Source organism: Paeniglutamicibacter kerguelensis (assembly GCF_017876535.1).
Taxonomy (GTDB): domain Bacteria; phylum Actinomycetota; class Actinomycetes; order Actinomycetales; family Micrococcaceae; genus Paeniglutamicibacter; species Paeniglutamicibacter kerguelensis.
The window spans coordinates 4,019,489-4,077,159 of the sequence record NZ_JAGIOF010000001.1 but is presented as its reverse complement, the minus strand read 5'-3'; the positions used below and the strand labels follow the sequence as shown (position 1 = coordinate 4,077,159).

Annotated in this window: 47 protein-coding genes and 3 pseudogenes (1 of these 50 cut by a window edge); 30 read left to right on the top strand and 20 right to left on the bottom strand. The window is 61.8% G+C overall.

Translation table 11 applies throughout. The annotated features are described in order from the left end of the window. Positions 1-223 precede the first annotated feature (223 nt). The 3 genes and pseudogenes from JOF47_RS22525 to JOF47_RS18505 form a co-directional block, all read right to left on the bottom strand. Positions 224-892: pseudogene (locus JOF47_RS22525) on the bottom strand (hypothetical protein); the annotation flags it as partial. A gap of 741 nt (positions 893-1,633) precedes the next feature. Continuing rightward, on the bottom strand, positions 1,634-2,164 hold the full coding sequence (locus JOF47_RS18510; protein ID WP_210001122.1) for a hypothetical protein: 531 nt from the start codon (positions 2,162-2,164) through the stop codon (positions 1,634-1,636). A 231-nt stretch (positions 2,165-2,395) separates the two neighbouring features. Next, a pseudogene (locus JOF47_RS18505) lies at positions 2,396-3,612 on the bottom strand (IS110 family RNA-guided transposase). A gap of 520 nt (positions 3,613-4,132) precedes the next feature. Here JOF47_RS18505 and JOF47_RS18500 point away from each other — a divergent pair. After that, positions 4,133-5,275: an ISAs1 family transposase gene (locus JOF47_RS18500; RefSeq protein ID WP_209996229.1), complete on the top strand. Its 1,143-nt coding sequence runs from the start codon at positions 4,133-4,135 to the stop codon at positions 5,273-5,275. A gap of 1,041 nt (positions 5,276-6,316) precedes the next feature. Here the strand turns inward: JOF47_RS18500 and JOF47_RS18495 are convergent. Next, positions 6,317-6,553 carry a hypothetical protein gene (locus JOF47_RS18495; protein WP_210001120.1) on the bottom strand — a complete coding sequence of 79 codons (237 nt, stop codon included), beginning with the start codon at positions 6,551-6,553 and terminating at the stop codon, positions 6,317-6,319. A 1,256-nt stretch (positions 6,554-7,809) separates the two neighbouring features. On the opposite strand from JOF47_RS18495, the gene JOF47_RS18490 reads away from it, so the two are divergent. From JOF47_RS18490 to JOF47_RS18475, 4 genes are all read left to right on the top strand, one after another. Then, a complete protein-coding gene (locus tag JOF47_RS18490; protein WP_210001118.1) occupies positions 7,810-8,316 on the top strand; it encodes a helix-turn-helix domain-containing protein in 507 nt (168 codons plus the stop codon). 40 nt (positions 8,317-8,356) lie between these two features. Beyond that, a complete protein-coding gene (locus tag JOF47_RS18485; RefSeq protein ID WP_245356423.1) occupies positions 8,357-8,866 on the top strand; it encodes a Mobile element protein in 510 nt (169 codons plus the stop codon). Positions 8,867-10,038: 1,172 nt separating this feature from the next. Then, the gene (locus JOF47_RS18480; protein ID WP_209996229.1) at positions 10,039-11,181 is read left to right on the top strand and encodes an ISAs1 family transposase; all 1,143 of its coding nucleotides are present in this window, start codon (positions 10,039-10,041) and stop codon (positions 11,179-11,181) included. Positions 11,182-13,184: 2,003 nt separating this feature from the next. After that, on the top strand, positions 13,185-13,523 hold the full coding sequence (locus JOF47_RS18475) for a hypothetical protein (RefSeq protein WP_210001116.1): 339 nt from the start codon (positions 13,185-13,187) through the stop codon (positions 13,521-13,523). Positions 13,524-15,404: 1,881 nt separating this feature from the next. Here the strand turns inward: JOF47_RS18475 and trxA are convergent. The 5 genes from trxA to JOF47_RS18450 all read right to left on the bottom strand — a co-directional run bounded on the left by trxA (position 15,405) and on the right by JOF47_RS18450 (position 20,782). Next, on the bottom strand, positions 15,405-15,779 hold the full coding sequence (gene trxA / locus JOF47_RS18470; protein WP_342592866.1) for a thioredoxin: 375 nt from the start codon (positions 15,777-15,779) through the stop codon (positions 15,405-15,407). Then, positions 15,779-16,762, bottom strand: a complete 984-nt coding sequence (gene trxB / locus JOF47_RS18465) for a thioredoxin-disulfide reductase (RefSeq protein ID WP_210001112.1) — start codon at positions 16,760-16,762, stop codon at positions 15,779-15,781. Before trxB ends, trxA begins: the two co-directional genes overlap by 1 nt. Before the next feature lie 109 nt (positions 16,763-16,871). After that, a complete protein-coding gene (locus tag JOF47_RS18460) occupies positions 16,872-18,377 on the bottom strand; it encodes a protein kinase family protein (protein ID WP_210001110.1) in 1,506 nt (501 codons plus the stop codon). Positions 18,378-18,519: 142 nt separating this feature from the next. After that, complete coding sequence (gene murJ / locus JOF47_RS18455) at positions 18,520-20,253, bottom strand: murein biosynthesis integral membrane protein MurJ (protein ID WP_245356422.1); 1,734 nt, start codon at positions 20,251-20,253, stop codon at positions 18,520-18,522. Beyond that, positions 20,237-20,782 carry an NUDIX hydrolase gene (locus tag JOF47_RS18450; RefSeq protein WP_210001108.1) on the bottom strand — a complete coding sequence of 182 codons (546 nt, stop codon included), beginning with the start codon at positions 20,780-20,782 and terminating at the stop codon, positions 20,237-20,239. Before JOF47_RS18450 ends, murJ begins: the two co-directional genes overlap by 17 nt. A gap of 167 nt (positions 20,783-20,949) precedes the next feature. On the opposite strand from JOF47_RS18450, the gene JOF47_RS18445 reads away from it, so the two are divergent. From JOF47_RS18445 to JOF47_RS18435, 3 genes are all read left to right on the top strand, one after another. Continuing rightward, positions 20,950-22,389: a CCA tRNA nucleotidyltransferase gene (locus tag JOF47_RS18445; protein ID WP_210001107.1), complete on the top strand. Its 1,440-nt coding sequence runs from the start codon at positions 20,950-20,952 to the stop codon at positions 22,387-22,389. An 891-nt stretch (positions 22,390-23,280) separates the two neighbouring features. Beyond that, positions 23,281-24,318, top strand: coding sequence for an ECF transporter S component (locus JOF47_RS18440; RefSeq protein WP_210001105.1), 1,038 nt, complete (start codon positions 23,281-23,283; stop codon positions 24,316-24,318). A gap of 610 nt (positions 24,319-24,928) precedes the next feature. Further along, positions 24,929-25,084, top strand: a complete 156-nt coding sequence (locus tag JOF47_RS18435) for a hypothetical protein (RefSeq protein WP_210001103.1) — start codon at positions 24,929-24,931, stop codon at positions 25,082-25,084. Positions 25,085-25,380: 296 nt separating this feature from the next. On the opposite strand, the gene JOF47_RS18430 is transcribed toward JOF47_RS18435, so the two are convergent. Then, a complete protein-coding gene (locus JOF47_RS18430; RefSeq protein WP_377738717.1) occupies positions 25,381-26,265 on the bottom strand; it encodes a Cof-type HAD-IIB family hydrolase in 885 nt (294 codons plus the stop codon). Positions 26,266-26,584: 319 nt separating this feature from the next. Between JOF47_RS18430 and JOF47_RS18425 the strand changes: the two genes are divergently transcribed. Further along, the gene (locus tag JOF47_RS18425) at positions 26,585-28,270 is read left to right on the top strand and encodes a formate--tetrahydrofolate ligase (RefSeq protein WP_210001101.1); all 1,686 of its coding nucleotides are present in this window, start codon (positions 26,585-26,587) and stop codon (positions 28,268-28,270) included. An 83-nt stretch (positions 28,271-28,353) separates the two neighbouring features. Here JOF47_RS18425 and JOF47_RS18420 read toward each other — a convergent pair whose 3' ends face one another. The 7 genes from JOF47_RS18420 to JOF47_RS18390 all read right to left on the bottom strand — a co-directional run bounded on the left by JOF47_RS18420 (position 28,354) and on the right by JOF47_RS18390 (position 36,513). Continuing rightward, positions 28,354-29,439: an inositol-3-phosphate synthase gene (locus tag JOF47_RS18420; protein WP_210001100.1), complete on the bottom strand. Its 1,086-nt coding sequence runs from the start codon at positions 29,437-29,439 to the stop codon at positions 28,354-28,356. A gap of 130 nt (positions 29,440-29,569) precedes the next feature. Beyond that, positions 29,570-30,802, bottom strand: a complete 1,233-nt coding sequence (locus JOF47_RS18415) for a DUF6716 putative glycosyltransferase (RefSeq protein WP_210001099.1) — start codon at positions 30,800-30,802, stop codon at positions 29,570-29,572. Further along, positions 30,799-31,821 (bottom strand): hypothetical protein, encoded by a 1,023-nt coding sequence (locus JOF47_RS18410; protein WP_210001098.1) that lies wholly within the window; start codon positions 31,819-31,821, stop codon positions 30,799-30,801. The genes JOF47_RS18415 and JOF47_RS18410 overlap by 4 nt, the downstream gene beginning before the upstream one ends. Further along, the gene (locus tag JOF47_RS18405; protein ID WP_210001097.1) at positions 31,821-33,179 is read right to left on the bottom strand and encodes a polysialyltransferase family glycosyltransferase; all 1,359 of its coding nucleotides are present in this window, start codon (positions 33,177-33,179) and stop codon (positions 31,821-31,823) included. Before JOF47_RS18405 ends, JOF47_RS18410 begins: the two co-directional genes overlap by 1 nt. Further along, a complete protein-coding gene (locus tag JOF47_RS18400; protein ID WP_210001096.1) occupies positions 33,176-34,186 on the bottom strand; it encodes a glycosyltransferase family 2 protein in 1,011 nt (336 codons plus the stop codon). Before JOF47_RS18400 ends, JOF47_RS18405 begins: the two co-directional genes overlap by 4 nt. Before the next feature lie 115 nt (positions 34,187-34,301). Next, positions 34,302-35,195: an N-acetylneuraminate synthase family protein gene (locus tag JOF47_RS18395; RefSeq protein WP_210001095.1), complete on the bottom strand. Its 894-nt coding sequence runs from the start codon at positions 35,193-35,195 to the stop codon at positions 34,302-34,304. Positions 35,196-35,295: 100 nt separating this feature from the next. Beyond that, positions 35,296-36,513 (bottom strand): cytidylyltransferase domain-containing protein, encoded by a 1,218-nt coding sequence (locus JOF47_RS18390; RefSeq protein ID WP_210001093.1) that lies wholly within the window; start codon positions 36,511-36,513, stop codon positions 35,296-35,298. Positions 36,514-36,775: 262 nt separating this feature from the next. On the opposite strand from JOF47_RS18390, the gene JOF47_RS18385 reads away from it, so the two are divergent. The 17 genes from JOF47_RS18385 to JOF47_RS18305 all read left to right on the top strand — a co-directional run bounded on the left by JOF47_RS18385 (position 36,776) and on the right by JOF47_RS18305 (position 52,885). Next, the gene (locus JOF47_RS18385; protein WP_210001091.1) at positions 36,776-37,228 is read left to right on the top strand and encodes a MarR family winged helix-turn-helix transcriptional regulator; all 453 of its coding nucleotides are present in this window, start codon (positions 36,776-36,778) and stop codon (positions 37,226-37,228) included. Positions 37,229-37,373: 145 nt separating this feature from the next. Beyond that, positions 37,374-37,619 carry a hypothetical protein gene (locus JOF47_RS18380; RefSeq protein ID WP_210001089.1) on the top strand — a complete coding sequence of 82 codons (246 nt, stop codon included), beginning with the start codon at positions 37,374-37,376 and terminating at the stop codon, positions 37,617-37,619. A 336-nt stretch (positions 37,620-37,955) separates the two neighbouring features. After that, complete coding sequence (locus JOF47_RS18375; protein ID WP_210001087.1) at positions 37,956-38,255, top strand: DUF4193 family protein; 300 nt, start codon at positions 37,956-37,958, stop codon at positions 38,253-38,255. Between the two features lie 293 nt (positions 38,256-38,548). Then, positions 38,549-39,208: a 4a-hydroxytetrahydrobiopterin dehydratase gene (locus JOF47_RS18370; protein WP_210001086.1), complete on the top strand. Its 660-nt coding sequence runs from the start codon at positions 38,549-38,551 to the stop codon at positions 39,206-39,208. A gap of 473 nt (positions 39,209-39,681) precedes the next feature. Further along, a complete protein-coding gene (panD, locus tag JOF47_RS18365) occupies positions 39,682-40,107 on the top strand; it encodes an aspartate 1-decarboxylase (protein ID WP_210001085.1) in 426 nt (141 codons plus the stop codon). An 80-nt stretch (positions 40,108-40,187) separates the two neighbouring features. Further along, entirely contained in the window at positions 40,188-41,876 is a 1,689-nt protein-coding gene (locus tag JOF47_RS18360; protein WP_210001084.1) for a long-chain-fatty-acid--CoA ligase, read from the top strand. A gap of 178 nt (positions 41,877-42,054) precedes the next feature. After that, a complete protein-coding gene (locus JOF47_RS18355) occupies positions 42,055-42,288 on the top strand; it encodes an HNH endonuclease family protein (RefSeq protein WP_342592865.1) in 234 nt (77 codons plus the stop codon). A gap of 491 nt (positions 42,289-42,779) precedes the next feature. Next, positions 42,780-42,968: a hypothetical protein gene (locus JOF47_RS18350; protein WP_210001083.1), complete on the top strand. Its 189-nt coding sequence runs from the start codon at positions 42,780-42,782 to the stop codon at positions 42,966-42,968. Between the two features lie 19 nt (positions 42,969-42,987). Next, positions 42,988-43,578 (top strand): TerD family protein, encoded by a 591-nt coding sequence (locus JOF47_RS18345; RefSeq protein ID WP_210001082.1) that lies wholly within the window; start codon positions 42,988-42,990, stop codon positions 43,576-43,578. 10 nt (positions 43,579-43,588) lie between these two features. Beyond that, on the top strand, positions 43,589-44,170 hold the full coding sequence (locus tag JOF47_RS18340; protein ID WP_210001081.1) for a TerD family protein: 582 nt from the start codon (positions 43,589-43,591) through the stop codon (positions 44,168-44,170). Between the two features lie 84 nt (positions 44,171-44,254). After that, positions 44,255-44,836, top strand: a complete 582-nt coding sequence (locus tag JOF47_RS18335; protein WP_210001080.1) for a TerD family protein — start codon at positions 44,255-44,257, stop codon at positions 44,834-44,836. 90 nt (positions 44,837-44,926) lie between these two features. Further along, positions 44,927-46,120 carry a toxic anion resistance protein gene (locus JOF47_RS18330; protein ID WP_210001079.1) on the top strand — a complete coding sequence of 398 codons (1,194 nt, stop codon included), beginning with the start codon at positions 44,927-44,929 and terminating at the stop codon, positions 46,118-46,120. A 147-nt stretch (positions 46,121-46,267) separates the two neighbouring features. Beyond that, positions 46,268-46,639, top strand: coding sequence for a hypothetical protein (locus JOF47_RS18325; protein WP_210001078.1), 372 nt, complete (start codon positions 46,268-46,270; stop codon positions 46,637-46,639). Beyond that, positions 46,639-47,214, top strand: a complete 576-nt coding sequence (locus tag JOF47_RS18320) for a TerD family protein (protein ID WP_210001076.1) — start codon at positions 46,639-46,641, stop codon at positions 47,212-47,214. The genes JOF47_RS18325 and JOF47_RS18320 overlap by 1 nt, the downstream gene beginning before the upstream one ends. Positions 47,215-48,234: 1,020 nt before the next feature. Then, complete coding sequence (locus JOF47_RS18315) at positions 48,235-49,377, top strand: HpcH/HpaI aldolase/citrate lyase family protein (RefSeq protein WP_210001073.1); 1,143 nt, start codon at positions 48,235-48,237, stop codon at positions 49,375-49,377. Positions 49,378-49,385: 8 nt separating this feature from the next. Further along, positions 49,386-51,995, top strand: coding sequence for a phosphoribosyltransferase domain-containing protein (locus tag JOF47_RS18310; protein WP_210001071.1), 2,610 nt, complete (start codon positions 49,386-49,388; stop codon positions 51,993-51,995). Beyond that, entirely contained in the window at positions 51,992-52,885 is an 894-nt protein-coding gene (locus JOF47_RS18305; protein ID WP_245356421.1) for an HAD family hydrolase, read from the top strand. Before JOF47_RS18310 ends, JOF47_RS18305 begins: the two co-directional genes overlap by 4 nt. A gap of 208 nt (positions 52,886-53,093) precedes the next feature. Here JOF47_RS18305 and JOF47_RS18300 read toward each other — a convergent pair whose 3' ends face one another. From JOF47_RS18300 to JOF47_RS18290, 3 genes are all read right to left on the bottom strand, one after another. Further along, entirely contained in the window at positions 53,094-53,924 is an 831-nt protein-coding gene (locus tag JOF47_RS18300) for a MerR family transcriptional regulator (RefSeq protein ID WP_210001070.1), read from the bottom strand. Between the two features lie 115 nt (positions 53,925-54,039). Then, a complete protein-coding gene (locus JOF47_RS18295; RefSeq protein ID WP_210001069.1) occupies positions 54,040-54,459 on the bottom strand; it encodes a hypothetical protein in 420 nt (139 codons plus the stop codon). 334 nt (positions 54,460-54,793) lie between these two features. Beyond that, positions 54,794-55,348: a hypothetical protein gene (locus JOF47_RS18290; RefSeq protein WP_210001068.1), complete on the bottom strand. Its 555-nt coding sequence runs from the start codon at positions 55,346-55,348 to the stop codon at positions 54,794-54,796. 173 nt (positions 55,349-55,521) lie between these two features. Between JOF47_RS18290 and JOF47_RS18285 the strand changes: the two genes are divergently transcribed. The 4 genes and pseudogenes from JOF47_RS18285 to lhgO all read left to right on the top strand — a co-directional run. Further along, positions 55,522-56,232 (top strand): phosphonatase-like hydrolase, encoded by a 711-nt coding sequence (locus JOF47_RS18285; RefSeq protein ID WP_210001067.1) that lies wholly within the window; start codon positions 55,522-55,524, stop codon positions 56,230-56,232. Continuing rightward, positions 56,229-57,338, top strand: coding sequence for a TIGR03364 family FAD-dependent oxidoreductase (locus JOF47_RS18280; RefSeq protein WP_210001066.1), 1,110 nt, complete (start codon positions 56,229-56,231; stop codon positions 57,336-57,338). The genes JOF47_RS18285 and JOF47_RS18280 overlap by 4 nt, the downstream gene beginning before the upstream one ends. Positions 57,339-57,434: 96 nt before the next feature. Then, positions 57,435-57,632, top strand: a pseudogene (locus JOF47_RS22520) (aldehyde dehydrogenase family protein); the annotation flags it as partial. Between the two features lies 1 nt (position 57,633). After that, positions 57,634-57,671, top strand: the start of a protein-coding gene (gene lhgO, locus JOF47_RS18270) for an L-2-hydroxyglutarate oxidase (protein WP_210001065.1). It continues 1,171 nt past the right edge of the window; only the first 38 of its 1,209 coding nucleotides appear in the window; the start codon lies at positions 57,634-57,636; its stop codon lies beyond the right edge, outside the window.

Sequence of the window (57,671 nt, the reverse complement as noted above, 5' to 3'; positions counted from 1 at the left end):
GTTCCGGTTGCCAGGTACACGCCGCTTGGCCGGCACCCTCGAACCGACTTCTCCGGCCGCATGCTCGCTGCGCGTGGTGTCACACTTCCAGCCCTTCACCCTTCGCCCTTCGGGGTTCCAAGGTCACGGGGCACGCCACAACGTCCTCCGAGTCATCTAGGGGTCTCGGAGTCTCGCGCAGCTCCGCGGGTGGCAGCAGGCAGCTCGCCCATCCTGTCTGTCGCTACCGAAAGAGTGTCCGTGAGTGCTGTAGCAGCCGTGACTCCCATGCCCGTGCACCGCTGGGGGCTGGCGGAAGGCCTGGCGAAGATGCGCATGCGCGGTCGTCCACGCCAAACTCGGTTCTCTGTGCAAGCCCCAAAATTCTGATCAGCATCCGATCCGAATTGGGGGACACAGTACAAAGGATTCGCGGAATTCGACTTGGCTGGTCAGGGATGAGGGAACAACCGTGGAGAGCAATTTCGCCTCTACCATCAACGACATTTCCGTCGGTTGAACGGGGAACAGGCCGGTACAGAACAAAGCCAAGAAACGGGCGGTCGAGCCCCTGGGTCCCATTTATGGGTTGTGTCCGTTGCAGCTGCCAGAAGAAGTTCAGTGTCTGGCACGGTTTCAGTACGTGTCTGATTTTCCGGCAGCTTTGCACTTGGTCCGCGCCTCGCTCCACGTAGCGCTCCGAGGTGTCATCGAATCGCATGCGGCCTTGGAAGACTATGTCCAAGGCCCCGTTCGATTGTTGACCGCCGTGGTGGTTGAGCCGGTGCCGTGTGGCGCTGCCTGATGAAGCACGGAGGTTCGCGGCCCCGGACAGCGATGTGAACGCGGCAACCCACCGGAACCTATTGCAGCGGGAATCCTCGATGAGGATGATCCCGTCGGTCACCGGCCCGAGACCGGTATGCCTGTGGCTCCTGCCGACAGATGTTCGCCGAGGTCGTCAGGCTGGACCGTGTTCATTTTAAAACAGTCATCTACCTCGGTGATGCTCTTGGCAACGTCGATTGATTTCTTGCGGGCTACGCGCTGCTGATCGCCACCGGTGTTGCGGGCCCTCTATGGATTGCTTTCGGCCACAGTGAAGTCCTGCCAGGTTGGGGTGCGGGTCGTAGACGTATGGTGAAAGGCTGTCCCTTCGACTGCCATGGAGTCTAACCTGGCTGAGTTCCGAGGGATTCATGGGGCGGCGCGCTTCATTGCTGCGCTGGAGAAGGAAGTGCCCCTGTCTGCTTCGTAAAGGGGTTTCCTTGGTTAGGGAAGAATTCTTTGAAACCCAGGAGGGCCGTGTTGAGCGGTCCTGTTCGCGTTTTCAACCGGATTGCTTGGCATGTGGTGGGTGTTGTTTGGGCTGGCTGGAATTCCGTGGTGTCGTAGAGGGCCGCAGCGCGGAGCCCACCGAACAAGACGTTGCAGCGGCCCGTGGCCGCGGCGCTGACGGCCTGGTTGTGCATCTTGTCTTCGGTACGTTTGCGATTGCAGTAGGCCTGCGAAGTTCAGTCCTTGGATTTGAATGCCGAGAAGACCGAAAGAAACAACGCGCGTCTGAGGACCTAGATGTCCTCCCTCGAGGAACGGTCGCCCCGTATGGAGGTCCCAGATACCCGGGTGGCCGGGACCAGCCCGGCATGGAATCTCAGGTGTCCTGCAGCCTTGAAATCCACGATCCGGGACCTCGGTGAGGATGCCTGGTTTCGGTCCTGACGCCGACCGCCGCCATGGATGAACGGAGCTGCTGAAGAGGGCTGGCTTCCACAAGACTTTCGACCTGCGTCGGCACCTCGGCGCGGGTAGCCCGGGGTCGGGCCAGTGCCAGATCAGTTGTGGCAACACGAGCCCTGGGGGCAGAAGTCCCGGAGACCACCACGGTTTGCTCGTCCAGGATCGCGAAGATTTCTGGGGTCCAGCGTTTCCAACCCGGGGCGCGTGCCAGCACACGGGTGTTTCCACCCGTTCCTTGCCGGCCTTCAGCAGCGCGGCCAGGGTCGGGCCATTGGCCGGCGGTTCGGTCAGGGTCTGGTTGCTCGAGGTGCGACCCGATGGCCAGTTCCAGTGCCGGGCGGACCTCGGTGGGTAACCATCGGATGTGATTGGACGTGGCGGCGGACTGCTTGGCCCGGTCGTCGTTGAAGCCGTAGAGGCATCGCCAGTTCGGTGACCTGTTCATCGGCGACCGCCACCGAGCGAAAGGCCTGCGGGAGGGGTGCGGGCATCGTTGGCGATGATGAAGGCATCCCCGGCATCGGTCTTTACTTTGTCGGGGGGGGTGCCCCTATCTTTTTCGCAAGCCCCTTTCGGGGGTTTTGCCGAAAATCCTTGGGCGACGTTTCCGGGCAGGCTTCGCGGTCCGGTTCAGCCGGCGTGAATCGGATGACGTGCCCTTTGCGGGGTTCGGTGCTCAGGCGACGGCGGCCTCCGGCGCCTCATAGACGGTGCCGTCGCGCAGCATCGCGAACAGGACGTTGCACCGGCGGCGGGCCAACGCGATCACGGCCTGGTTGTGTTTCTTTCCCTCGGCGCGCTTCTTCTCGTAATAGGTCCGGGACGTGTGGTCCTTGCATTTGAGCGAGGCGAACGCGGAAAGGAAGAAGGCCCGTTTGAGGGTCTTGTTGCCCTTGCGGGAGGAATGGTCCCCGCGGATGGAGGTCCCGGATCTCCACGTCACCGGCGCCAGCCCGGCGTAGGAGGCCAGATGGCCTGGTGTGGCGAATTCCTTGCCGACGACCTCGGTGAGGATCCTGGCTTGGGTGCGGATCCCGAACCCTGGCATGGAATCAAGGATGAGGTGCAGCGGGTGGGCCCGGACGATTTCCTCGACCCGGCCCAGGACCGCGGCGCGGGCTGCCCGGGTTTGGGCGAGCATGCGGGCGAGTTCGGGAAGGACGATTCCTGCCGCGTCGGTGCCTGAAACGACGACGCTTTGGGCTGCCAGCGCCGCGCTGATGTCCCTGGCCCAGCCCTTCCACGCCCGCGGTGCGTGCTTGCGCAGCAGGGCACCGATCCGGGCTTCCCCGGCCCGGCGCAGGGCGGCCGGCGTGGGGTATTTGGCCATCAGCTCGGCCATGGCCACGTGGTCCAGGTGCTTGCCGATCACGCGTTCCAGGGCCGGGTGGACCTGGGTGAGCAGCCCGCGGATCCGGTTGGAGGTCGCGGTGGCCGCCTTGGCCAGGTCGTCGTCGAATCCGCAGAGCATGGCCAGCTCCGCCACCTGAGCCTCCGGGACCTCGACGGTGCGCAGGGCGTGCGGCATGGTGCGTGCCGCGTTGGCGATGATGAACGCGTCCCGGGCGTCGGTCTTGGCTTCGCCCGGGTGCAGCTCGGCGATCCTGCGCATTGCCAGCCCGGGCAGGTATGCCACCGGAATGCCTTGGGCCTGGGCGACGGCGACGGGCAGGGCGCCGATGGTGGCCGGCTGGTCCACGACGAAGAGCAATCGCCCGTGCTTGGACAGGGATTTGATCAGGGCGTTGAGCTTGGCTTCGTCCTGCGGCAGGGCCTTGTCCAGCAGCTCTTGCCCGCCCGGTTCAGGGCCACCGCGTGGTGGTTGGACTTGCCGACATCGACGCCGATGAACACGTCGATGGTTTCATGGTCCTTGATCACTGCGCACCTCATTCGTGGGGCCACCGGTGGGCGGCATCGGATGAAACGGTGCTGGCTTGTCCTGCGGCTCCACGGCTCGGCATCCACGTTACGACCGACAATTGGACGGGTGCTGTCCTGTCCCGATCCGGCCCCTATTTGCGATATCCCCGGTGCCTCCCGGTCCCGGTGACAGCACCCCCCGGATCATGGATGACAGGGGGAGTGAATCATGCCGGGACCGACAGGCCAGCAACCCCAATCCTTGCCCATGGGGCTCGGTTAAGGGATTACAAAAAAGGTAACGGGGGGGCCGACCGGCATCCCCCCGGCCGTGGCCAGCTGTTCCACCACGAACGGCACCGCCCGTCCCGGCCCAGCGACTGGATGGCGTCTTGTCCCTGCGGCGCCGGATCCAGGCCAGGGCGTCTGCAAAGTCGCCAAGCAGCCTCGAGTCTTAAGATGTGAGACGAACCCGATGACCCCTTTTAATGAGTAGGAACCCCTGTTAAGCATGTGAATATCAGCCCACATGTTTTACAGGAGTTCCTACGTGCCATCTTCGCACCTGCAAGAGTTCATTGCCCAATTCGACGGCCACGCACCTGTAACCCTCAACCCGCAGGAGGTCCTTGCCGCGCTGGCCGGACTGCCGGATCCGCGGGCCAGGCGCGGTGTTCGCCACGGGTTCGCCCACCTGCTGGTGATCATGGTCTGCTCGGTGGTGGCCGGCGCGAAGACCCTGGTGGAAATGGCCGAATGGGCCGCGGACACCGCACGGTCGGAGTTGGCAGTCCACGGAATCGGTTCACCGCATGCGACCACGCTCGCCCGGGTTTTCGAACGACTCGATGCCGCGTCCATGGACCTGCTGGTCTCGGACTGGGCGCAGCAGCGGAGCAATCCGGCGGCGATCGCCGTGGACGGCAAGGAACTGCGCGGTGCCAAGAATGGCAAGGGAACCCGCGTCCACCTCATGGCGGCCATCGACCAGGACACTCACGAGGTGCTGGCCCAGGTGTCGGTGGACGGGAAAACCAATGAGATCACGCAGTTCCCGTCGCTGATGGACCACTTCACCAACCTGAAGGGCGTGGTCGTCACCGCCGATGCCTTGCACACCCAGACGGGCCACGCCCGCTACCTGGCCGGCCGCGGAGCCCACTACATCTTCACCGTGAAGGGGAACCAGCCCACCCTGCTGGACCAGTTGGCGCAAAGCCCCTGGGAGCAGGTCCCGGCGGGCAACCGGAGCAGGTCCAAGGCCAACGGCCGGCAGATGATCCGCACGGTCAAATGCGCCACCCTGAACCCGGGCATCGGCTTCCCGCACGCGGAACAAGCCATCCAAATCACCCGCAAATCACGGGTCGTCGGCGCCACTACCTGGCACCTCGAGACCGTCTACGCCGTCACCTCGCTGCCCACCCACCAGGCCAGCCCGGCGCAACTCGGCGCTTGGGTGCGTGGACACTGGGGCATCGAAAACGGCCTGCATTGGCGCAGGGATGTCGTTTGGCAGGAGGACAAATCCCAAATCCGCACCGGAAACACGCCCCGCGTGATGGCCATCCTGCGGAACATCGCCATCACCCTGCTCAAGCGCCACGGCCACAACAACATCGCCAAGGCCACCCGGAAACTCAGAAACCACCCCGGCCAAGCGCTCGAAATCGCGGGAATCGGCTCACGCTAACGACTTTGCAGACGCCCTGGGATCCAGGCATCCACGTTGCGACCAACCAGAACTGCGATTCCTTGTTCCGGCCCGGCCACATGGGAATTTCCCTAGGGCCTATCGAATCCGGGTGAAAGCACCCGCCATGATTCGTACATGACGGGGACTGAATCTTGCCGGGACCGGCTGGTCGGCAACGTCCGTCCTCTCACCCCGTGCTCGATTTCGGGATCACTAAATAGGTAACAGGGGGAGGGCTCTCAACCGGTGCGGGTGCAGCTTGAGGTGTCGCCGATGGCATGGGGGTGGCTATGTGCGTGGGTGTCGACATCGATAGCACGGGCGTACCCTTCTGAGACGATGCCGGGCGCGGTGGCCCTCCATTCGAATGCGCCGATGTCCAATGTGGGCGGCATCGACCTGGAACAAGATTCTTGCCAGGCAATTTACTGACGGACGCCGTAGCGGCGATTCGGCGAACCCTTGATCAAACCACGGCAATAGCAGAGCCGATGTCGATCGGTGGTTTCGGATATTTTCGGGTTCAGATATTTTGGAGAAGCGTCCCCACAATCGGTCGCGGCCCAACACAGCCTGTGGCCGCCCGGCCGCCCCGAGTCGTCGGCTCATGGAACACCTCGTATGAGAAATGCACCGGCCATCCGAATGAACGAGTCCTCAAAGAAGAGCGGACCCATGACTCGCTTGCACCGTTCCTTGCATCTACGTGCCGTCGGGAAAGTGCAGCCAAGGCCAATGGAGGCACAGCGACCAGCTGCCTGGGGGAGGCCCATACATGGGAGCATCCATGGCCTAGAGTTTTCACCCTGGTGCGACGCAGCAAGATTTGGAGAGATATTGAGATGAGACAACAGGGAGCCGGCATCGGTAGTGCCCGCCGCCCATCAAGCGCTGCTCAAACAACGTCAAGTGGTTCTTACATTCACAAGCGAACGGGTTGTTGGATTTGTCCGTGCAAGCGAAAGGGTCTCGCTCCGGACGCTCCGTCCCGAATCGATCACGCGGAGTTTCGGCAACGGCTGCCTCCAGATCATCTCTTTAAGCGGGGTGTCTCGTCGTGTCCATCAACAGCGCCGCGGTGGTGATGGGCACGACGAGGAGACCGTAGCCGATAGTGAACGTCCCGTGACTGGCACCAGCAGTAGGCATCCGATCCGAGCTTGGTGGTGTGCGCTCGAGCGTCTCGATCTGATACGAGCGTTGCATGCCCTGGGCATGCTCGCTTACCTCCCCGAGCATCGCCAGAACCGGCAGGGGAGGGCTGGTCTTGTTCACGATGACGCAGCGAAATCCCGAAGCGTCTCGCTCGGGTTGGATCCCAACCGCTCGGCCAAGCGCATGAGCACTTGTTCGTCGAGCTCGAACCAACAGTGAATCAATCCAGCCTTCCAGGCAACGGGCATGAGCCTGCCACCACGGCGTAGAGCGACTACGTCGACTACTGCTTCTTGGTCAGGCTCGCGGGATCTGTGCCGACAGTCCATCAGGTCCAGGTATCTCCTCTGGGAGGTCCTTGGCGGTGAGACGTTGCCCCGAATCCGGATGCGCTCTTGACCGTGGACTTACAGAGAGCCGGTCTTCGGCGGGAGCCAGCGTGGGCCCTTCCCGGCGGGCCCGGGACAAACGGATGGTGAGTGATGGTTCCGGAGAACTTGCCTGCAGGTCGGAGCTGGCAGCTTGAGATGTGCCGGGAAGAGATGGGGCAGGGCAGGTGGAGCGAGCCTGTGCCCGTATTGTGAGGACGAAGGTAGCGGGACTCGTGCCCGCTCCGAGCGACAGTCGGGGGAACTGAACGGGCCCACACAGAGACGAGCCTACGCTGGCAGCAGGGGACATCCCCAGCCCCTAATGTCGTACATCGTCATACCTGTCGACACGGAGTGTGCGAGGTGCAGGACAAGGACTGGCTCGGGGAGGTCGTGATGCCGTTGGGTGAGCGAGCCGCACCCGGCGTCCGGGTAGTCGTGTTCGATGTCGATTGAAGCTCCCTGTCCGCAGGGCCAACTTCCCGGTGACGATGAGTCCTCTACGTGCGCCTGTGAAGTCGATCTTGGACTCTAAATGCGACTCGAATGCGTTGCCGAGCGCCACTGCGCTGTAGCCCGGTGATGACGCCGGTGATGAGGAAATCGAGGAAATCAGGTTCGGCAATGTTGGCGTGAGCGAAAACCGGCCAGCTGTCCGAATGACACTGCCGCTCGACGGCTTGCGCATGGGCGCTGACAAAGTGCTGCAACGTCGAAATCGTACAAGGTCGCTGCGAAGGGGCGCGACACCGCACCGAGGTCGTCGGTGGCTGACGCATCTGCCGCGCAAAGAGTTGATGAGCCTTGCGCCGATGCGGAGCGCATCGCCATTGGGTCCGCTGCGCTTTTCCGCAGGGTACCTAACCGAACGATGTGGCTACCTAGTACCTCGGCTTGCAAGGTTTGCTTCCTTGGATTGACGGGCAGGGTTGCTTCTCGTTGCGTGCGCGGTGTTTTGGTCGCAGGCTGGGTATGCGGGTTTCCGCTTTCTCCCAGAAGGCTTCGATGTCACACCCCGTGGTGGTGCGAGAACTAGAAAACGACGAGGAAGCGCGGTTGCTACAGATGGTGCGGCGCGGTTCGGGCTCGGTGGTTTCCTGGCGCCGGGCGCAGACGGTGCTGCTCTTGGCCCGGGGCATGGACGTCGCGGCGATCGCGCTGGTCGCCTTCACCAGCCCGGACAGGGTCCGCGACGTGCTGCACAACTTCAACAGCGACGGGCTGGACTCGCTGCACCCCACTACGCCGGCGGGCGGCCGGCGAAATTCACCGATTCCCCACGCGACGAGATCGCCAGGATCGCGCTCGGGCGCCCCGCCGACCACCACCTGGAGCCTGTCGAAACTGGCCGACTACCTGGTGGACAAGGGGGTGGTTGACGACATATCCCATGAGGGCCTGCGCGTGCTGTTGCGCCAGCAAGGCGTCTCCTTTCTAGGCCATCAAGACCTGGAAAACCAGCAACGACCCCAACTACGAGGAAAAGAAGAACCACGTCCTGGAGCTCTATGAACTCGCCGACGGCAAGGCCGACCCCGGCGAGGTGATCTGCATGGACGAATTCGGTTCCCTGAACCTCCAGCCCCACCCGGGGCGCCAGTGGGCTCCGGCCGCCACGGGAACCGGGGACCAGGCCGCCGCCCCGTGCCGGTGCCGGCGCCGGGCAACCTACAAGCGGCCGCACGGGGTGCGGCACCTGCTGGCCGGCTACGACCTGTCCACCGACCGGCTTTACGGACATGTCAAGGTCCACAAACGCAGGACAGAGTTCCTGGCCTTCATGCGCTACCTGCGGTCGCTGCATCCGATCATCGAGCGCATCGCCGTCGTCATGGACAACCACGGCCCGCCCCTGTCCACCAGGGCGGACGCCCGGGTCGGGGACCGGGCCGCGGCGAACAACTCCGGACTCGCCTGGGTGCTCTTCTACGGCTCATGGCTCAGCCGGATCGAACCCCGGCTCGCCGCCCTGCAGTACTTTGCGCTGAACGGCACGGAGCATCCCCAGCTGCGCAAGGTCATCCACCGAGCCGAAAGCATCAAACGGGCAAAGGTTTCCTGACGCGGTACTAGTTGTTGGACGGTACGCGGGCCTGCCTGAAATTTCTCTGAACCGCAGCATAGGCGGACGGCAAATCTTCGGGATGCAGAAAATGCACGAGAAGGCCCCGACCAGGAACAGGGGAGGGGCCGAAGTTTTGGTGCCGCATTATCCCGGTGGAATCATCAGGCAAACTACGAATAGCGGGTGATGATGAAACGACCCAGGTACCTTGCCGGAGCCACGTAACAACAGCACCGGTTGGCGCCGGGACTCTCTTGCAGCAAGTTTGAAGACCAACATTCCGAAGCCGAACTTCGGACCGTATATGCAGTGGGCTGGAAGCCACCGACGATGAACGCCTCGATGAAGGCCATGGCCACGTTCACGGGGAAACCGATGGACCTGCTTGGCTCGGAAAGCCCGGCTCCTGCAACCGTGCTTCAGCAATCTAAGTCCGATGGAGCACGGTGGCCGGAGAGAATTCCTCCGCCTCTCTCAGCCGCAAACAGCGACGGCAGAATGGCACTTCAAGCTCAAACTTGACCACCGAAATCCTTTGGGAGCCAAACAACGTATCAACTCCGAGGTAGGGAAAGCGGTAGCTCGGCAGCCCAGAATGCGTTGCCGGAAGTCGGGTCATCCTTTGCCCTATCCCAACCCCAGCAGGCGACCCCGCCGAACAGATGATGTTGCGTAAGCCGGACCGCCACTACTGTGGTGCCTTCGTTTTCAAACAACCTGTGTAGTGGCTCGACATATTGGCACCCAACGTGGTGTCCGTCGATGTCGGCACCCAACCCGGCTGGTGGCCATCGACTTCAAATGTGGATCAGGAACTGGAACTGGAACAGAAATCGAGGTACCTGCAGGAAGCTCCGGGTACTGTCCTGCAGGCGGAAATCATGGCCGCTCGAAACAAGCCCAACTGATCGCAACGACCCTGAACTGGAAGGTACAGCACCAAATCAGAAGGCCGCCTGGAGCCTGTCGGGAGGGGCGTTAACGACAACCAATTTGCAGTTCTGGACCCCGCATCACCGCACCCGGCTTCACCCTCCCAGGGCGTCTGCAAAGTCGCCAAGCAGCCTCGAGTCTTAAGATGTGAGACGAACCCGATGACCCCTTTTAATGAGTAGGAACCCCTGTTAAGCATGTGAATATCAGCCCACATGTTTTACAGGAGTTCCTACGTGCCATCTTCGCACCTGCAAGAGTTCATTGCCCAATTCGACGGCCACGCACCTGTAACCCTCAACCCGCAGGAGGTCCTTGCCGCGCTGGCCGGACTGCCGGATCCGCGGGCCAGGCGCGGTGTTCGCCACGGGTTCGCCCACCTGCTGGTGATCATGGTCTGCTCGGTGGTGGCCGGCGCGAAGACCCTGGTGGAAATGGCCGAATGGGCCGCGGACACCGCACGGTCGGAGTTGGCAGTCCACGGAATCGGTTCACCGCATGCGACCACGCTCGCCCGGGTTTTCGAACGACTCGATGCCGCGTCCATGGACCTGCTGGTCTCGGACTGGGCGCAGCAGCGGAGCAATCCGGCGGCGATCGCCGTGGACGGCAAGGAACTGCGCGGTGCCAAGAATGGCAAGGGAACCCGCGTCCACCTCATGGCGGCCATCGACCAGGACACTCACGAGGTGCTGGCCCAGGTGTCGGTGGACGGGAAAACCAATGAGATCACGCAGTTCCCGTCGCTGATGGACCACTTCACCAACCTGAAGGGCGTGGTCGTCACCGCCGATGCCTTGCACACCCAGACGGGCCACGCCCGCTACCTGGCCGGCCGCGGAGCCCACTACATCTTCACCGTGAAGGGGAACCAGCCCACCCTGCTGGACCAGTTGGCGCAAAGCCCCTGGGAGCAGGTCCCGGCGGGCAACCGGAGCAGGTCCAAGGCCAACGGCCGGCAGATGATCCGCACGGTCAAATGCGCCACCCTGAACCCGGGCATCGGCTTCCCGCACGCGGAACAAGCCATCCAAATCACCCGCAAATCACGGGTCGTCGGCGCCACTACCTGGCACCTCGAGACCGTCTACGCCGTCACCTCGCTGCCCACCCACCAGGCCAGCCCGGCGCAACTCGGCGCTTGGGTGCGTGGACACTGGGGCATCGAAAACGGCCTGCATTGGCGCAGGGATGTCGTTTGGCAGGAGGACAAATCCCAAATCCGCACCGGAAACACGCCCCGCGTGATGGCCATCCTGCGGAACATCGCCATCACCCTGCTCAAGCGCCACGGCCACAACAACATCGCCAAGGCCACCCGGAAACTCAGAAACCACCCCGGCCAAGCGCTCGAAATCGCGGGAATCGGCTCACGCTAACGACTTTGCAGACGCCCTGTTCACCCTCCTGACTAAGACCAGCCATAACACCGGCTCCGGATGTCCCTCTCCGATGAAAGGGTGTGGGGATTCCAAAACACGATTGAGAGCCGCATAGGGGGTACCCGTCTAGATTTTCATTGCGATCGCGGAGAAATCTTTTGGTGACTGGCGTGCTCGGTTCGGTCAGACTTTAGGGTCCCTGGCGTCCTGCCTCTGGTTGAAGTGGCGGTAGGCAGTCCCAGACCGTTCCGCTGAGGGAACAAGCCGGCTCGGTGCGAGTTGCGATTCTCTTTGAAGGGATAGCGGTGGTGGCCGATCGGTCTTTCGAACGCGTCTCTTTGGCTTGACGCCACAAACGTATTCCAAGATCTCTTCAATGCCATAGAGGGCTGCTAGCGCCACCATCATGAATCACTCTCGCGGTTGCCGGCCGTGGATCGTTGACGGGTTTCAAATCATCGACCCACAAACCTCTAGCACGGATCGAATGGCCATCTTGGTAATCACCGGATGATGCGGCAGTGGGTCTTGATATTGTTCCCGCCCAGGCTGTTGGTGGCGACAACTTACGGTGAAGGAACGGGCATCTGGACATCACCGAAGACAGTCGCCGGGGGAGGGTCGTCGTCCCCGCACCTTTCGAACAACAACCGTTCGGCATGTAGTCGATGCAATGGAAAACCATCTTCCTTCCGGCGCACTAGACCGGTCTTGCAAACTACTGAGACCTGACTCGAGAAGCATCGTCCACCCATGATTTGCAGCCGCCTTCAGGGACCGGAAGTTCGGGTACACAGTTCCCTTTCCATGGTTTGGCGGCACTTTCCCTGAAGATAGAACTTCAACTGCCATTAGGTACAGCAACGATTTCGTAGACACGGTGCGCCTCCGAGCCTTTTGCTGAACACGGGTGCGGCTTCTAGCGGGCGGTCTGGCCAGCACTTGGCGCAGTCGGTCCGGAGCCGTCCTAGCCCCGCAATCCATACGTTGCGGAGTGATGCTAGAAGGTCAGAGGAGGTTCACTATGTAGACCGATTCCACCTTGAAGCCGGCACCGACCTGGTGAGTACGAGCGATTTCGAGGACTGGGTTTCAAGCGAAAGATGGCGAATCGGATTGATGTGTTTCACGTGAAACATCGAAAATATGACGATATTTGGAGATCTAGGCACGCAAAATCCAACGAAGCGAAAACACATGTTTCACGTGAAACAAGACAGATTCAAGTTGGACTTGGCTGGTTTCGTCTTTCTTGACGCTTTCACCACCACCGATTGCAAAGGCAAAAAATCACTCATTCAGCCATGGAGCGGAGCCCTGGGCAGTACAAGAAGTTCACGATGGACGACTGGAGCCGGGAGCCAAATCCTGGCAACGGGGTCCGCGAGAACACCCAGAATCGACGACGCAGGGGGAGTCGCGAAAGGAGCTCTTGTGGTTGTGAAGCATCAATTCCCGGCCTTGATATCCAGCTGGCCGTAGGGTGCCGTGCCGGATGCTTTCGGACTGGACACGCATGTTTGGCGGGCCTTCGCTGGGCTGCCAGAGCGCGCTCCGGTGCTTCGCAAGATATCCCCCTGGGCCTCGCGATCAGGACGTTGGACAAGCATCGGGCCAATGCGCTCACGGACTGCTTTCACCATTTTCCTTCGGCACGTTTTCTATCGCAGTAGCTCCTGGAGACCAGTTCCCTGCTGTGGCCTTGGCAATGACCTTGGCGATGCGAGGAGCATCCGGTGCAGCGGGTTGGCTTCGACGGAACCCTGGACTAGCTTCGGGACCAAGGCCAGGGCAGTGCAGGGCTGGTGGGCGATTTCGAAGTCGGGTACGACCATGGATAGCTCTTACAGGATGCACAAGATTGCCCGGGCCTAGCGTTTTCAAGTCCATGATCCAGGCCGGAGTAGGGCGGCCGGAGTCGGGTATCCGGCCAGCAGTCCTAGCCTGACCGGAAGATCCAGACGGGTCCGACGACCCGTCCCAGAGACGGTTGGATATGGATGGGCAGACTACAGAAGGGGCCGGACTTGGCGGTGGCCGGCTGGTCCACGAGAAACGAGAAACGAAAGCCGGCCGAGGGTGGCCGGCATGGTTCGGATGCTTTTGAGCATGGCTTCCTTGGACTACGGCAGGATCATATTGAGCAGCTTCTTGCCGGCTCGGTTAAGGGCAACTGTGTGGTGGATGGCCTTGCACGCATCGAATCCGGCCAAGACCTCGATGAGTTTTTTGCTCGTAGATTCCTGCGCACCTTTCGTAAAGAATTGGGTTGTCGGATGAAATGGCGCTGGCTTGTCCTGCGGTCCATGGCTCGGCATCCAAGTTGCGGCGGCCCTTGAACACGTGTCTCTTCGCCCCGCCCCCTCATCGATGTCGCTGGTGCCCATCGAATCGCTGTGGCAGCGTCCCGCAAGCCTTGCTCAAGTAGCCGGGTGGAGTGTCCAAAAAAGGTAATGGGGGGTGAAGACGATGAGGTCCGGAGTCCGAGAATTCTGGGCTGGGAAGCTGGAAATCCCGATACATCGGGACCGTCGAGCACTCATCGGCAAGACCACGCCACCACAATGAGACTCTGAATTTCAACAAGTGGGTCATCTCGTGCTAGTTGTGGGCAGGGCCAAATTTTCGTTTTGGATTAGACGGTGGACCATGATGTTTGGAACATCCCAGGGTGATTCTGGACCGGCTTCGAGAGCAGGGGGAGTCGTTGCTCTGCAACGCAGCGGGCCTCGTTTCAAACCAGAAGCAACAAGCCATGAGTGGTAAACAAGAGGCTGCCCGAGATGCGGCAATGAATTCCGAATGAGGACTTGGGGACGCCGACGAAACCATCAGTTCGTCATTAACAGTTCAACGCAGAATCGAAATTGCGATGTACACAGACGCAAACAGGGAATTCGTGTTTCTCGGGAACAAAGCCACTGTGTACGAAGAATCAAAAGAGTCAGGGTGAACCTCAAGACAGGTCGGTTGCTCTGCACTGGGCCATCGGTGGTGCCAATCGGAATGAAACTTGGTATCTCGAACTTCGAAACCGGCTACTTGGGCGCAGTAAAGGAGCAACGTTTCCGGGCCGTGTACGTCCCTCTCGGGCGACGGCAGAAGGTAACTAGATCCGGACTGTCCTTACGCGGGTTCCATGGCTGAGACTGGCTCTGGCGGCGTGAGCATTGATTCAAGAGTGCTGGGCCTGTGTTCGGAGGAACAAACCCACGGAACAATCCGCATAGATGGAAACACGTATGCGGATTATTTCGGTTGAGAGGAAGCCTTGGGCTCGCTTACAGTCGGTCGCTGCGGAACGTCGTCAATGAGGACAGAGCCAGGCTCGGTGTCCATGATCGGCGGGCAGTCGGAGGTCGGTCCGCATTGAAATCCTCGGGGCTCTTCTTGCCGCGTGATGCGTAGAACAAGAAGGGCGAGATGGGGGAGCACCTCGAATCGAAAGCGAAGGTAAGCAGTGGCAATGCTTTGTACCCTCTCCGCATTGAGGTTCACCTTTGATGGCCTGTTCGCGAATGGACATGATCCAGTGAACGGCGCCATCAACATTAACAATCCATGTTGGCATTCGTTTAGAAATGACCTGTCGTAGCCAGATACTCAAAGATCGGTCGGGGAGGTCCTGTCCCATGGGAAAGAGAGGTGAAGGATCGCAACGGTGGATCAAGGGAGTCCGACGAAACCCAATTCCACCGAACCGATCGAGAAAGAGAGACGCAGTTTCATCTTGCGGAGGAGGTGCGTGACACTCGGCGTCAGCCCGTCCGGAAGGAGGGGGACACTCAGTGTCACGCGGGAGGCCCCTGGGCATAGAAGCCGTGGGACCGGGTCTCAATGGCAGGTGAGTTGCTCCGGCTTACTTGCCATGGCCCAAAACCGTAATCCGCAAAGTAATCTAACAGTGCCGCAAACTGCTGTCTAGGATTTGTTGAGAGCGGGAAATGCGGGCTCTCTTTCGTAAAAGCATCTCTACAGAGTCCCGAAATCCAACGAACCCGGATTTTTCGACACACGGCAAACCTAAATCATGTAGCAACGAAAATTGCTTCCGGATAAATTGAAAAACAACAGTTATCAGCTGTTTATGATCATCAATTGCGGCAGATACTTTGTACCTGGCCGAGTTCTGGCAGTGGGACCCTGATAGGGGGCAAAAAAGTGTGGACTGCTTCCAAGAGGAAGCAGTCCACACTTACCGAAGGCGTCGGGCGCGCAGCTTAGAGGTAAGCTGCGAATTCCTTTTCCAAAACCGGCTTCGGCTTTGCACCAATCGAGGTGGCAACGTGCTCGCCATCCTTGAAGACGTATACGGCAGGGATGCTCGTGATGCCGAACTTGGCAGCGATGGCCGGATTGTCATCAACATTGATCTTGACGACGTCAACCTTCTCCGCGTGCTCTGCAGCGATCTGTTCAAGGATCGGAGTCAGCTGGCGGCAGGGGCCGCACCATTCTGCCCAGAAGTCCACGATGACCGGCTTGGAGGCCTCGAGGACCTCTGCCTGGAAAGTAGCGTCAGTTACATCTTTGGTCTGGCTCATGGCCTGCACCTTTCGTTTTGAGTGCTTTTCCTCTGGAGAGGGAAATGAGATTAGTTGGAAACAGCGATCGGTTCGGTCGAGGCCGCGGCTTCGACATCAGCCAAGAAGTGCTCAACATCAATGGCGGCTGCACAGCCTGAGCCGGCGGCCGTAATGGCCTGGCGGTAGGAAGAATCGATGACATCGCCGGCGGCGAATACGCCGGGAAGGCTGGTCTTCGAAGTGCGACCTTCGACCACGATGGTGCCTTCGGAGGTCAGCTCGAGCTGACCCTTCACCAGATCGATGCGAGGATCGTTGCCGATGGCGACGAAGATGCCCGTGACGGCCACTTCCTGCTCTTCGGAGGTCTTCAGGTTGCGCAGGCGCATGCCGGTGACCTTGGCGTCGCCATCGATACCAACGACCTCGGAATCCCAAATGAATTCAATCTTCGGGTGAGCCAGGGCGCGGTCAGCCATGATCTTCGAGGCACGCAGGGAATCACGACGGTGGACGACTGTGACCTTGGAGGCGAACTTGGTCAGGAAGAGTGCCTCTTCCATGGCAGAGTCGCCGCCGCCGATGACGGCGATTTCTTGCTCACGGAAGAAGAAACCGTCGCAGGTTGCACACCAGGATACACCGTGGCCGGAGAGACGCTTTTCGTCCTCAAGTCCCAGCTCGCGGTATGCGGAGCCGGTGGAAACGATGACCGCGTGTGCACGGTAGGTGGTGCCGTCGCCGAGCGTAACGACCTTGATGTCGCCGGTCAGGTCTACGGCCGTGACGTCGTCAAAGAGGATCTCCGCGCCGAAGCGCTCGGCCTGCTGCTGCATGTTGTCCATCAGGTCCGGACCCATGATGCCCTGCGGGAAGCCGGGGAAGTTCTCCACGTCGGTGGTGTTCATGAGCTCACCACCGGCGGTGACGGAACCGGCGATGACCAGCGGCTGCAGGTTGGCGCGGGCAGTGTAGATCGCAGAGGTGTAGCCCGATGGACCCGAACCAATGATGATGACGTTACGGACGATGTCGTTTACTTCTGTGGCCACGAGGGAGCGAACCTTTCGTAAATGCGGGCTCGATTTCCAAGACCGCGAGTAAGTGGGATCTATGTGGCATAACAGCCGATCCAGTGGGAGTATTCCCGGCGACTATCCGCTAGGAAACGCGGAATTCACCGATCTGCAGGCCATAGGGGCGCGAGCCATTGGCGCCGGAGGCACGGCGGGGAAGCTCGGTGACGTCCAGGAATACGTACTGGCCCCGGAGAGCCTCGCCGTTTTCTCCGCTTACTGGAACGTTGACGGTCGGCCCGGTGAAGGAGCCGCTGCTGAGAACCTTTGCCTCGGCCAGATCATTGGTGTCTCCGACGCGAATTTCAAATGCTCCACCGGATCCGTTCAATCCTTCGAGCTGTATTTCTGAAATATCGGAAGGCTCTTTCAGCTCGATAACAAACACCATATTTGATGCAAGTCCACCAAATTGAGGATTCGTGTATGAATATGACTTGTAAAGGCTGGCAGGGTTTCCATCAATGGCCTTGGCCAGGGTGTTATCGGTTTCGGCATTCAATGCCTGATTGCCTGGAACCAAACGTGAAATGTCTGCGATTTTTGGTTTGACCAGTGCAGTATTGGGCGATTCAGGACTGCTGCCCGGCGCCGATTCACTGGCCTGGGCCGACGAGGTCGAAGCCACCGGCGCTTCGGGTCCGCCACCGAGGGCGTTGTAGGCAAAGACCACTGCGACGACGAGCACCGCGCACAGGATGGCGCCGACTATCAGACGCGTGGTCTTCTTGCCGCCTTCTTGCGGCTCTTCTTCCTCGTAGTCGTCGTAGGGAACCTCTGTGTAGCTCTGGGCGGCTGCCGGAAAACTGGAGGCAACGCGCTGGCCGGCATCATCGACGGGGACTCCGCGCGATTTCTGCGCGGCAGCCAAGGCCGCGGCGGAGGTGACTGCGGGCTCCGCGATTGAATCCGCGGACTCAAAGCGCGTGACCTTTGCCGCCGGCGGAACGGGCGCTGCGGCCGGTGCCGCGGGAGATGAAACAGGCGAGAACACCGCAGGCGCTTGTTCGGTGGTGGAACCCACCGTTCTCGGCGGCACGACCGGTGCCGCAGGGGACGGTGCGGACTTGGCCCGGCCAAAACGATCCTTGAGGCCGGAGAACTTGTCACCGAGGTTGATCTCAGGAAGCTTGCCCAGGACGGCAGGACGGCTATCTTCCTGAGAGTGCAGGTCTTCGTAGTACTCGGCATCGTCCTCGTAGGTGACGGGCTCCTTGGAGCGGGTCACGCCGAAGATTTCGGTGCCGAGAGTGTCCGTGTAGAACGGCTCGACATAGGGGGCGTCCGACTGGATCACGAGATCCAGCAGGTCGGCGGATTCGGCTAGGTTGGTCACCAAGTAGGACCTGCCCTCGGTGATACCCAAATCAAGCACCTGCACGGCTGCGTATCGTTCGCCGGTGGCAATTTCCCGCGCACTCAATGACAGCTGTTCGGAATTGGCCGACGACCCGACAAGCACGCTCACCGGGCGGTTAAGCACCTGATCGATGCCCTGGAGGACCTCGTCTCCATCGGCGGAGGTCATTACCAAATCTGTGACCTGGTAGCGGCCGCCAATAACGGCTCCAGCTTCGATGGGCTGCGACACGGTTCCCTCCCGGGATTGCTCTGCGATGCCGGCACCCTCGTGGATGCCCCGTTCCATCGTACCGGGGACGGGGAAGTTTTTTTGAGAAGTGAGACGAGATCGGGGACCGCGCCCGGGGCTTGCTACCTGCCGGAGTCGGGCATTAGCGACGTAATTTAGGGATGCGCCGGGCCAGCGGACCCAGGAAATCATCCAGTTCCTCCGAGCGGGTAAATCGAAGCAAAACCACGTAGACCAAGGCCATGACGCTGCCCACCACTGCGATGGTCACCAGCGCCCCGCCGATGGAGCTCCACGCGAATCCCCAGCTGTAGCCACCCATGAGCCACAGCACCACGGCGCCCACCAGCCCGGACAACGCGGCCATGATGCCGATGCGGATGTAGGAGTCGATGACTTTTGCGCTTCCGTAGTCCCCGTAGCGGCGGACTATGAGGAAGTGGGCGATCACGGCCGAAAGGATGTTCGTGACCCCATAGATCAGTGCCACTGCCCGGGCGATGTCCGTAGCCGGGAGCACCCGCACCGCACCGAATGCCAAGACGACGCACAGGACGGCAATGACCGTCTGGATCAGCATGGGGGTCTTGGTGTCCTCCTCGGCGAAGAAGACGCGGATCATGAAAAAGTGGATGGACTTGAATGGAAGCCCCAGGGTCGTGAGCAGCAGCAGCTGGCCGATGGCCGCTCCCTGCAACATCGCCGTGGACGAGCTGCCGGCGAAGAGCCGACCCAAGGGGCCGGCGAGAACAATGAAGGCAACCGATGCGAAGACGATCGGCACCGCCGTGGTGCGCAGTCCGCGGGAGAGCAACGGGGCGATGTCATGCCGGCGCCTCTCGTGGAAGGCCTTGGTGAACTCGTTGAAGAGCATCGTCGCCAGCGTGAGCGCAAAGATCGAGTGCGGCAGGACGGTGATCAGCTGGGAGGTGTTCAATGCGTATTCACCGGGGATGCTGGCCCCGCCGTCCGGCATGGACTCACGAGCCGCGGATGCCGAGGAGACGAACTTGGAGTTCACCAGCGAGGCGATGTTGCCGACCATCATGGAGCCCAAGGTCCAGGCGGCAATCTTGCCCACGTGGCGCAGGCCCATGCCGCGCCAGGCGAGGTCCGGGCGCAGGTTCAGCCCGAGCCTGCGCAGCGGCCAGAACAGGACAACGGCCTGGACCACAATGCCCAGCGTGGCACCGCCGGCCAACAGGACGGTTTGCGAGTCGGTCCAGGTTTCCAGCTGGTCGCTGCCGCCGCCATAGGCCCCGAAGAGCAAAATGAACGTGCCGATGGTGAAGATCTGCACCACGTTGTTGGCGACGGGCGCCCACATGTAGGCGGTGAAGCGGCCGTGGGCGTTGAGCACCTGGCCGATCACCGCATAGACGCCGTAGAAGAAGACCTGCGGCAGGCACCAGTACGCAAACGCCGTGCCCATGGCCAGCATGGGCGCCGTCCAGTCCAGCGTCAGCGCCTTGATCAGCGGCCCCGCCATGGAGGTGAGCAGCACCGTGGCCAGGCCCATCACCACAATGGTGAGGGTCACCAGCTTGGAGGTGTAGGCGGATCCGCGGTCCGACGCCTTCGAGGCCTTGATCAGCTGCGGGACCAGCACGACGTTGAAGATGCCGCCGGCCAGGAGCATGAAGATGATCGTCGGTATGACGTTCGCCTTCTCGAAGATGTCGGCCATGGTCGTGCTCGCGCCGATGGCAACGGCCAGGAGCGCGGTACGGATGAATCCGAGCACACGCGAGACCATGGTGCCCGAGGCCATGAGGGCGTAGGCCTTTGAGTGGCCACGCGACTGCTGTTCGCGTGGCGACGGCGGCACCTTGGGAGGGCTGCTGGGCTTTGCGGGGTGTTTAGATACCTGGGACATAATTCGGGAGCACTTCGCGCGCTAGATCGGCGATGCGCCGTTCATTGGGGAAGGACAGGCGCTTGCCCAGATCAAGCAGGGGTACCCAGGCCACGTCAACGGCCTCGTGATCTGGATCGTTTTCGATGGTGAGTTCGCCGCCGGTGGAGCGCAGCAGGAAATGGTGCACGGTCTTGTGGACGCGGTAGTTGGTGACGGTGAACCAATAGTCGACAGAACCCAGCGGGGCAAGGATCCGGCCGGCGATGCCGGTCTCCTCCTCGATCTCACGCATGGCTGCTTCTTCGTTGGTTTCAACGCCCTCGGGGTGTCCCTTGGGCAGGCACCATTCAAGGCGTCCGCCTCGGTTGTACCGGGCAATAATGGCAACCGGCAGCGACGGCAGTGACGTATCGATAACCACGCCACCTGCGGAAATTTCCTCCACGGTGGGCAGCGGATGGTGGCCGGAACCAGTTTGCGCCTGCGCATGCGCCATTGACGCGGTCAACGGCGTGCGCTTCGGGGCGCTGGGAACTGGATGGGCCATGGAAACCACTCTATCTATCTTTTGGCACCCATAGTGGCTTGCCCCGCCCGGTGACGGCACCCGAGTCGCACATATCGCACCTATTTCCAAGCGTGTCGGAGCTAACTGCGGATTGGGGTGTCTTCGAACGTGGCACTATCGGGAAAATCTGGCACCCTTAAAGAACTATGCAGCAGCTTCCCTCCCGTCAGGTCCTGTCCGAGATTTTGCCCGCCGTCGTCTTCGAACTGGGGCAGCGTTTCGTTGACGCCGGATTCGAACTGTCCTTGGTTGGTGGGCCGGTGCGCGACCTCTTCCTGGGCAGGGTGTCGCCCGACCTGGATTTCACCACAAGCGCCAGCCCGGACCAGACCTTGGCCACCGTCGCCGGATGGGCGGATGCCACCTGGGAAGTGGGACGCGACTTCGGCACCATTGCGCTGCGCAAGGGCGAACACACCATCGAGGTGACGACCTACCGCGCCGACGCCTACGATCCGTCCTCGCGCAAGCCGATCGTTGCCTTTGGCGACAAGCTTGAGGACGACCTTTACCGCCGGGACTTCACCATGAACGCCATGGCCCTGCGACTGCCAAGCCTTGAGCTCGTGGACCCATACAACGGTGCGCGGGACCTGGGGGAGGGGGAAGTGCGCACCCCCGGCGCCCCGTCGATGTCATTCTCGGATGACCCGCTGCGCATGATGCGCGCAGCCCGCTTTGCCTCCCAGCTGGGAATCACCGTGGCCAAGGATGTCCTCGAGGCCATGACGGAGATGTCGGGGCGCATCGAAATCATCTCCGCCGAGCGGGTGCGCGACGAACTGGTCAAACTGGTCAACGGCATCGACCCGCGCGCCGGCATCGACCTGCTGGTGGAAACCGGGCTTGCCGACCTGGTGCTGCCCGAGGTCTCCGCGCTGCGCCTGGAGATCGACGAGCACCACCGCCACAAGGACGTCTACCAGCACTCGCTGACGGTCCTGGAACAGGCCATGGGACACGAGACGGACGCCGACGGCCCGGTCCCCGGCCCCGACTTCGTGCTGCGGTTCGCCGCCCTGATGCACGACATCGGCAAGCCGGCCACCAGGAAGTTCGAGCCAAGCGGTGCCGTGAGCTTCCGGCACCACGACGTGGTCGGTGCCAAGCAGGTCAAGGCGCGCATGCGCGCCCTGCGCTTTGACAACGACACCATCAAGGCGGTTGCCCGCCTGGTGGAGCTGCACATGCGCTTCTACGGATACGGCGATACCGGGTGGAGCGACTCGGCGGTGCGGCGCTACGTCCACGACGCCGGGGACCTGCTGGAGCGCCTGCACCGGCTCACGCGTTCTGATGTCACAACGCGCAACCGCAAGAAGGCGGACAGGCTGTCCTTCGCCTACGACGACCTCGAGGCGCGGATCACGGAGATCAGCGAAAAAGAGGAAATGGCTGCGGTGCGCCCCGACCTCAACGGCCAGCAAATCATGGAGCAGTTGGGAATCAAGCCTGGTCCCGTGGTGGGCCGCGCCTACAACTTCATGCTCGAACGCCGCCTCGATGAGGGGCCGACCGAGCCGGAGGTTGCTGCCGAGGCACTCCGCCAGTGGTGGGCCGAACAACCGGAGTCGGTGCAGGAATAACCCGGAACGAGGCAAGGGCGGGGCCACCGGCGCGATTCCCGGCGACCACTGCCCGAGGGCTATGAAGCCTTCCCCGGAGCGTCATGAGCCACCCGGCTCGAAGGTGCGGCGTTGACCGTCTGGCCAAGGCGTTTGGCCTGCCCCCAAAATGTTCATGCCAAACCCCCTGGTAAACCGACGCGTGGCCCTTGTGTGTCTCCGGAGATGTCACCCCTGCACGGAGCCTGCCGACGCATTTCCCATCGTTGCTCCCACGCAACGACAGGCAAGATCAGGCAGGTACCCTCCCTGGGCTTCCCTGCCACAACCAGAGTTTATTCCCCAAGCGGAATGTTGAACCCTGCGTTGATGTTCGGGCGTTGTCTGACACCGGGGAGGGTCGCTGTTCCTTACAGTTCGATTCCGATTCCGAAGACCGCATAAGCCGGTGCGCCGGCCAGCGCCTAGAAACGGGGAGAGGTTTCCGCGCAGATCATTGGCGAGTACTCAACCCCCGAAGAAGCAACGCGGCTTCCGGAAGCAGGAGAAATGATTTTCCGCGATGCGCCGATCTTTTCAAAGTGCTTCAACTACGCATGTTCCTTCTGTTTGATGCTGCCCGCATGGATCCACCGGGTCGTGCCTGGACGCCCCAATCGGTCCTGGGCACGGCGGCCTGAAAATGTGAGGCTTGCAAGCCGTTCCTTGCAAGCCTCACAGACGACGCTATGCGGTCCGGTACCGAGACGCCACGGATTTCATGTGTTCCGAACAATCCCGAACGGTTCCGACCGAGTCCCGACGTCCCCGGCGAATCGGCCAAAAAGGGGATCTGAATAGCTATAATCGGGGAGTTATGCGTGCTACCGAAACGCATGCCTACTGGAACTTGGCTACTGGAAGAGGTTGGCGATGTCGGAGCAAATTCAAGACTCTGCCTTGCGGGTTGAGTCCTATGACGCGATCGCCAGGGATCTGCAGCGGCTCCGTTTCGAGGCCGGAGATATTCCCTATGCGGAAATCGTTCGGCGTATTGCGGAGCATCGCGAGCAGAATGGCGTTCCGGCCTCGGCGTCACGCCCCGCACGGACCACTGTCTATGACGCGTTTCGATTGGGCAGGAGCCGGGTCAATCCGACTTTGGTCGGTGAGATTGCCCGGGCGCTCGACGTTTCCGAGGAGGACGCAGTGCTGTGGGAGGCGCGCTGCCTGCAAGCGCGCAGGCAGCTTGATTCCGAACCGTCAACGGAGACGCGGGTCTCCGACGTGGAGCGGATCGAAACCAAACAAGAGCCGAAGCGCGCCACGCTTCGGGCTTCGCTCATTCTCATGGTGGCGTGTGTCGGAATCAACGTCGCAGGATTCTCAATCGTTCCTTGGCTGTCTTTGCCGCTGTATCTGGACATGGTGGGGACGGCAATTGCCGCCCTTGTATTAGGTCCCTGGTATGGCGTTGCCGTCGGGCTCATGACCAATGCGATTGGATTGTCGATTACAGATTCCTCATCGATTTGGTTCGGCCTGGTCAATATTGTCGGCGCCTTGATCTGGGGCTATGGGGCGCGGCGGTTCCGCCTGTGCCAGTCATTTTCCCGTTACGTCCTGCTCAATGCCGTCGTCGCTGTTGCGTGCACGCTCGTGGCAACCACGCTACTGGTGCTGCTTTTCAATGGCGCCACCGGGCATGCCGCCGAGCTGACCACCGATGCGCTTGTGGATATGGGTGAACCCCTCACGCTGGCGGTGTTCATCTCGAACTTGGTACATTCCCTGACCGACAAGGGCCTCACGGCACTTGCTTCCCTGGGTGCCATGGGATTTGTGAGTCGTTGGTTCGAAGTACCTTTTTACGTGTCCTTGGTGGAAACCCAGCCCAGCGGCCTGCTCAAGCTGGCAAACAGGTTTGATGTTCGAAAAGCATTGGCATCCAGGGCGAAATCCCGGGCGTGACGGGATGCGCCTGAGTCGAGCAAGTCCTTCTAAGATATGTTGATGCGAAAGGCCCCCGACCATTTTTGGTTGGGGGCCTTTCGCATCCGGGCGGAAAAGGAGAGTCCAAGCGCTTCGGCCCCCGCCGTACGGTTATTGACGCACGGAGTCCGGACCTGCTCCTGCTTGCGAACCAACGCACCGCAAAAACGCGCCCTGAATGATTTCGATCGGTGAATTCAAGTAGGAATCAATTTCCAGGAAACATGGCATGTGTGGACCCCGCCGCATTCGACTATCTAAAGAATTCTTCACCAAGAGCTAGCGCATTTGTTGGTGGGTGTGTATCGTGGAACCTGTGATTGAGAAGTCTCAATGAGACATCGCGATCGACAAGACAATATTGGCGCCGGATTCGTCTGGCATGTTCTTCCAGAAAAGGAGGTGGGAATGATGATTGATTCAATGAATTTCGCGGGCTACTACGTGCCCCGTTATGGCTTCGGCGGCTCTACCGCTCGAGCAACTTCCCCCGCCTCCGGAATGGCGCCCTGCTAGTACAACACTAGCGATACAAAGTTCCCGAGGCTGATGAGTCACTAATCGACCAAATCCTTGAGGAACTTTCATCATGTCTACCCCGATCGCCTCGATCAACTCCCCGGCTGTTCGCTCCGCTGAATTCATTTTCACCGGGCCAGAAGTGCTGCACGCTCGCACCGCAAAGGCAGTGGAACAGGTCGCCTTCCGCACCTCGAAAAAGGTTGAAGGGAGGGAAACGCCGTGAACGCAAAAAACCGCAAGCCAAAGAATCAACTCTGGCTTCAGACGCAGTTCAACCCCGCACCGCGGGATCGAGAACTACGCAACCACTTACCGATGGACATGCAATTTCGAATTCGATGAGTGAATTAGGATCGCACTGCTGATGCAGTCGATCCAGAATTCAAATCATTCATTCAATTTGGAGATGTAACGTGACATATATTGATTCCCACAGTGCAAAGCCCGCCGGCTTCACCGGCGGGCTTTGCCGCTTAAAGAGAAATCTTGCTGCACTCCCGTAGCAAACAACGTCTGAGGTTAGCCAAGCAGCGAGTGCCAGTGGCGCAGGAAAGCGAGGCCCGCGTGGTCGTGGATGACCTCGCGGCCAAGCCCCAGATCCTTGGCCGTAAGAATGGGGTAGGACTTGCCGGACGGGATGCCATCACCTGGGCGGACATCGACGTGGCTGACCATATGGCCGTTTTCAGCCAGCCAATCGGCCATTGCGTAGTCGGTGCGGGAATCCCCGACGGTAAACCACGACGCAGGCTCGACGCCGTCGCTGGCGAGCAATTCAAGGGTTCGCCTGGCACCCAGGTCCTTGCCCAACTCGACCGATTCGATATCGGTTGAGATGATGGTTGGATCCACACGGTAGTCGATGGTTTCGCTGCTATCCGGCTGACGGACATCCAATCGTTCCACTCCGAGGTCATGTCGCCCCATGGCTTGCATGGCGGCCGAATCGAACTGCTGCTGGGCATCGCGGTATTCGAAGCTGTCCGCATCGATGTGCTGTTCAACGGAGACCATGGCACGTTTTGTCTCGTCAAAGAACATGTGCCCGTCAAATTCGGTTGTCACCAACTCGCGAATCTCATCGGCGTAGTGGAGCGGTACGGCCAACTCCTGATCCACGTGGATCTCACCGGCTCCGTCGGCATCGAACGTAAACCAAGTTGCGCCCTTTTCACAGATCGCATGGATCTTCAGGGTCGATGGCATGCCGGCGGCCATCATCGGTGCCATGACTTGGCGTTTGATGAACTCATCCGAGCGCCCGGTATTGAAAACCACCGGGATTCCAGCCGTGGCCAGTTTCAACAGTAGTGAGATGATTTCCGGGGCTACGTCGCGGGTCTCCGGGGAGGCAATGGGCCCGTCGACATCGAGCAGCAAGGCAAAAGCGGGGCGTGTGGGCATGGTACCCATTCTCCCATTGTGAAGCTGCGGCGCAGAATCCATGATCTTCCGCGCACGTGGAATCCATGACCATTGTGCCGAGGGACTAACGGATCGCATGAGGGCACGAAAATGCGGGAAGTACCGGCAGTGGCTTCCCTGCCGGCAGGGAACTGAATGGCGGCACCCCAGCCTCTTGGCCAGGGAACGCGGAGACTGCGCGCATATCTGACACGACCCTGTCGGGCGGTGGTAGCTTGAAGAATGTATTGAGGGAAACCGCAAACATCGGCCGATCTCAACTTCAGAACACCGGGAATCCAGACAGGGGACACCTACGATGACAACGACGTCCGCAGCCGACATGAGTGATCTGGCCATCGCTTCGCGAGCCGTACTCGAACCAATTGCCGTCGTTGCCCGACGCGCAGGTATTCCCGAGGAAGCGCTCGAGCCATACGGGCGGTACAAGGCCAAGGTAGACACGGACTTGCTGCCTTCCACGGGTACGAAACTTGGAAAAGTCGTCCTGGTGAGCGCAATGTCGCCGACGCCGGCCGGTGAAGGGAAATCCACTGTCACGGTGGGCCTGGGCGATGCCCTCGCCGCCACCGGAACCAAAACGATGATTGCGCTGCGCGAGCCGTCGCTTGGCCCGATCTTCGGCATGAAGGGCGGGGCAACGGGCGGCGGATACTCGCAGGTCCTGCCCATGGACGAAATCAACATGCACTTCACCGGCGATTTCCACGCGATCACCAGCGCCAACAATCTGCTGATGGCGTTGGTCGACAACCACTTGCACCAGGGTAACGCCTTGGGGATCGACCCGCGCCGAATCACCTTCAGGCGCGTCATCGACATGAACGACCGCGCGCTGCGCAACATCGTCATCGGGCTGGGCGGCCCGACCGAGGGCGTCCCGCGTGAGACCGGATTCGACATCACGGTCGCGTCCGAAGTCATGGCGGTCTTTTGCCTTGCAACGGGGCTCGCGGACCTGCGGGCCCGATTGGCCAAGATGACCATCGGGTACACCTATGACAAGACCCCCGTCACCGTCGGCGACCTGGGGGCAGAGGGCGCCATGACGATGCTGCTGAAGGAAGCGGTGAAGCCCAACCTGGTGCAATCCATGGCCGGCACCCCGGCGCTCATCCACGGCGGTCCGTTCGCGAACATCGCCCACGGATGCAACTCCGTCATCGCCACCAACACCGCGCGCTCGCTGGCGGATGTGGTGGTCACCGAGGCGGGATTCGGTGCGGACCTCGGCGCCGAAAAGTTCATGGACATCAAGGCCCGTTTCTCCGGCGCCCACCCAGACGCCGTGGTGCTGGTTGCCACCGTCCGCGCCTTGAAGATGCATGGCGGAGTGGCCAAGGACGCGCTGAAGACGGAGAACGTGCAGGCCGTCCGCGACGGGTTGGCCAACCTGTCGCGCCATGCGCGGAACATCAGGAAGTTCGGGATCCAGCCCGTCGTCGCGATCAACAAGTTCACCCTGGACACTGACGCGGAACTTTCCGTCGTCACCTCCTGGGCCGCGGCCAACGGCATCGAATGCGCCGTGGCGGACGTCTGGGGGCAGGGTCCGGCCGGCGGCGCCGACCTGGCGCAGGCGGTGCTGAGGGCCATCGAGGCCCCCGGCGACTTCGCCCCGCTCTACGACCTGGACCTGGGCATCGAGGGAAAGATCCTCACCGTGGTTCGCGAGATCTACGGCGGCGCGGACGTGGAGTACTCCGCGGCGGCCAAGCGCATGCTCAAGCAGATCCATGAGAACGGCTGGGACAACCTGCCGGTCTGCATGGCCAAGACCCAGTATTCCTTCTCCGACGACCCGACGTTGCTGGGGGCCCCGGAGGGCTTCACGCTGCAGGTCCGCGATCTCATCCCCAAGACCGGGGCGGGCTTCATCGTGGCGGTGACCGGCGCGATCATGACCATGCCGGGACTGCCCAAGGCACCCGCGGCGATGCGCATGGATGTCGACGAGCACGGGCAGGCCGTCGGGCTTTTCTAGGAGCGGCTTCCGGCTTAACGACCTGTGGCGGTCCACCCTCCGGAAGGAGGGCGGACCGCCACAGGTGTCTTGGAGACGGGGGTTTAGCGCTCGACGTCGCCGCGGATAAAGGCCTCGACCTTTTCCTTGGCAATGTCGTCGTTGTACTGCTCCGGCGGGGACTTCATGAAGTAGGAGGAGGCCGAGAGGATCGGTCCGCCCACGCCGCGGTCCAGGGCGATCTTGGCGGCGCGCACGGCGTCGATGATCACGCCGGCGGAGTTCGGGGAATCCCAGACCTCCAGCTTGTATTCCAGGGACACCGGGGCGTCGCCGAAGTTGCGGCCCTCGAGGCGCACGAAGGCCCACTTGCGGTCATCGAGCCAGGCAACGTAGTCGCTCGGGCCGATGTGCACGTCGTCGTCGGACAGCACCGCGGTGGTGTTGGAGGTGACGGCCTGGGTCTTGGAAATCTTCTTGGATTCCAGGCGGTCGCGCTCAAGCATGTTCTTGAAGTCCATGTTGCCGCCGACGTTGAGCTGGTAGGTGCGGTCCAGCGTCACGCCGCGGTCTTCGAAGAGCTTGGCCATCACACGGTGGGTGATGGTGGCGCCGATCTGGGACTTGATGTCGTCGCCGACGATCGGGACACCGGCATCGGTGAACTTGTCGGCCCATTCCTTGGTGCCCGCGATGAAGACCGGCAGGGCGTTGACGAAGGCCACACCGGCGTCGATGCAGACCTGTGCGTAGAACTTGGCTGCAGCATCCGAACCAACCGGCAGGTAGCAAACCAGGACGTCGACCTGTGCGGCCTTCAAGGCCGCAATCATGTCGACCGGTTCCGCGGAGGACTCGGTGATGGTCTCGCGGTAGTACTTGCCCAGGCCGTCGAGGGTGTGGCCGCGCTGGACGGTCACGCCTGTCGCCGGGACGTCGGCGATCTTGATGGTGTTGTTCTCCGAGGCGAGGATGGCGTCGGCCAGGTCCAGGCCGACCTTCTTCTCGTCGACGTCGAATGCTGCAACGAACTGCACGTCGTTGACGTGGTACTTGCCGAACTGCACGTGCATCAGACCCGGAACAGTGGCCTGGGGGTCAGCATCACGGTAGTACTCGACACCCTGAACCAACGACGTGGCGCAGTTGCCCACGCCAACGATTGCAACCCGAATCGGATTTTCCGACACCTTTGACTCCTCAAACTGTTAACTTCTGGGCAGGGGAAGACCCACCGTCCAGTTCTTTAACAATGCTAAGTGAGAATGCCGCCCAGTTATTCCCAAGCGGTGGCGGGAGTGGTACAAGCGCCCAAAATGACTAGGCCCGGGAGCTTCTGAGGCGAACCCACCGGCGGCGGACCTTCAACAGCACGGCAAGCAGCGGAAGCGGCAGTCTGGTGCGGATCTTCCGGCGCAGCCCCACGTGCGATGCCATCGCCAACTGCGACGCGGAGGTGGCCAGCTGGCCGCTGCGCGCACGGTGCGCGTAATGTCCGAGGGTGGAGGCGAACTCGGGGCCGCGGCGGTGGAAATAGTTCTCGCGCAGCCACGCCCGGTTGGGGGAGGAAAACTGCAGGGCCTGGGCATCCTCGAGGGTGCCCAGCAGCCCAGACCCGCGGAAAACGGTGTTGATCATCTGCTCGTTGATGCCAAAGTCGGTGATCACCAGGACCGGCAGGCCCCGATCGATGGCCTCGAGGGCCGCGGTCGAGGAGACCGTCAACAGTGCGGCACCCGGAACCAGCACCGCATCCATCGAACCGGCCACGAAATCCACATGGCTGGCACCCACCGCACCGCGCGCAGCCAGGTCGTTCCACAGCGAGTCGAAGGGGAATGCCTCCGCGTGGGTTTGCGGTTCCCCGGCCCGGGCGCGCAGCTTGACCACGACGCGCACCTGCGGATTCAGCCGCACGACCTGGTCCAGGGCCAGCAGGATCGCCTCGCGCTCCTCGCGCTGCACGGGGACCTTGGCCTGGGCCGCGAACACCACCGAGGTGACGGCCTGGGCCTGCGGTTGCGGGAACCCGGCGGTGCGCAGGAACGGCAGCTTGGAGACCAGGATGGCGGGGGTGTGCTCGGATTCCCGCTCCGCCAATTGCTCGAATTCCCGCGACTCGGCGTGGGAGTGCACGATGAAGGCGTCGGAGGAGCGTCGGTACCGCCAACCGTTGGCGGTCGCCGGATAGGCAACACCCGGGAGCGCCGAGACGAGGGCGGCGGACCGCGGCTGGTTGCCCCTGGACCGCAGCAGCGTGGCAAAAAGCTCGCTGACCACCGGACCGGTGGCCGCGGCAAAGACAATGTCCTCCGTCAGGGACTCGAAACCGAGCGACGGGAGCGCCAGCACCTCGATGTCCTCGCCCGCGAAACCGGTGCCCAGCGTGGCCGCGTCGATTTGTTCCTCGGTGGGGCACAGCGGGGTCCTGACCAGCACCACCCGGCGGTCCCAGCCCGGGCCGAGTGCGGCCAGCGTGGTGCATGCCAATTTCAGGTAGGAATCGGAGTCGGCCACGGCGACGATGCTGGGCCGGAAATCAGGTGTGTTCATGAGGGGAGAAGCTCCAAGGATGAGGAAAGGTGTGCTCGCAGGGCGGGGGAGGCGGCGGGTTTCCACCAAGCGGCAGGCACGTCCTGGCCCACGACCCGGATGCCGCTGGCCCCGAGCAGCAGGCGCAGGGACGGCAGCGCGGTTGAGGGCAGGGCGCGGATGACCTGTCCGCGGCGCAGCGCGCGCAGCCGCATTTCAATGGGGATGGTGTGTTCGTGGACGACGATCCCGTCATGTGCCGCAAGCAGCGAGAGGAACTCCGCGGATTCGCGGCGGTGCGGGAAATAGGCAATGGGCCCGTCGAGGGTCAGCGCGTCCAGCCACCGGAAATACGGCTCGGCGTGGATGAGCCCGTCGGCGGCAAGCGCCGAGCCGACCACCACCGTCGGTTCGGCGATGTGCTCGGTGGCGGGTTGGGTGTTGAGCCATTCGAAGCTGTGGCTTTCCAGGTGCCCGCCGAGGGCCCGGAACTTCCGCGCAGTATCGGCGGGCACGGGCAGGCCCGTGAAAATCAGCAGCCGGCCGGCCCTTGCCAGGGCCCGCAGCCGAAACCAACTGGCCACGCCCAGGGCCCGGCGCGCGGTGCCGGGGGTCGAGCGCGGGCGCACGAGCGCGGTGGGCTCGTCGTTGACCAGCGCGGCAATGAGCCCGAGGGTCGCCAGTCCGTCGTCGATGATGATGACCTCGCGCACGGCAACATGCCCGAGCAGGGCCCGCTGCACGCGGCCCGAAAACGCGTCGCCGGTTGCCCAGCGTTGGGCACCCGTGGAACCGGGCGCCGGCGGCGCGGAGCCGGCGGGAGCGAATTCCACGCCCTCCGGAGCCTGGGCCATGAGCGTTTGCAGGGTGGCATCGAGCATCGTGGTGCCGCCGCGCGGGTGGATGCGGCTCGTCCGGCCCAGCAACCCCGCCCCGTGCGCCTCCACCGCGGAGAGCAGCTGCAGGGGCGATTCGACCCACACCTCGGCGTGGCCGAAGCGCGGCCTGGCCACCGACGCGGCGTCGAAATGGGTGTTCATCACGGTTCCGTCGGCCATTGGAGTCCCGCACGGTCCAGCTGCCGGCGCAGGAACGTTGCCGGGCGTTGCACGCTGCGCTTGGCCGCCCGCCTGAAGCCCTCGCGCAGGCGCTTGCCGGAAGGGCGGGCCGGCAGGGTGTTGGGAAGGTTGAGCCGGTGCAGCCGGCGCTGCTTGAAGTACCTGCCGCGTTCAACGGGGTGCGTCCGCAGGTAGGCCGCGCTGGCGTCGCGCAGGTGCGGAAGCCGATCGGGCTGCATCCCGTATGACACGGCGTCCACCAGCCCCTGGAGCGCCGCGGGCGACGTGGTTCCCCGCACAAACATGGCGTCCACCAGGGTCAACGGGATCCGGTTGCTGTTCTCGAACGGGGCCAGCTGCTGGAGCAGCGCTGAGGTGCCCACCGCACGGGCGGGGAAGCCAAAGAGCCTGGAGCAGGTCACCAAGGCCGTGGAAAACGCGCTGACGATGGCAACCGGCCGGATCTTCAGGGCCACCAGCTCGGCGCTCAGCGCGGATTCGCAGACCTCGAACTGCAACCCGAGCTCCCCGGCGGCACGGCCCAGCCGCAGGGCGGCGGTGGGAGATGCCGCGGGGTGGGGCTTGAAGACCACCAGGTCTGCATCCAGCGACTTGGCCTCGGCCAGCATCTGCTCGTGCAGGACGCGTTCACCGTCCTCGTCGATCAGGCCCAGGTTGTTCAGATACTGCCCCAGCACCAGCACGCAGCGGGAGGAGCCCCGGACCAGGGCGTCGATTTCGCCGCCGTCGAGGCCCCCGGCCAGGTCCTCGAACACGGAGGCCAGGTGCGTGGGGTCCATGGGCAGCAACCGGGGTTCGGCCTCGCTCAACAGCAACGGGACGAGCCCCGGGACAAGGTCCGGGTACACGATGCCCTCAAGGCGTTGGGTGATGGCCGGTTCGACGCGGTTGCGGGAGGGGCCGTAGGACATCAGCCCGTCGGAGTGGATGAACACCGTGGCGTCGTGGAAAATGCGGCAGAGGGCAATGGCCGGGTTGACCTGGATGGACTCCACCACCAGCTGCAGCGGTTCGGTGCCGAGGGACCAATGCGAGCGCAGCAGCGTTTCCCACATGCCCAGTTCCTCGGCGCGCGGGCCGAACTGGTGCGGACGGCGCGGCCACACCAGGGCCCCCAGGTCCACCACGGCATCGAACCGGGTGGCCAGCTCGGCAAACCCCGCGGATTCGGTGATGGGCGTGGTCAGCTCCGGCAATTGCGAGCCGTCGGCCAGCACCAGGATGCGCCGCCCGTCGGGCGCGGGCAGGGTTCCCGAGTCGATCATGGCCACCAGGGAAGCCACCTGGTAGGCGGTGGATGCAGCGACCAACTGGATCATGCGGAGCTCCGCATCGACGTGGTTTCCGGGGTGTGTGCGGTCGGCAGCAGGGGACGCAGCGCCGCGGCGCGCCGCTTGTCCATTGCCCTGAACGCCTTGGCGAGTTCCGCTGCCGGCAGCACGGCCAAGCCGTTGCGGATGAGCCGCTGGAGCTCCGCCCCGGTCTCGTGGGACATGCTGCCCCGCCGGGACAGGTGGTGCGCGCTGATGGCCAGGAACTGTCGGATCATCTTGGGCCAAAAGCGTTCCGCCTGCGCGTCGTCGCGCAATACGTCGAAGGCGAGCAGGTAGGCCGGGACAAAATCGAGTTGGCGGGCGTCGAAGATCTGCGTCAGCGAGGAGGCAATGCCGCGGCGGTACATGACCCCCGGGGCGTTGGTGACGGCATAGGAGTCGCAGTGCAGGTGCAGGCGCCAGATCCAGGCGCGGTCCTCGGCCGTGTGCAGGCCGTCGGGAAAGCGCAGCAGGCCGCGCTCGGCCACCCTGCGGTGGAACATTCCGGCCCACGCGTAGGGGTAGTCGACCATCGTCGACTCGGTGGCCGGAAGAATGGAGCCGCGCGGGTCCAAGGCGACGTTGCGCCGGGCCTGCGGCGCCCTGTGCAGCGTGCGGTTGCCGCCGGTGACACGAACGTGGTCGGTGCGCACGAAGTCGACGTCGAGCTTTTCCAGGCCGGCGCTGCAGGAGGCCAGGTGTCCGGGGGCCAGCCAGTCGTCGCCGTCCAGGAAGGCGAGGTGTAGGCCGGTGGAAGCGTCGAGCCCCTGGTTGCGGGCGGTGGCCAGCCCGCGCGGCGTTTCGTTGCGGATGATTTTCAGCCCCGGAAGCCGGTCGTGGAAGCGTGCGGCAAGATCGCCGGTTCCGTCGCTTGACCCGTCGTCGACCACCAGCACCTCGAGCCGGCGAAGGTCGTCGACCTGACGCTCCAGGCTGGCAAGGGCATCGCGGATGAACGGTGCCTGGTCTTTGGCCGGGATGATGACGCTGATGCGTTGCGCTGTGGGCGACATGGTGATGGCGGCGATCCTTGAAATCGAAAGGGCGGATTCGGGAATGCGGTGAAAAGGCACGGGGGCGGGCGCCAGGATCTGGCCGCCCGCCCCCGTGCAACGGGCCTTGCGGGGCCTAGGCGTCCACGCGGCGCAGGCGGGACAGCGGGGCCAGCTCGCCCGGGAAGACGCGCTTGACGCCGTCGCCCATGGCGGTTTCCAGGATGCGGATGTCGCGGATCAGCGACTCGAAGCCCTTGGGCTCCAGCGAGGAGGCCTGGTCCGAGCCCCACATGGTGCGGTCCAGGGTGATGTGGCGTTCGACGGTGACGGCGCCCAGGGCGACGGCAGCCAGCGAGATCTGCAAGCCGCGCTCGTGGCCCGAGTAGCCCACCGGCACCTGGTAGCGCTCCTGCAGGGTGTTGATGGTGCGCAGGTTCGCCTCTTCCGGGGGCAGCGGGTAGGTGGAGGTGGCGTGCATCAGCACCAGCTTGTCGGTGCCCAGGGTTTCCACGGCCGCGTCGATCTGTTCGATCGTGGACATGCCGGTGGAGAGGATGATCGGCTTGCCGGTCTCGGCCAGGGCGCGCAGCAGCTCCAGGTCGGTGACCGAGGCGGAGGCGACCTTGTGGGTCACCGCGCCCTGCTCCTCCATGAAGTGCACCGAGGGCACGTCCCACGGGGAAGCGAAGGCGTGCAGGCCCAGCGAGGCGGCGTAGCGGATCAGTTCCTTGTACTGGGCGGCGTCGAACTCGACCTTGTAGCGGTAGTCGAGGTAGGTCATGTCGCCCCACGGGGTGGAGCGGATCTTGTCGCGCATGTCCATCGGGGTGGAGATGTCCGGGGTGCGCTTCTGGAACTTCACGGCGTTGGCGCCGGAGGTGGCTGCCACGTCGATGAGCTGCTTGGCGATCTGCATGTCGCCGTTGTGGTTGATGCCGATCTCGCTGATCACGTAGACGGACTGGCCGGTGCCCAGCAGCTGGTTGCCGATGGCGACGGGTTCGGTTTCGAAGGTGGTGATGCTCATGGTTTTTTGCCTTTCGTGAGTTACCCGGACCGGTTCTTGTGTTTGGGTTAAGGTCACGGGGCGGTGGGATGGAAAATCTTGGGCTGGCGACGGGTCGCGTTCAGTTGGCCCAGGCCGGCACGGCGGTCAGCTGACCGGGTGCCGTGGGTAGGTTGGCTGCGGTGCGGCCGGCGAGGATGAGTTCCGCGGCTTCGCGCACGGCCCCGTGCCCGCCGGGAGTGGCGAGCCGGTGCCGGGCCGCGGCATGGACTTCTTCCCGGGCGTCGGCCACGGTCAGCGGCCAGCCGACCAGGTTCATGGGGTCGAGGTCGTTGACGTCATTGCCCAGGTAGGCGACGCGCTCCGGATCCAGGCCGCGCTCGGCCATCCAGCGCTTCAGCACCCGGGCTTTGTCGTTCACGCCCTGGGCCACGTCGATGCCGAGCTTTGTTGCTCGGGCCGTGACCACCGGGTTGGTTTCGGTGGAGAGGATCATGAGGTGGATGCCCGCCTTTTTCAGCAGGGAGATGCCCATGCCGTCTGCGCGGGAGATCCGCACGGATTCCGTGCCGTCCTGTCCCAGGTAGGCGGTGTCCGCGGTGTGGACGCCGTCGAAGTCGGTGACAAGTGCATCCACGTCAAGGCCAAGGGCCGGGGCGGATCGCGCCAGGCGCCATTGCGCCAGTTCCAGGTCGGCGATGGTGTCGATGTCGATTCCGTGTTCCTCCGGCACCCGTGCCAGGGCGAGCGAGCCGAAGAAACGATGCCCGGCCTCGAGGAAGCCCGCGGTGTCCATGACGTAGAAGGCGCCGGTTTCCCTGAAGCGCGGTTCGCGGTCCTGGCGGCGCGGTCGCCGTGCCACGTCGTGGCCAATGGCGTGTGCCGCTCCGGTTTCATCGCAGGCCCAATGGAACCCGTGGTCGGGAACCACCGAGAAGCTCACGTCCGCGGCGCCGCTGGCGACGGTGGTGATGGCTGCCTGCAAGTCGGCGGGGTCGATGACCGGGGAGGTGCATTGGATGAAGATGGTGATTTGGGGGAGTACGTCCAGAGTGCCCAGGGCGTGTAACAGCACCGATTCGCTGCTTGCTGTGTCACCGGCGATCTCTGCCGGGCGGTCGATGACTGTTGCACCGTGGGCCAGGGCCTCGGCCTTGATATCCGGGTGGTCCGTGCTGACCACGACGTCGATAACTGACGGCGTAGCAAACGCGGATTCAATGGCCCGGGCCAACAAGGTTTGGCCGCCGATCCTGCGCATGTTTTTTAGCGGGATTCCCTTGGATCCGCCCCGTGCGGGGATGATGACCAAGGTTTTCGCTTCACTGTTCGTGCTCACATCAAGGACGCTATCGGCGCAAAACAACGGCTGCCCGGCATTTAGGTGAACGGCAGGAGACAAGTGGGGAACGAAATGAAACAGGTGCCTTCAGGCCGGGGATTGCGCTGGTGGCATGGCAGGAGGATGACGTGTCGGGTGTTGCCGCCTGCGCGTGAAAGGGGGGGCCGGGGCCGTGCAGGCACTTGGCTTGCGTGGCCGGCGGAGCCGGCCGGGTACCTATGATGGATAGATCGAGTCATCCACCAAAGCAGGGAACATAGTGAGCGAAAATCCTCTGGCAGATCCGCTGGCACTGGAGAACCAGGTCTGCTTTGCTCTGTCCCTGGCCTCACGCAGCGTCATTGCCGCTTACAAGCCGGTGCTCGAGCCGCTGGGCCTGACGCACCCGCAATATTTGGTGATGCTGACGCTCTGGGAACACGAACCGCTGTCCATCAAGGAATTGAGCGGCCTGCTCCACCTGGATCCGGGCACCGTCTCTCCGTTGGTCAAGCGCATCGAGTCGCTGGGATATGTGCAGCGAAGCAGAAGCGCATCGGATGAACGAACGCTCGAAATCGTCCTGACCCAAAAAGGCAGGGACGCCCGCGAGGTTGCGCTGGAAGTCCCCAAGGAAATGATGCGGCGCCTTGACATGGATGCCCGCGAACTCGCGGGGCTTCACGCGAGCATGAAGAAGGTCATTGAAGCGGCGCTGCGCGCTCCGAACTAACCCGTGGTTCATTAGGCATGAATTGCCGCTTGCAATTAGTTGGTGTACCAATTATTGGACTACAGTTTAATTGTGACACCGGACTTCCCGGGGGTATTCAGCCAGTGCATGCCGGCTGATTCTTTACAGAAAAGACTGGAAAATCATGAGCGACAAGCGACTTCCCATCGTTGAAGACATCACCGGGCTTAGCCGGGGTTATCGCTTGCGGTGGCGCCTGCAATTTCTGGGATTCTCTATTTTTGGCCCGGCCGACCAGCTCCCGAGCCGGGATCCACGTGAGCGGCTGAAAATTGATCGTGCACGCAGGGTGCTTCGAGCCCACGAGGCCCAAGGGACCCCAGCGCCCGACGAAGTCATTGAGACGGCCAGAGTCAATACCGCGGAATAGACCTCATCCCGACGTTCGGGCCCGGCGCCATGCGCGGCCGGCCAGAACATACTTAACCGCGTTCCCGGTGCCCCGGGGGTTCCGCCGCCTTTGCCGCTTGGGGCAGGGGCGCACCGGTCCCAAGTACGCCGGTGGCATAACGTGCAAGTTGCGGGGCAAAAACCGGCTGTTTCACCCGTCCAGCGGGTGACATTGCTCATCCGGGAACGAAATTCTGCCCCTTATACCCGATTCTTGGGATCGAATCACGCATCGCGGCGACAATCGTTTAGGTTTCTCCCTGATTCCTCGCCTATGATTACTCTCGATTCCAGCACCACGAGCAAAGGTATGGCCATGGCCCAGGACTATGACGAAGTACGACCAGACGTAGCCGAGGCGTCCGAAAAGACCCTGCAGCAGGTCCAGAGCATGGATGCGCCAACTGCCAAGAGTGTGCAGTCAGACCTTGAAGAGGTCGACCACTCCGAAGGGCAGGAACTGCCCGGTGCCATCGTTCTCGATGAGCTCGTTGTTGAGGTTATCCCGCAGGCCGAGGACGAATTCACCTGTGGTTCATGCTTCTTGGTACGCCACCGCAGCCAGATTGCTGCCGAAAAGGACGGCGTGAAATTCTGCCGCGAATGCGAAGGCTAATTTTCTAAGTTTCAATATCCCCCGGGCACCAGGCACTGGCCGGAAACGGCCGGCCTTCATCGGCGGGGTGATTCAAAGGGTCGGCACCTCAAGGTGCCGGCCCTTTGGCGTATGCGGAAACAGGCCGGGCGCCTGGTTCCAATCCGGGTCTCCAAAGCCTTTGGGCAGGGGCCCGTTGGTGGCAGACTTGCGGCATAAGGAGGGCGACCCCCCCAGGGTGCACGCAAGCCTTTGCACCCATGGCCGTTCAGGGGATGCCCGGAGTCGCAGGCCGGAACCACAAGGAGCGCATCATGCCCGCAAAAGATGTTCTGAGTACCGAACAGATCCATGCAAACCTGCTCCAATTGCCGTTGTGGCGATATGGGCTCGGGGCGCTGCGCACCGCCTTGAAATGCGAGTCCTCGGCAGCGGCGCTGTCGTTGTTTGCCGCGATCGGAGAGCTGGCCCAGGACGCTAACCACCACCCCGACGTTGACTGGAGATACGACACTCTCTTTGTCACGCTCACGTCGCACGATGCCGGCGGAAAAGTGACTGCCCGGGATGCCGCGCTGGCGCGGTCGATCTCCAGCCAAGCCGCGGCATTCGGTGCCGTTGTGCGCCCGGAACTCCTGCGTACCTTGGAGATCGCCATCGACACGGACGACGCGGAAGGAATTTCAGGGACCTGGAAAACCGCGTTGGGTTACAAGGCACGGAAGGACGGAAGCCTGGCGGATCCGTTCGGGCGCGGCCCGACGCTGTGGTTCCAAGAAACGGAGACACCGAACGCGAATCGAATCCACCTCGACGTCATGATCCCCTTTGTCGAAAGCGCATCCGTTCTGGAGGCCCTGAGCGCGGATGGCGTGGCGCTCGACTATGAGCATGCGCCGATGTGGGTGCTCGTTGCCGACGCCCAGGGAAACCGGCTTTGCATCTCCACGGAGGCAGGGCGGGACCTGGGATAACGGAAGGAACAGGAACAAACCGAGGTTGCGCAGCCGCGCAAGTGGTTCTGCGGGACGGCGCGGGTTCGGTCATAATCACGGATTCCACGATCGGGGAGACGGGATGCTTCCACCTGCCCGGAGGGCAATTCAAAGCCGCCCGCACCAGCCCGTGCCGCAGAGAATCGGCAGGTCAACGTTTTGAAAGGTCCCAATCACGATCGCTCGACACCATCTGCGGACTGCGCCCTCGGGAAACCCGGAATGCGACAAACGACGCACGGGGCTTGCCTGCAGACTGTCATATAGGGCACAAAGGTCTGGAAACGGTCGCGGCCCGGAGCCTACAATCACTGTGTCGGAAATGCGAGCCAGTGAGGTAATGGTTCGAGGGGGAACCAGATCCCACTCCTTTCCGTCGGAGGAATCGTTGCCGCTCGAACCGGAACCATTCGCCGGTCCATGCCTTGCCTTCTACACACCCGGGAACCACCATGCAGCGCACCATGTTCAAGTCAAAGATCCACCGTGCAACCGTCACCCACGCCGACCTGCACTACGTCGGATCCGTCACCGTCGATTCGGATCTCCTGGACGCGGCAAATATCCTTCCCGGCGAACTGGTTTCCATCGTCGATGTCACCAACGGCGCCCGGCTGGAAACCTACACGATTGCCGGGGAACGGGGTTCGGGGGTCATCGGAATCAACGGGGCGGCCGCCCACCTGGTCAACGTGGGAGACCTTGTCATCCTCATTACCTACGCGGCCATGGAGGATGCCGAGGCCCGTGCCTTTGAGCCGGCGGTGGTGCACGTGGATGCGCGCAACCGCATGGTATTGCTGGGGTCAGAACCTGCCGAGGCGGTTGTCGATGGCATGTACACCCCGCCCTTTGCGCTCTTCGCCGCCGCCGAATAGCGGGCCGGCCACGCAAAACGTGGCCAACGACGCGCGATTACCAGTCGCTGCGAAGCTTTGGTTCACGGCATGATGGTTCCATGGACAACTCCGCATCACAGCCCTGGGTCAAGAACTACCAGCCGGGAGTCCCGGCCGAGATCGAGCTGCCGACCGAATCGCTGAGCGCAATGTTTGAGCGTTCAGTGGCCCAGGCGGGGGACAGTCCTGCCACCGAGTTCTTCGGCCGCCGCACCGGCTACCGTGAGCTCGGCGAGCAAGTGGATCGTGCGGCCGAGGGGCTGCGCAGGCTCGGCGTGAAGGCGGGGGACAGGGTCGCGCTGATCCTGCCGAACTGCCCGCAACACGTCGTCGCGTTCTATGCGGTGCTTCGCCTGGGCGCCGTGGTCGTCGAGCACAACCCGCTCTATACCTCGCGCGAACTGCGCCACCAGTTCGAGGACCACCAAACACGCGTTGTCATCGCCTGGGACAAGGCGGCGGCAGCCGTGCGCGAGTTCCCCAAGGACGTGCAGCTCGACCATGTGGTCTCGGTGAACCTGCTTGATGCCTTCCCGACCCTCAAGCGCCTGGCACTGAACCTGCCGGTGAAAAAGCTGCGTGAGACCAAGGGATCGCTGACGGCACCCGCCCCGGGCACCATGTCCTGGAATGACCTGCTGAAGTCCGAACGCCTCGACCCGGCACACCCGCGCCCGGACGTGATGGACCTTGCGGTCATCCAGTACACCTCCGGAACCACCGGAGCGCCAAAGGGCGCCATGCTGACGCACTACAACCTGTACGCCAACGCGCTGCAGGGCGAAGCCTGGATGGCAGGGGCCAAGGAACGCGAGGAAATCCTGTACGCGATCCTTCCGATGTTCCACGCCTTCGGCATGACGCTGTACCTGACCTTCGGTGTCAAGAAACAGGGCCTGTTGGTGCTCTTCCCGAAGTTCGACCCGGACTTGATCCTGGCGGCGATGAAGAAATCCCCGGCCACCGTGTACTGCGCGGTGCCGCCGATCTACGAGCGCACCGCCATGGCCGCAAAGGAAAAGGGCGTCTCGCTACGCTCGGCCAAGTACTGCATTTCCGGTGCCATGAACCTGCCCGACCATGTGGTCCAACTCTGGGAATCCGTTTCCGGCGGACTGCTGGTGGAGGGCTATGGCATGACCGAATCCTCCCCGGTTGCCCTCGGCAACCCGTTCCACCCGACCCGCCGCGCCGGGACCATCGGCGTGCCGTTCCCCTCGACGCTGATGAAGGTCGTGGACCTGGACGATCCGGAGCACGAGGTGGAACAGGGCGAACCCGGAGAGCTGCTGCTCAAGGGCCCGCAGGTGTTCCAGGGATATTGGAACAACCCGGAGGAAACCGCCAAGGCCCTGACCAAGGACGGCTGGTTGCGCACGGGAGACGTGGTGACCGTCGACGCCGACGGATTCACCAAGATCGTTGACCGGGCCAAGGAATTGATCATCACCGGCGGTTTCAACGTTGCCCCGACCGAGGTCGAATCGGTGCTGCGCCTGCATCCGGCCGTCAAGGATGTGGCGGTGTTCGGGAAGCCGCTCGAACGCGGCGGGGAAATGGTGGTTGCGGCCGTCGAACTGGAATCGGGCGCAGAACTCGACGAGGAAGCCCTGCGCGAGCACTGCCGCGGCCAGCTGGCTGGGTACAAGGTTCCCAAGCGGATAGTGGCGATCGATGACCTGCCGCGCTCGATGCTCGGCAAGATCCTGCGCAAGCAGGTCCGCGAACAGGTGGCCCCGGGGCTCTGAGGGTCGTGCTTGCACCAGTGAATTCAAGGCGACGGTGCGAAAATACGGCGCAATTCTCACGTCGTGAGAAAGCGTGCGTAGCGGCTGTTTCGTGTGGCTAGGGTAGCCCTTCGATTTCTTTACACCGGTACGACAATCGACCTCGAGCGGGGGCCAGACGACCAGCACAAAAGTTCAAATCGACCGCATCGTCGCGCTCTCGGACGCATGGCAGGAGGGTGCTCAGCAGATGAATGATCAGAAGCGTCTGGAGTTCGCTAATGATCCGATTAACTTGCTGGCCGTTGACGGTCCAACCAATGTGTCGAAGCGCGATGGAGACGCCGCGACTTGGCTACCGCCCAATAAGTTTTCCGTTGCGACTATGCCGCCCGGCAAACCGCCGTCAAGGCCAAATACGGGCTCTGGATGACCAATGCTGAACATGATGCAATCCAACGCATCCTCACAAACCAGTGCCCGGACAAACAAGTCGCCACCATCGACGACTGAAGAATATGGGTTCCCGCGGATCCGGGAGGGGCAGTGATGATGCCGAATGGCACTGGTTCCTTAAATCGGCAAATCAAGCGGGACATATGAGTTAAATAACGCTACTGGCAAAACCCAATATGTAGAACAAAGTTCAAGCAGGTAGCCATCCAGATGGTGCGTCGATTTGGCGATTGGATACCGAGACTTAGAGACAATTAGCTGGATACCTATCCTCGGACTTCAGGCGACACTTCGGCAAATCTCAAAGCTTTCACAGCCTTTGCCCATAGACTGAACTGGAGTGAAAGGCCGCATTTTTGGACCCTGCGCTGTCGTTGTTCAGTAAACATGTCTTGGGGGAAGGCGTTTCCAAGGCTCGAGCAATTCGCTGTTATTCCAGCGGCCGATAAAATAGGAGCCTTCGCAAGCGTGTTTTTGAAAACTTTCGGCGGGTCGTTCATCGTCACGATCGTCGGGCTGGGCCTTGCGCAAATCTACAGCGGTCCAACGGCAGTCGTCCTTTCCTTGATCCTCGGCATTGCTTTGTGCAGCTCCATTATTTGGAACAAGCGTGTTGCCATCGATGAGCTCACCAACGAGCTCGCCACCATCAAATAACCAGAAACGAGGAACTCCAATGGCATTGAGCCTTCAGAAAGGTCAGTCCCTGAGCCTGACCAAAAGTACTGGCGCGGCACTCACCAAGGTCCGGTTGGGCTTGGGCTGGGACGCGGCGACGCCTACCAAGCGAGGCTTTTTCGGTGGAGTGAAGACAGTCACGGTTGATCTCGATGCATCAGCAATCTTCTTCGATGCAAATGGCAAGTCCCTCGACGCCGTCTACTTCGGCCAGTTGAAGAGCAACGACCGGTCCACACAGCACATGGGTGACAACCTGACTGGCGCAGGTGACGGCGACGATGAAGTCATCACCGTGGATCTATCAGCTGTCTCACCTTCTGTTGCCCAAATTGTTTTTGTCATCAGCAGCTACAGTGGCCAAACGTTTGATCAGGTTGCCAATGCCTTCACCCGCATCCTCGATGACTCAACCGCAAACAGCCCTGAAGTTGCTCGCTTCCAGCTGACCGACGCGGGTAACCATACTGCGATGGTTATGGCGAAGGTATCCCGAGCGAATGGTGGCTGGGTCTTCCAGGCCGTCGGTGAACGAGCCATGGGCAAAACCGTGGCAGACCTGATCCCGGCAGCTGCCAAGGCGCTCTAGGAAAGGCGACATGGCTTCTCTAACACTAAGCAAAGGCAGTAACCTTTCGCTGTCCAAGGCCGACCCTAGCCTTACCCGAGCCATGATCGGGCTTGGTTGGGATCCTAGGACTACCACGGGCGCCGCGTTCGACCTTGACGCTACGGCACTCATTGTTGGCGCCAACGGCAAGGTCCGGTCCCAAGACGACTTCATTTTCTACAATCAGTTGTCGGCAAAAGATGGATCAGTAGTCCATCAAGGAGACAACCGAACCGGGCTCGGTGACGGCGATGACGAACAGATTTTGATCGACCTGAGCCTGGTCGCAGCCGAAGTTAGTCGGATTGTGATTGCCGTTTCCATCGACCAAGCCGATGCCCGAGGTCAAAACTTCGGCCAAGTTCGTGACGCCTACTGTCGTGTACTAAATCAGGACACGGACGAGGAAATTGTCCGCTTTGACCTGAGCGAGGACGCGGCCTCGGAAACGGCCATGATCTTCAGCGAGGTCTACCGACACAACGGAGAATGGAAGTTCCGCGCGGTGGGCCAAGGCTACGCTTCGGGCCTGCACGGAATTGTAACGGACTTCGGTATTTCCTTGGAGTAATCCACAGGAGCGAACCAACCAATACCTTGAATTTTTCCTGATGCGGGAATGCCTCAAGGTGCAACCAATTACGAAGGATTTATCATGGCAGGACTAACCCTAACCAAAGGCAGCAACCTCTCGCTCACCAAGACCGATCCGGGCCTCAAGGAGGCCATTATTGGACTTGGCTGGGATCCACGAACCACCACCGGGGAAGCATTCGACCTGGACGCCTCAGCGCTCCTGCTCGGCGCGGACGGCAAGGTACGCTCGTCGGCTGATTTCATCTTCTACAACCAGCCGTCGGCGGTGGACGGATCGGTAACCCACCGTGGCGACAACCGCACCGGCGATGGCGGTGGGGACGACGAGCACATCGTGGTCGACCTCTCTGCGGTTTCCTCGGATGTTGAACGAGTGATTTTCGTGGTTTCCATCGATCAGGCCGATGAACGTCGTCAGAACTTCGGCCAAGTTCGAGGGGCCTACTGCCGGGTTGTTAATGCTGTTTCGGAGAAGGAGATCGTCCGCTTCGATTTGAGCGAGGACGCGGCCCCGGAAACAGCCATGCTTTTCAGCGAACTTTACCGCCACAACGGCGAGTGGAAGTTCCGGGCAATCGGCCAGGGGTACGCCACTGGTTTGATGGGCATCGCCACGGACTTCGGCGTACAACTGGGCTAGTACGCACTACCTATGACAGACAGCTGCGCCGGCCAGGATCTCCTGTCCGGCGCAGCTTACCTCCCCAAATCTTGACGGAAGAAGGACACTATGACTGCTCCCCTGACACCTCCGGACATGTCCGGTTCCGCACTAATGCTGCAAGCCCCGGAAGCTCCTGCAGTGGTCCAACCGGATGAGGCCCCCGGCATGGTCCCGGTCCCTGACGAACGTCGAGACGAAATCAACCGTCAGGCGACGGATTTCATAGCCGATGTTGCGATGCTTGACTCCCGAAGCCCCGACTTCGCCCAGCGCGTGGATGGTATTTCCAAACTGGGTCGCGACGAAATGCTGGCATCCGGCGGTTTCTCGAGCCGCATGTTGGAGCGCTCCAGCACATCATTGGCTGGTGCCAAGAAGGCGGGCAACGGGGCTCAGGCCTCAGTCGCTGCCACACTGGGCGACTTGAGGTCTACCGTCGAGGATTTGGCCCCGACCAACGCCGACCTCAGTGTGGGTCGTAAGATCTTGGGGTTCATTCCGGGCGGCAACAAGTTGGCAAAGTACTTCCAACGCTACGAAAGTGCCCAGACGCAGCTTGACGCCATCATCAAATCACTCATGGCCGGCCAGGACGCGCTCCTGAAGGACAACGCGGCACTCGCCAACGAAAAGGTCCAGCTCTGGGACAACATGCAGAAGCTGAGCGAGTATGCCGTTTTCGCCAAGGCAATTGACGGCGCCTGCGTAGCCAAGATCGACGAAGCGCGAATGCTTGGCCAGGACGACACCGTGCTCAAACTGGATTCCGACGTGCTCTTCCCGATCCGCCAGCGTCACCAGGACATCCTGACCCAGCTGGCTGTTTCTGTTCAGGGCTACATGGCAATGGACCTCATCCGCAAGAACAATCTTGAACTTATCAAGGGTGTTGATCGGGCACGGAGCACCACCATTGCTGCGTTGCGCACCGCCGTTATTGTTGCCGAGGCACTAGCCAACCAAAAGATGGTTCTCGACCAGATCGACGCGATAAACACGACCACCAACAACATGATCCTCAAGACCAGTGAAATGTTGAAGGACCAGACCACGCGCATTCATCAGCAGGCATCGAATTCCGGTGTGAGTGTTGAGACTCTTCAGCGAGCTTTTGACAACGTATTCCAGACCATGGACGCAATCGACACCTTCAGGTCCCAGGCTGCCAAGAGCATGGAAGGAACCGTAAGTGCTCTTGAGACCAGCTTGGAAAAGGCAAAGCCTTATCTCGAGCGTGTTCGTCAGTCCGACGGATCCTAGCACCGGCCAAATTTCAAAATGATGGTATCCCGTTTTTTCGGTTCCCTGTTCAGTGGTCCTTCCCGGGACTCCGAACAGGGAACCGACTCCGAACCACTGTCAGACAATGAGCGCATAGCGGTCTCCTTGAGTGAACTTCAAGGAACCGTGAGGCTTGCTGGTCGCGATCTTCCGACAAGCATCTCTTCACAGCTCCGGCAAATTGAAGACATTCTTGAACCGCTGCCAAAATACATGTCAGAGCACGGGGCCTCAACCGAACAGCAGGTATTGCTGGAAGCCATTATTGGCGACTACATTGCTACTCCGCTGAAGAAGTATCTTGCGGCAAGCGAGCAAGACAGGCTGGAGGGTTCCTCCGCAACCGCACTCTTTAGTGAGCAGTTGGTTCTGCTCTTCTCGACTGCCCAAGACCTAAACCTCCAAATCAGAAGTGGAGCGATCACCGAATTGGCCACCTACGCGCGATTCCTAAACGACAAATTTGAACCGTCGATGCTATCTGGAGGGTCGCTCTAATGGGAACAATGGTGGCGGGAGCGAACGCTTCCTTGACCGCAGAAAACCCTGATTTGAATAGACTGGTCGTTGGCCTTGGCTGGTCGGTGGTGGCGAGCAAGGGGCCACAGGCGGAACCCGTCGCTGCCGCAATTCTTTGTGCGCGTGACGGCAGCGCACTATCGAATGAACATATGGTGTTTTTCAATCAGCTCGCTTCGCCCGAAGGCTCGGTTGGATATTCAACCGAGGACTCGGGCGCGTTCTTGGGCGAGGAAGACCAAGAACAGATTGACGTTGATTTACCGGGCGTCCCGGAGGACGTGGCGAAGATTTGTTTCGTTGTCTATATCGACCCCGAGCTACGAGGTCCGGGCACATTCTCTACGGTTCGCGACGCGTACATCCGCGTTGCCAATACGGACAACTTCGAGCTCCTTAGATTTGATGTCCCTACCAGTGCGGCCACGAACATCAACGCGATGGTGTTTGGAGAGCTATATCGGCATGCCAGTGGATGGAAATTCAGGGCCATTGGGCAGGGCTATTCGACGGGTCTGCGCGGGGTCGCCGCTGATTTCCGGGTAGCGCTGTAGCCGATGCAGTCGAACAAGCCTTCCGACCGAGTCGAGTTCCCATTCTTGCGTCGTCGCGTTAAGCCGGTGGCAGCCGGGACCAACTCTGGCACCGCTGCCCGACTGAGCGAATCGCCCCCACTCGATTTAAGTCGGCCCGCCGGGCGTGCCTCCTCGGCACCGGTACTGCCGGTTGCTGAGCGAGCTGCGTCTTCCGCTCCGCTCGATTTGAGTCGTCCTGCCGGGCGTGCCTCTGCAGCGCCAATATCGCCGGTTGCCGAGCGGGTCGGGTCTTCCGCCTCGCTCGATTTGAGTCGTCCCGCGGGGCGGGCTTCCTCGGCGCCAACGTCGCAGGGCGATGCCCGATCCGCGTCTTCCTCCCCACTTGACCTTTCAGGCGGGGCAAGCAGGCTTCCAAATGCGTCCCCACCATTTGCCGGCGCGCATCAGTCTCTCGGCTCCAAAAAACCCGCCGAACCACGGTCGCGGTCGGCAGCACATGATGCCGAGAAAGCCGTTGAAAAACGATTGTTCCCCGCGCCAGCTGCATTGAACCAGCATGAATTAAATTCGGCGGGCCCCATGATCCGGTTGGACGGTCGACAATCCGCGATCGGTAGCCTGCGGATCAGTGGAGCAAGCGACCTGGTCTGGGAATCCGCGAAGTTCATCACTGGTGCTTCCTCTGCGGATGGAGGTACCTCAGGGTGCACGATACCGACTCCTGGAAACCGTCCCTTGGTTTCGTTTCACGATGACGGCGCGGCAATTGCACTTCGTCATGTTCGGCTGCTGCGACGGGCACTCGTTGTCAGCGGCGATGATTCCCCACTGGCATTGAAACTCTATGGGGGAGTTTCGATTGTGGTTCGTCCCGAGCCTGGTCATCGCACTACACTGCTGATTTCGCGCGTCGGTTCGATGCTGGAGTTGCGATCAGACCCGGCTCGGATCGGAAGCAGCATCGAATCAATTTGGGAGTCGTTCGGTTTCCTCATGTCTATTTCCCACCCAGCAACCGATTAGTGATTTTCCAAAAACATGCGCCATTTTAGCTTTCTGCCTGATTCCGTTCTGGCGGAGATTTTTCATCGAGTTCCAGAAACGATGGGTCCGTCCTCCGACCCCGAATTGCTGGCAGTTGCGCTGGGAGCTACCCTTTACAGTCCTGGAACACGAACAACGTTGGCTGACGATGTGCTCAAAGCCGGGTCGCGGGGATGTTTTAGCCAAGTGCTTTGCCTGGAAGATTCGATTCCAGATAAAGAGCTGGACATGGCCGAAGAGAATGTCTTGGATGCATTGAGAACGTTGAATGCAACCCATGGTCATCAGCCCGATTCGGAATTGCCCATGCTCTTTGTTCGAGTCCGGAACCCTGCCCAGATGGTGAGCCTTGCCCGCAGGGGAGGCGATGCATTGAATGTACTCACCGGATTCACACTGCCAAAATTCGAAAATGACACGGGACTAGGCCAGCGCTATTTCGATTCCCTTGCCGAGATCCACCGGTTTAGGGAAGCAGATGATGCAACGAAGAGTGCCGCGCGATTCAAGCTCATGCCGATTTTGGAGTCCCCAAGCATCATCCATGTGGAGACGCGCACGCAGACGCTGACTCGCGTCGTGGAAGTGATCAAGAAACACCGTGAAGACGTCTTGGCAGTGCGAATCGGTGCCACCGACTTTTCCAGTGTCTTCGGGCTTAGGCGGCCGCGAGAACTGACGATCTACGACGTCCAAGTGGTGGCCTCCGTCATCTCTGACATCGTCAATGTGCTCGGGCGTCCCGAGGACGGCTTGATAATTACCGGGCCGGTCTGGGAACACTTCACTCACGATGTTTCAACTGGCAGCGGTCACCATTCGGGCAACCTTGCGTCGCTGAGCCGTGAGATTCGGCTGGATCATGCAAATGGGCTTCTCGGCAAGACCGTCATCCACCCTACCCACGTGCCACTGGTCAACGCGCTATCCGTTGTCAGCCATGAGGAATTCATGGATGCGAGCGACATCGTCAACGCGGATCACGACGGCGCCATGGCTTCTAGCTACAGCAACAAAATGAATGAGATCAAGCCACATCGTGCTTGGGCGGAGAGAACACTATTGCGCGCAGCTGCATTCGGCGTCGCCGCCCCGGGAACGACATTTATCGACCTACTAGAAGCGAGTCCCCGTTGACCGAGCCAATGAACGAAAACGCGAGGGGAGCCGTGACCGCCCACTGGAAAGGGGCGTATGTCAGCGACGCGCTCGGGGTGGGAATTGCGACCGACGTCGAGTCAAGCCTTTTTGACTTGCGTGACCTCACGGGGCTTGCCCTCCGCAGGAACCCAAAGCGTGCTCATCTATTGGTCTCCAGCGTTCTCGGGAAGCATCAACCAAGCGACCCGAGTCTTGTCATAGCCGCGGGAGAACTGCTCGGGTCAATCGTTGCCGGCGCGCTGGACGGTACATCCGAACAGCGGGATTGCGGTCACCGGGAGGTTGCCGCTCTGCTGTCGGCGGCGTTGCGCCACGATCAATCCAATCGTTCGACCCAGGAAATGAACGAGTACTTCGGGTTGCTTGACGGGGCCCGTGCATTGTTGGAGCCGTTGAAGACACTGCACCCCGAGGTCGTGTCGATCGGCTACGCAGAAACCGCCACCGGTTTGGGGCGGCTTGTTGCAGGGAGCATCGGCTCCTACTACATCCACTCGACAAGGCATGTAGGAGATGGCACGGATTCGTATCGTTCCTTCGAGGAGGAACACTCGCACGCCACGTCGCATCGGATGCTTCCACATACCCCGGATGTCCTGGCAAGCGCCTCCACGATCGTTTTGGTTGACGACGAGCTCAGCACCGGGGCCACGGTCATCAACACAATCAGGGCGTTGCATTCGGCTGCGCCCCAGGCCAATTTTGTGGTTGCCTCGCTGATCGATGTCCGCGGTCCTGCGGACCGGCAACGGTTCACCGAGCTCGCGGAGGACCTGGGGACGAACATCGTTTCGGTGGCGCTGGGCTGTGGATCGGTTCTGCTTCCCGACGATGTGCTTGCGAAGGCTGCGACGCACCTGCGGGAACTCATGGCCGGGGAGCCGACAGTGGAAAACGCGCTCAGCGATTTCGAGTCCCATGCCCCGGGCAGCATTGATGTCCTGCCATGCATGTACCCGGGAATGTTCCATGACAGGTACGGAAGCCCGGCGTCTGCGACTTCCAACCCCCTGGAAGGCCTGCGGTCCGTTGCGAAGTCGGTGCTGGACGTCCTGCCTCAGGAAGCCCACGGGAAGGAAATTCTGGTGCTGGGCACCGAGGAGTTCCTCCACGTGCCCCTGATGCTCTCTGACGAGCTGAGCAAGGTGGTGCCCGCCGGGACGCGGGTTCTTTTCTCATCCACCACGCGCTCACCCATCGTCCCGCTGGATCGCGGCGATTACGCGATCAACAGCGTGTTGAACTTCTCCAGCCACGACGACACCATGGACGGTCCTGGGCCGCGCCACGCATACAACATTGCCGGTGCCCGCCGGTTTGCGGCAATCATTGTCGCGCCGGAGCCCGGTACCCCACACCATGCGATGGCCGGGCCGGGTGGACTGCTGGAAGCCCTGGCGAGCGCGTCGGATCACGTGCTGGTTGTTGCCGCCGAGCGAGGCCAATCCGCGAAGGGCAGCCCGGGACGAAAGGCTTTTCCGAAGCCGCTAAGCGGCCCGGACTTCGGTTCTTACGGGGAAAATGAAGTCGCCTGGTTGTTGAAGGACCTTAGCGGCCTGACGCTGGAAGCCCCGACCGCCGATCGTGAACAGGCAGTCCAGTCCGGGGCCGCCCACTACTCCGAGTCGCTTCCGGAGGAATACGTACCTTCGCAGGATTACCTCGAGCTCTTCGACGAGGCACTCGAACGGTCCTCCGCCAAGGTGGCAACGGCCATTGGCGTGGTGTCCGAGCTGGCCCTGACGCGCCGCGGAGGCAAGCCCGTGCTTGTTTCACTCGCTCGTGCCGGAACCCCGGTCGGGATACTCATGCGTCGATGGCTGAAGACTTTTCACGACATCGATGTTCCGCACTATGCGGTGAGCATCGTGCGTGGGCGCGGCATCGACACCGTGGCAATGGAATACCTTGCCGACAAATACGGTCCGGAACGAATACTCTTTGTCGACGGATGGACAGGGAAGGGAGCGATCTCTCGCGAACTGAAATTGTCGCTCGAGAAGCTTCAGGAAACCCATGGCCTCACGTTTGATCCGGAGCTTGCCGTGTTGGCCGACCCCGGACATTGCACCACTCTTTTCGGCACCCGCGAGGACTACCTGATTCCCTCCGCGTGCCTGAATTCCACGGTTTCGGGGCTCGTTTCCCGAACGGTGCTCAACGGTGACTACATCGGCCCGGAGGATTTCCACGGTGCGAAGTTCTATTCGCAGTTGGCTGGCGCCGACCAGTCCGCACGATTCCTCGATGCAGTGACGGCGGATTTCTCCGCCGTCCGCCAGGAAGCGCAGAAGGGCGCCAGCGGACTGGCCAACAAGGAATCGACTGCAACGTGGGAGGGCTGGTCCGCCGTGCAGCGGATAGGGGATGCCTACGGGATATCCAATCCAAACCTGATCAAGCCCGGGGTGGGGGAGACGACCAGGGTTCTGCTGCGGCGGATGCCCTGGAAGGTCCTTGTCCGTCCTGAAGCCGTATCCGATCTCGGGCACATACTGCTGCTGGCCCAGCAGCGAAATGTTGAGGTGGTCGAAGTTCCCGGCCTTGAATACAGCTGTGTTGGTCTGATCAAGGCATCGGAGGTCGACGCATGAGCCTTCTTTACAGTGGCGCGTCGCCCGATTCGGCCGGACTCGCGGGTCCGCTTTCACCCTCGACCGAATTACCGGTCGCCCGGGCGCTGTTCTGCAGCGATCTTGACCGGACCCTGATCTATTCGGCGGCGGCGCTGATGCTCGATGGCGCGGACCATGACGCCCCGTCCCTCCAGGTTGCGGAAATCCTCGAGGGCCGCCCACAGTCCTATCTGACCAATGCGGCCAGCGGTCTGTTGACCCAGATCGCCGAGGCCGGCGCGTTTGTGCCAGTCACCACCCGAACGGTCGCGCAGTATCGAAGGATCCGATTCCACGGTCCAAGACCGAAGTACGCCGTAACCACCAACGGCGCCCAAATCCTGGTTGACGGGGTCCCGGACCAAGAATGGTCCGACTCGCTGGGGCATCGTGTCGCCAATGAAAGTGCGCCACTGGAGGAAATTTCCGCATATGTATTATTGCCCATCCACTCGGAGTGGATGCTGAGGCTGCGGGATGCCGAGGGGCTATTCCTCTACGCCATGGTCGAGCGAGAAAATCTGCCCGCTGAAACCCTGACTTACTTGACAGCATGGTGTGCCAGCAGGAATTGGACGGTCTCGCTTCAAGGCAGAAAGCTGTATTTCATTCCGAGCCTGATCGGCAAGGAATTTGCGGTTGCCGAGGTGGCTCGGAGAATGGGCGGCCCGCGCGTAGTGGCGGCCGGCGATTCATTGCTGGACAAGAATTTCCTGGGCACGGCATTTGCCGCGATCAGACCCTCGCATGGGGAATTGGAAGAATCGGGGTTCGAGGCCAAGGGGCTTACGGTCACGAAGAAGCGCGGCGTGTTGGCCGGCGAAGAGATAGTCCGGGCGGCCCACGGAATGGTCTTTGGCGACTCCTGAAGCCATTGGGGTGACAACGCCCACTGCGGCATCGTGGAACTTCGGGCGTGCTTGATCGACACCGGACCGAGCAGCATGCATACCGCAGTGCAATCGCGGGACGAGGCCGGCGACTGAGTCCTGCGCGGTGTGCTTCGAAAGCGAGGTTTTCGGTGAAGAACGGAACCTTGGCCACGCGATCCGAGTCGGGCGGGGCGGCCGTTCAGGCTCAGGCGAATGGCCAGGCGATGGTCATTTCCGTAGGCTCCGCCGCCCACGGCAGCACGTGCCAGATCTCGTGGGGCGGACCAACCCGGGTGCCTCCCGCCTTCTCGATCCATCCGCACACCTGGTCGTAGGCGGCAAGGATGGCGGGGAAGTCCGTTTCGGGCCCGCTGACTGTGACGCTCGCGTAGCGTCCGCCGGCCAGCCGGTAACTACGCACCGGGTCGGCCGCTTGATCGGGCGAAAGCTCGGTGATGGAATCAACCGGCAGACACACTTCGAGCGGCCCGTCCGAGTCTTCGGTGATCTCCCGGTGGAAGATCCCGAACGGCGGACCGACAACGTTCAGCCCGTTGTCCCGGGCCATGGCATGGAGCCGCTCCAGCCGATTTTCGATGCCCTCGTCCAGGTCCCTGACGGTGCAGCGCAGCATGACGGAGAGCAGGTGGCGTTCGGGTTCGAGAATGGAGGTGACGTTTTCCATGGGGTTTCCTGTCAGGTGGGCCCGCACCTGGGCGAGCAACGTGGAGATGGCATCGGTGTTGTTGCGAACCGCCGCTTCGTGCTCGAGGAGTTGGTCCAAGGCCTCTTCCGGGGAATCGGAAACGGTGGCCATGAACGCGGCAATCGCATCCAACGGCATGGCTGCGGCCCGGAGCATGGATATGATCCGTCCTTGGCTGGATTGCTCCCGCGCGTAGTAGCGGTACCCGCTGAATTGGTCGACCAGTACGGGTACCAGCAGTCCGCGCTCGTCGTAGATGCGCAAGGCCTTGGGAGACAGCATTGTCGATTCGGCAAAGGCGCCTATGCCCAGCAGGTTTTCTCGGTTCATGCTTCCAGCCTGAACGTTGCCCCTAGGGCAGTGTCAACTTTCGTTGTTTTAGATACCTGACGTGTTGTTTGCTGTGAATGTGCAAGCGGTGGAGCCTTCCGGTTCAGCGGAAGGCCTAACGCTCGGGGAAAGTGCCTTCGTAGTCGTTCCAAGTTCCGGCCAGACCTTCCATGGCCCACAGCTGGTGTTCTTTCGATGCATCATGCTTGCCGGCAAAATCCATCACCATGTAGTGGACGTGAAAACCGTCGTCCAGGGTCGCCGCGAAGTCGGAGGCTCGTTTTCTGCTCGAGAAACGGTAGTAGTTTGCCTCGGCTGTCGAATACGCCTCAACACAATCCACGGCGACTCCGCAGGCCCGGTTCGTGATCTCTACTGGGTTGGTGGTGACATCGATGCCATCGCCATCGCCATCCGTCATGATCACATCAAGGGTCAGGGCACGGACGTTGTCCAAGAACGCCCACGCGACCAGGGAAAGGCAGGCAACCAACACCGCAATGGACAGGGGTACCATCACTCTTACGCGACGCATGCGTCAACTATACGAGCGATCCACCGGAAACAGCCGTAGCCCCACATGGCACCGACCAACCTCGCAAAGCAACCCCGAAATGGTTGAAAGCGGCATCTCAGGTTCGGAATTTGCCGCTCTGGCTTGGATCCATGGCCGAGTTTTCGAAACCCATCACCGACTTTTGACTCGAACCGTTCACCAGGACGATTCCGTTCCCGGTTTCAGCAACTCCAACGTGGATGAGAAGCACCTTGCACGGGCCGGCTGCCTCTTCTGCTTCCAGAACCGCGTTTCCTCCGCATTGCCGGAAATTCGGCGCGTCCCGTGACCAGGGAGCCATGCACGTGCGAAGTCATATCCGCGGGCGAAACGGTCGATTGAAACCGCCTCGCCAAACACTGAAGTGCTCGGCCGCAGCCTCAATGGCGACATCATATGCGGTGGCATCGAAGGTGAATACGGGAGTGCCGGCGAGCAAGGCTTCTTCCTCACCGCCGTCATCGTATTCGTCCCGCCAGCCGAAGTCCTTCCAGACAACGGACTCGCCGGTTCGGGCGATCTCGACGGTCAGGATGCCATCGGAAACGTCGAAGCAAACGGGGCAATAGAAGAGCTCCGCTCGGCAAGGGCGTTCGCCGGCTGCGGCCCCACGAAGGCTGCTGAGCTGGTTTCGAGCCCAGCGTCCGGTTGAACGCGAAAGCATCGTGACCAGGTCTGGCAGATCAAGCTGCGCATCCGCGTCCACTTGCTCCCATTCGCGCCAAAAACGGCGCAATGGCCGCCCATCGATGACGATGTCCAGGCGACGGGCTTCGTTCCCTAGCGCCCGCTTGGTGGCCGCAGGGAAAGCGCCTGCAACGAATTGCGGTTCCTGCGGTTCCAGCGTCAGGACGTTCAGCAGTGGCATGGGTATCACCCTAGCCCGCGCCGTGGTGCGGGAAGGATGGCCGGGCGGATTTTTGCGCGGCGTTCACCTGGCGTTTTCCCCGGCGTCGCCGGATCGTGAACCTCGACGCCTACCCTTGAGGCGCGGCACGGGTCCCACCGTCCGCCCCATCGTTGAGAAAGTTGAATCATCACATGGTTACCTTGATAACCCTTGACATCGCGGGCACTACTGTCGACGAAGGCGGTGCGGTGTATGCATCGTTGAAGGCCGTCATCGAGGACGCGCTCTCGGTCACCATCTCGGAGGAACAGCTGCGTCCGGCTCTTGGCTCCAACAAGCATGAGGCCATCGCCGGCTTCCTTGACACGTTCACCGGGGAAGCCGACCCCGAGGAAGTGGAACGCCTCTACGAACTGTTCCGCGCCCGCCTGACCCAGAGCTACATCGATACGCCGCCGGTCGCACTGCCGGGCGTCGCCGAGGCCATTGACAGGATGCGGGCCGCGGGCATGACCGTGGCACTGACCACCGGCTTCAGCCGCTCCATCGCCATGCTGATCCTCGACGCCATCGGGTGGACCGTGGGGCGCAGCGCCGATGACCAGGTGGACTTCCTCCTCACCTCCGACGATGTCCAGGCCGGACGTCCGTCCCCGGAAATGATCCAGGCAGCCATGGCCAGGTCCGGAGTCACCGACCCGCAGCAGGTCCTCGCAGCCGGCGACACCGAGCTGGACCTGGCCTCGGGCATGAACGCCGCCGCCAAGTACGTCATTGCCGTCACCACTGGTGCGCAAAGCGCCGAACACCTGGCCGGCTTCCCGCACACGCACGTCTGCGACGTCCGCGACCTGCCCGAACTGCTTGGCGTTCGTGCCGACGTGCTGACGGCCGTCCAGTGACCGGCGCTTCCCACTTCGATCTCGCCGTCGTCGGCGCCGGGGTCATCGGCCTCGCGCACGCGGCGCTGGCCCTCGAGCAGGGCCAACGCGTCGTGGTCATCGAGCGAAACGACAGGCCCGTGGGCGCCTCGATCCGCAACTTCGGCCACGTCGGCATCACCACCCAGGAAGGCGAAGGCCTCGACTACGCGCTGGCCGGACGCAAGCACTGGTTGCGGCTGGCCGAACAGGCAGGCTTCTGGATTCGCGAGGCCGGGACGCTGATCGTTGCCCGTGCCGAGGACGAATGGGAGCTGCTGAACCGGTTCGCCGGGGACCGCGGCGACGCAGTTGAACTGCTGACCCCCGGGCAGGTGCGGGACGTTGCGACGATCCGCGACCCTTCCCTTGTCGGGGCCGCATTCTGCGGAAACGACCTGCGGGTGAATTCGGTGGAGGCGATCCCGTCGATCGCCAGCTGGCTCGCCGGGCAGGGCGTCGAGTTCCGGTACCGCACCCAGGTCTCCGGGATCGACTCCGGAATCGTCCAGACCAGCCGCGGCGACGTGCACGCCTCGAAGATCGTGGTCGCCGCCGGACACGACACCGACAGGCTCTTCCCCGACCTTGCGGAAGAAGCGGAAATCGAGCGTTGCCTGCTGCACATGCTGGAGGTCGATGCCCCCGAGGGAAGCCACTTTGACCCGGTGATCCTCACCGGCACCGCGGTCCTGCGCTACGGCGGACTGGCCACCTGCGACGCCGCGGACAGCATTCGTGAACGGATGCACCGGGAAAGCCCCGAGCTGATGGAGGCATTCGTCAACGTGAAGATGTCGCAGCGCCCCAACGGGAGGCTCGTGATCGGCGATACGCACGCCTACGCGCACACGCACGACCCGTTCAAGGACGAGGAGCTCGACAACTTGCTCCTGCGCGAATTCGAGCGCCTGCTCGGCGCCCCGCTGACCGTTCGCCAGCGCTGGCACGGGCAGTACGCCTTCTCCAAGAAGGAGGCCTTCTTCGTGCGGGAGCCCAAGCCCGGGGTGTTGATCGCCTGCGTGACCAACGGGACCGGCATGAGCACCGGAATGGGTTTTGCCGAGTCGGTACTCAACCGTTTCTAGGAACGGCGCCGGACCGCCAAACGCGGCGCAGGTCCGGACTCCCCGGGGTCCTGACCTGCGCAGAGTTTAACGCCACGTTCCTTCGCCGTCTTCACACAGAGCCTCGAATGCGCTTATCGTTTCCTTGACGCCGTGGGCATTGGCCACGTCTCGGAAACCCGGCCGACCAGCGGAGAGGACGTGCACCACCGCTTCGGAGGTTTCAAGGAATCGGGGTCGCCGTTCAAGGAGCAATGGCCGGAGGCCCTGCTCTTCCATGTGAGGGTCAAAACCGCTGCGACAAGGACGACGTGAGATGACAGAACGAATAGCAATCATTGGTGGCGGCATCAT

What these genes read in the sequence shown, in the direction of transcription:
- JOF47_RS18490 (WP_210001118.1), top strand. Translation starts at nt 7,810, where the DNA reads ATGTCACACCCCGTGGTGGTGCGAGAACTAGAAAACGACGAGGAAGCG.
- JOF47_RS18430 (WP_377738717.1), bottom strand. Translation starts at nt 26,265, where the DNA reads ATGCCCACACGCCCCGCTTTTGCCTTGCTGCTCGATGTCGACGGGCCC.
- JOF47_RS18295 (WP_210001069.1), bottom strand. Translation starts at nt 54,459, where the DNA reads ATGCGTCGCGTAAGAGTGATGGTACCCCTGTCCATTGCGGTGTTGGTT.
- JOF47_RS18290 (WP_210001068.1), bottom strand. Translation starts at nt 55,348, where the DNA reads ATGCCACTGCTGAACGTCCTGACGCTGGAACCGCAGGAACCGCAATTC.
- JOF47_RS18360 (WP_210001084.1), top strand. Translation starts at nt 40,188, where the DNA reads ATGGACAACTCCGCATCACAGCCCTGGGTCAAGAACTACCAGCCGGGA.
- panD (WP_210001085.1), top strand. Translation starts at nt 39,682, where the DNA reads ATGCAGCGCACCATGTTCAAGTCAAAGATCCACCGTGCAACCGTCACC.
- JOF47_RS18425 (WP_210001101.1), top strand. Translation starts at nt 26,585, where the DNA reads ATGACAACGACGTCCGCAGCCGACATGAGTGATCTGGCCATCGCTTCG.
- JOF47_RS18475 (WP_210001116.1), top strand. Translation starts at nt 13,185, where the DNA reads ATGGGCAGACTACAGAAGGGGCCGGACTTGGCGGTGGCCGGCTGGTCC.
- JOF47_RS18395 (WP_210001095.1), bottom strand. Translation starts at nt 35,195, where the DNA reads ATGAGCATCACCACCTTCGAAACCGAACCCGTCGCCATCGGCAACCAG.
- JOF47_RS18335 (WP_210001080.1), top strand. Translation starts at nt 44,255, where the DNA reads ATGGCAGGACTAACCCTAACCAAAGGCAGCAACCTCTCGCTCACCAAG.
- JOF47_RS18410 (WP_210001098.1), bottom strand. Translation starts at nt 31,821, where the DNA reads ATGAACACCCATTTCGACGCCGCGTCGGTGGCCAGGCCGCGCTTCGGC.
- JOF47_RS18315 (WP_210001073.1), top strand. Translation starts at nt 48,235, where the DNA reads ATGCGCCATTTTAGCTTTCTGCCTGATTCCGTTCTGGCGGAGATTTTT.
- JOF47_RS18340 (WP_210001081.1), top strand. Translation starts at nt 43,589, where the DNA reads ATGGCTTCTCTAACACTAAGCAAAGGCAGTAACCTTTCGCTGTCCAAG.
- JOF47_RS18440 (WP_210001105.1), top strand. Translation starts at nt 23,281, where the DNA reads ATGTCGGAGCAAATTCAAGACTCTGCCTTGCGGGTTGAGTCCTATGAC.
- JOF47_RS18300 (WP_210001070.1), bottom strand. Translation starts at nt 53,924, where the DNA reads ATGAACCGAGAAAACCTGCTGGGCATAGGCGCCTTTGCCGAATCGACA.
- JOF47_RS18320 (WP_210001076.1), top strand. Translation starts at nt 46,639, where the DNA reads ATGGGAACAATGGTGGCGGGAGCGAACGCTTCCTTGACCGCAGAAAAC.
- JOF47_RS18375 (WP_210001087.1), top strand. Translation starts at nt 37,956, where the DNA reads ATGGCCCAGGACTATGACGAAGTACGACCAGACGTAGCCGAGGCGTCC.
- JOF47_RS18310 (WP_210001071.1), top strand. Translation starts at nt 49,386, where the DNA reads ATGAACGAAAACGCGAGGGGAGCCGTGACCGCCCACTGGAAAGGGGCG.
- JOF47_RS18330 (WP_210001079.1), top strand. Translation starts at nt 44,927, where the DNA reads ATGACTGCTCCCCTGACACCTCCGGACATGTCCGGTTCCGCACTAATG.
- JOF47_RS18400 (WP_210001096.1), bottom strand. Translation starts at nt 34,186, where the DNA reads ATGTCGCCCACAGCGCAACGCATCAGCGTCATCATCCCGGCCAAAGAC.
- JOF47_RS18450 (WP_210001108.1), bottom strand. Translation starts at nt 20,782, where the DNA reads ATGGCCCATCCAGTTCCCAGCGCCCCGAAGCGCACGCCGTTGACCGCG.
- JOF47_RS18415 (WP_210001099.1), bottom strand. Translation starts at nt 30,802, where the DNA reads ATGAACACACCTGATTTCCGGCCCAGCATCGTCGCCGTGGCCGACTCC.
- JOF47_RS18370 (WP_210001086.1), top strand. Translation starts at nt 38,549, where the DNA reads ATGCCCGCAAAAGATGTTCTGAGTACCGAACAGATCCATGCAAACCTG.
- JOF47_RS18305 (WP_245356421.1), top strand. Translation starts at nt 51,992, where the DNA reads ATGAGCCTTCTTTACAGTGGCGCGTCGCCCGATTCGGCCGGACTCGCG.
- JOF47_RS18405 (WP_210001097.1), bottom strand. Translation starts at nt 33,179, where the DNA reads ATGATCCAGTTGGTCGCTGCATCCACCGCCTACCAGGTGGCTTCCCTG.
- JOF47_RS18285 (WP_210001067.1), top strand. Translation starts at nt 55,522, where the DNA reads ATGGTTACCTTGATAACCCTTGACATCGCGGGCACTACTGTCGACGAA.
- JOF47_RS18445 (WP_210001107.1), top strand. Translation starts at nt 20,950, where the DNA reads ATGCAGCAGCTTCCCTCCCGTCAGGTCCTGTCCGAGATTTTGCCCGCC.
- JOF47_RS18485 (WP_245356423.1), top strand. Translation starts at nt 8,357, where the DNA reads ATGGACGAATTCGGTTCCCTGAACCTCCAGCCCCACCCGGGGCGCCAG.
- murJ (WP_245356422.1), bottom strand. Translation starts at nt 20,253, where the DNA reads ATGTCCCAGGTATCTAAACACCCCGCAAAGCCCAGCAGCCCTCCCAAG.
- JOF47_RS18435 (WP_210001103.1), top strand. Translation starts at nt 24,929, where the DNA reads ATGTCTACCCCGATCGCCTCGATCAACTCCCCGGCTGTTCGCTCCGCT.
- JOF47_RS18510 (WP_210001122.1), bottom strand. Translation starts at nt 2,164, where the DNA reads ATGAACAGGTCACCGAACTGGCGATGCCTCTACGGCTTCAACGACGAC.
- JOF47_RS18345 (WP_210001082.1), top strand. Translation starts at nt 42,988, where the DNA reads ATGGCATTGAGCCTTCAGAAAGGTCAGTCCCTGAGCCTGACCAAAAGT.
- JOF47_RS18380 (WP_210001089.1), top strand. Translation starts at nt 37,374, where the DNA reads ATGAGCGACAAGCGACTTCCCATCGTTGAAGACATCACCGGGCTTAGC.